A 57,671-nucleotide genomic window follows, 5' to 3' on the forward strand; every position below is an offset into this window, starting at 1 on the left:
CCTATATTCGTAAACCCTAAGTACAAACCGTTTAATCATATGAGTATTCTTTATAAGCGCTCCCATATTTTTGCGGGAACGTGATCTCATTATTGTTTACTGTAAGTTCCTTGTTAAGTTTTTTAGTCCCACTTTCATCGTTAACCATTTAAATTTTAATCTCGAATGAAAAAAACTGTTGTTTTCTTCCGCTACCTCCTTGTGCTATCGGTAGTATCATCTCTGTTATTTTCCTGTAAGAAAACTGACGTCGCGCCGCAGCAACCCGGAACAGATGCTGCAAACCCTGTTTTGAGTTACATTAAGAAATTAGGGTACCGCGACAGTGAAATTAAAGACATTGGCGACGAATATCTTGTTGACGGCGACATTTTATTTGCCAAGAACAGCAAGCCTGATGTATCGCTTTTGAATGGCCCCAAAACAGAGCAATACGGTACTGCCAATTATGTAGGTTATAGTGTGCAGCCCAACATCCTGGTCTATGTTGATCCGTCCATGAACAACTACATCAACGAAATTAACGGCGCTGTTGCTATGTGGAATAATGTGATCAACTGCAGGGTTAAATTTGCCATCACTACTGTCTCCGGCACTGCGCATATCCGCATTATCAACGCTAACCTGGGATCAGGTGTATGCGGGGCGGCTTATTTCCCGCTGAACGGTCAGCCGGGCGGATTGATAAGAATTAACATCAACCAGATAGCAGGCAATTCCTTTGACCAGCGTCAACGTACCATTGCGCACGAAATCGGGCACTGTATCGGTTTCAGACATACCAACTGGCAATCCGGCGAGCCCCAGTCCGGTACCTCAGGCGACAATGGCGCTTACTTTGATGCAATGCACATATTGGGCACTCCTACAGGTGGTGATCCTAACTCTATCATGAACGGAGGGCAATGTGGCAGCGGTGCAACCACGCTTTCCAGTTTTGACATACTGACCGTACAGTTCCTGTACCCTGCAAACCCGCCGGTAGCCGGAACGGTGCCTGTATTCCGTTATTATTCCAGGTCTACATGGCAGGACCATTTCTATACAACCAGTCTCAATGAACTGGGAAATGGTACTAACAGTGATTATATTTTTGAAGGCATTGGCTTCTTTGCATTTCCAAACCAGGTAGCTAACTCGGTGCCGGTATATCGCTGGTACCAGAGACAAAACGGAGATCACTTCTATACCACTAATCCGAATGAAACTTCGGGGACGCTGGAAGGGATCGCTTTTTATGTATATCCATCGGCTATTAATGGCGCCGTACCGGTACACAGGTATTACAGTGGCTCGTTTGGTGATCATATGTATACCAAGAACCAGAATGAACTTTCACTTATACCCGGCTATACATATGAAGGTGTTGGCTGGTATGCGTATTAAGATATTGGGGTTGTAAGGGGAGAAGCAGCAACAGATCTCCCGATCAAAGGGAAAAAGGGCTGTATCAGCATTGATGCAGCCCTTTTTATGTGGGGAGACAAGAGCACTTATGCGTTTAGGATAATGCGTATTGATGGTTATGTAAGGTTAAATTTACCTACATTTGATGCTGTACAATTATTCATTCCCATGAAAAGAACTGAATGGTTTAAAAGGACATTCCCGATCATTGAAGACAACGGACTGCTGCCTTCCATCATAGAACGCCTCAGCGGCACTCCGGCCCGTGTAGAGGAGATCATCGGTCAGCTCGATCCTGACCTGCTGACGATGAAGCCAGGCGGCAAATGGAGCATTAAAGAAGAAATAGGGCATCTGGGCGACATCGAGCCATTGTGGTCCGGGCGCATAGATGATTTTATAAATGGATTGCAGGAATTGCGGCCTGCCGACCTGACGAACCAGGCAACACATGATGCTGACCATAACGCTACGAAAATAGTTACCCTGCTGCAACGGTTCAGGGAACAGCGACAGGCGCTGGTAAATAAGCTGCTTGCATTGAAAGATGAACAGCTGGAAGGAAAAGCATTGCATCCACGGCTGAAAACGCCTATGCGGATCATTGACCTGGCTTATTTTGCGGCGGAGCATGATGATCATCACCTGTCGTGTGTACGGGCAATCACAGGGTTTTAGGCTGATATTGTATTCCGATCGTTACTATTCCCGGACAGATTAATAACATTCCATATTTATCCTTATAATGCTCGCAGTTCACTGGACACCCGTAAACAACACTAAATCAATTCTGAAGAACGGTATTCGGAAATCCAAAACAGGTCTTTATTGCTTTCCCCTTACCGGAATAAAGCAATTGGACAAGTGGTGGGTCAATTTTTTTAACCAAAGCCGCGTAAGAGCACGGAAGAAGTACAATGGAATTGTTTTCAGAATTACCCAGGAAGATCTGCCTGCTTCTTTTGGACATTGGGTCGGTGACCGGAATTTGAACATTACTGACCTGAAGATATTGGAGCATGAGTACCGGGAGACGGTTTTATGGCGTATCGGTGAGCAAATTGCGGCAGACAGGTCCTTAGAGGATTGGAGAGATGGAGATAAATTTATGCCATTTGCGAAAGCTGCATTAAAAAATAATCCGGGGCTGCTGCATGAACATATGCGTTCAGCTGGTTTTATGGCCTTTACCTTTGAAGATTATGAGATTATTTTATCCAACTCAATTGCTGCCGATAGGATCATTAAAGTGATACCCCAGGGCAATGAATTTGGGAGAGTGATCAAACAGCGAAAAAAAATCGGTCCTGTAAAACATCGTAAAGCATTTTATCAATCTGAAGACTAAGTAAATTGTAAATAAAACAAAAATGGCTGCATCAGATATCGATGCAGCCATTTCTATTTTATAGCCAATACGGTTAATTGTCTGTTTTTTGTTCTGCCAAAAAGCTTACCACATCCCTGATCTCTTTCTTGGACAGGATCAGTTTCATATCCGGCATACTGGATTGAGCGTAGTCCTTGTGTACGATCTGGTCGGCTGCAATAGTGCGTTCTGTATTACCTTCCTTGATCGTCAACCCGGTTTTGGTCTCGCCCTGCAGAATGCCGTTCACCTTTTTGCCATCTTTCAGTTCCAGCGTCACCATACCATATCCTGGCGCCAGGCGGGCGCTGGGAGTGATAAGTGCCTGCAGGATCTGTTCCCTGGTAATGCGGCCGGCAACACCGTTTAGCCGTGGCCCTGCGGTACCGCCACGGTCATCATAAGAGTGACAGCGCATACACTGGGAGTTTTCGTTATGGAAAAATATCTGCCTGCCTCTTCTTGGATCGCCACCCAGCAGGCAGCTGCGGTAGGAGGCCATCATATCGTTGGATGCCATTTTACTGTTCACCGCTTTGTAACGGGTGGCCAGCTGTGTAGAGCGGCTGCTGTCGATTGCCTCACCCAGTTCGAGGTAGATGTCCGGATCCAGCTGACCGGCAGCCATCTTATCGAGCAGGTCGTTCAGCGGCTTCTCTGTATACTGTGACGGCAGTTTGCCCAGGGTGAGCAGGGCGGCCTGTTTTTCTTCCATGGTCTTGTTGGCAATGACCCCTGTGAGCAGGTTCACCATTACATTTTCAGACAAATGCATTTTGCTCAGCAGGTCCAGACCGGTTACGCGCACTGATTTTTCTTTGTCGGCCAGTGCAGCGGTGATACCCTGTTCTACACCTGCATCCTGCAGGGCGACCAATGTTTCCAGTGAAGCAGCCCGCATCGCTGCGTCCTTGTCCGTTTTTACAGCTGCCAGCACCTGGGGACCGGCTTGTTTGATCTGTAGTTTAGCGATGGCTTTGGCTGCACTGATGCGCACCGGCAGCTCTTTATCCTTTAAGAGGGCGGTGAGTGGTGCAGTGGAAATATTCACTACCGGCGCCGGGTTCCTTTTTACTTCTCCGCGCAGTCTTCCGTCAACACGGTCCAGCACAGAGGGTTTAGCCCATACGCTTAAAGCGTCTATCGCTTCTGCGCGCATTGGCGCCGGGCTGCCCGCTTTCTGCGCATAGTCCACCAGGTTATGCATGGCGGCATCTGTGCCTACCCGCAGGTTGGCGTTGATAGCGCGGCGGATCAGCGCCTCGTTTTTAAAGGTGGTAGTACCAAGCAGGTTAGCCAGTGCAGGCAATGCCTCTTTAATGGAGAGGTCGTCATTGATAGCGCGGGCAGTCTCCGTTACTACAAATTCATCTTTATCATTCAGGAATGCAGCAATACCAGGATGGCTCATTCTTCTCAACGCTACTACTGCTGCAATACGCAGTGCGCGGGAAGGGCTGTTTGACAGCGCGATCAGCGGTGCTGCCTGACCGATGCGGGACAGTGCCAGTGCGCCGGCATGCCGTTGATAGGCATCCACGTCGTTGTTAGCCTCCAGGAAGGATATCAGCGGTTGTACAGCAGGGGCATACTGTATTCTGCCCAAAGCTTCCGCAGCGAAGAAACGTGCACGGCTGGCAGTATCTTTCAATACTGGTACCAGGGCCGCTCCGGCTTCTTTATAGCGGATATCGCCCAGCCATTTGGCTGCCTGTGCCCGTATTTCCGGGTCGCTGTCTTTCAACAGCGGCAGTAATGCTTTTGCATATTGTTTATCCTGGCGGGCCAGCTGGCTCAGTCCCCATATGGCGTGTACCCTTGCCAGCTGATTGTCTGTCTGTTTTAATGCCTGCTCAAACAAAGGAGCGCCTTTTTCTTTGCGCTTCACCAGTTCGAACTGTGCCTTCATGCGTACGCGCATGTCGGGGTTCTTCAGGAAGCCGGCCAGCTCTGTTTCCTTACGCTTGCTGAAATCTTCCGCCAGTAAGGATTTAGTGGTTTTCCTTTCTGCGGTAGCAGCCTGGCTTTTATCGTCCAGCTTCCAGATACGGCCGTAGTTATGTGTTTCCCAGCCATCGATCCAGTCAGCTACATATAATGCGCCATCTGGTCCGAAGTCGATACCGGTGGGCAGTACGCCGCCCAGCACTTTTTTATGCTCGCCCAGCTCGAAAGTGGCGCCTTTTGGGTTCAGTTTAAAGGCATGTATACCGGAATTGGAAGGGTTGCCCACAAACTCTGCTACGAAGAAGGTATTCTTATAAGCGGGCCCTAATGCAGTACCGGGATTGTATACAAAACCTGCAGGACCATTGACGAAGTTGCTGATACAAGGCGTGATATAAGCCGCCTGTCCTTCAAAACGGGGCACGTACATCTTTTCGTCCATCCAGACCTTGTAGTTGTTGTTGTCGGCGTCACGGTATTTACCGTATTGCCAGTTGCTGCGCCAGCCCTGATCGCCGCCATTCACCAGGTATACCAGGCGTTCGCTTTCACCGGGATGGTCGCCGTCATTGTCTTCGCTGATGATATTGCCATATTCATCAAAGGCAAATTCGTGCGTATTACGGATGCCATAGGAATATATTTCAAAATCGCTGCCATCGGGATTGGAGCGGGCCAGTACACCACAGTTAGGGAAGGACCATTGCTGCCCGTCAGGGCCTTTGCCGTTAAACCCGATATCACCTATCTGCCAGTAAATGCGGCCATCAGGTCCCATTTCCACGCCCGACATACCATGGCCGCTAAAGCCTACATGGATGCCATATCCGTGGGAAATAGATGTTTTTTCATCTGCAATACCGTCATGGTTCTTGTCTCTGATGCGCCAGAGATCCGGCGCTACGGCCAGGTAGAGATCATCGCCCTCAGCCAGTACGCCGCCGGCAACGTCTGTCACTTCATCGTGGAAGTCGTCTACTACCAATTGTGCCTGGTCTGCCACACCATCGCCGGAAACATCATCCAGGCGGTACACATGTTCCTTTTCAATGGTCAGGTCGCGCCAGTCGTGAGAGCTGTCGCCGTTCAGGTCTGCCAGCCATCCGTTCTTTTTGCTGTTCTCTGGCGATAGCTCCTTGTGCAGGAACGCACGTCGCTCTTCCACCGTTTGCAGGCTGATAGATGGTATTTCCCAGTCCCGGTGCCCGCGTATATCAAATTCGGAGTGTTTCTGCCGGTCTGTCGTTGTGTAATACACCCTTCCCTGGTCGTCTATGTCAATAGCGATAGGAGATATGACCAGAGAGTCAATACCCCAGAGGGTAAGGGAAAGATTGTCTGCCAGTTCAGGCTTTACAATAGCGCCGATGGAGTCTGCCAGCCGGGCCGTAAGAGTGGTATCCATTCGTTTGATCCGCTTATCCGCCGGTCCGCTGTCCTGCTTACAGGCAGGAAGGCAGGTGGCAGAAAAGAGCAGTGTCGCCAGAATAGGATCCTTAAAAGCATGTAGTTTTTTCATATGAGGACGCTGTAATTGTCATTTTTACACACATTCTTGCATGCAGAACGCGACTGATTAAGATAGGGCAAAAAAAATGCAGAAGAGAAATTTTTTTTTGAATGGTGGCCAGGGGTGGGATAATTCATCTCCGATACTGGGTTTTAGTTTGTATTTTTAAAGCAGGATAGCTGTGCGCCGACTTTGCATAAACGAAACCATTGCCCGGATACCATTAATCATCAAACTATACATCCCAATGAAAATTAAACTTATCCTTTTCGCTATACTTATAGCTGTCATCTGTTGTAAGAGTAAGATAGTAAAGGCGCAGGATACTGTCTGGAGAGCGGTCGACACAGGAAAACTTGACTCTTTATATTCAGACAAATTAAAAGAGAAGCGGCTCTTACAGGTATTTGTTCCCCAGCAATATAAACCGGGAAGCGCCGACAAATATGACGTGCTGTATGTGCTGGATGGTGGTAACTGGAACACAGGTTTGATCAATAAAGTACAGCCATTCGTAGAAGGAGAGGGTTATATGCCGCCCACCATAGTGGTGAGCGTCCTGGGCATTGATCGTAACAAAGATCTTACACCTACTCATCTGGTTGATTGGAAAACCTCCGGGGGAGCGGCTAATTTCCTTGGTTTTATCAAAGATGAACTGATACCTTACATCAATAAAAAATACCCGTCTAACGGCGATAACACGCTATGGGGACATTCATTGGGCGGCCTCTTCGTAATCAATGCCATGCTGAATGAGCCGAAGACCTTCAAGTCATACATCGCTGTTGATCCCAGCCTGTGGTGGGATGATTGTTACATAAAAAAGATCGCCCCGGAGAAGTTACCGGCATTAGCGGGTTCCAATATTACATTGTTTATCAGTGGCAGGGAGGGCATGGATGGTGAGGGTATGAAGATCGCCACGCTGGATACCGTGTTGAATAAGATGGCTCCCGCAGGATTGACCTGGAAGCATATTAATTACCCTGATGAAACACATAGTTCAGTAAGGCTGAAAAGCATCTACGACGGATTGAAGTTCTCCTATGGTTGGCGCAACGGGCGGATTGAATTTCACCCCATGAATGGTATGGTTACGAAAGACAAGCCCCTTAAAGTGTGGTATTTCGGCGATACGGCAAAAACTTATTATACGCTCGATGGAAGCCAGCCTACCAGCTTATCTGCAAAGGTACAGCCGGAGATCAGTATCACGGATGCTACAAGATTAACGGTGAAGCAATTCACCAACAGGGCACGTTATGATAAAATGAAAGCCGGTGAGTTTATTGTTGAAAAAAGATTAAGCCCCATCACAAAGCAAAAGAATATACTGCCGGGAGGTTTTCATTATGCTTACTATGAAGGGAAATGGGATAGTACTACCAATTTTAAGCTACTGAAGCCACAGCAGGAAGGGATCACCACGGCCGATTTCGATATAGATAAACTGCCTGCAAAGAACAATTATGCCCTGGTCATTGACGGGCTGCTGCAGGCAAAGGAGGAGGGCTATTATATTTTTGTGCTGGACGCCGACAAGGGTTCAAAACTTTACCTCGGCAACCAGTTGCTGATACAGTGGGAGGGTTCTTACAGCAGCCGGACCTGTTCCTACATATTACCGCTGCAAAAAGGATTTTATCCATTCCGCCTGGAATACCTGCACAGGAATGAAGACTTTAAACTTAGGCTGTCTTACCTTACGCCAGGCACGCTGGAGAGCAAAAATCCTGTACCGATCCCCAACGATCTGCAATACCGGGTACGATAGCAAACAGAAAATTTTTTCAATTTCATTTGGAGGAAATATTCAATTTATTATAAATTAGAGCGCCTTTTTTAAAGGCGCTTTATTTTATTAATGAATTTAAGTATTTGTTAGTTTTATGTTAGCGCTAGTTCGTCAATCCCGGCGAAATGAGGGCCGCGGATTCCGCCTCTACATCCCTTTATGTCTCGTTATTGTATTTTCTTTTGTCCCGCTTACATTCAAGGGTAGTCCCCCGGCACGTGCGCGGACTTCCACCTTCACAGCCCGCCTGATCAACCTGGAGGCTACGTCAAAGGAAACATTCAGGTACAACGCCTCCCTGTACAATGGCAGGAACCACGCCGCCATTTTTGAGTTCAATGCAGGTATACCAGCCGGCTGGAATGCCACATTCCGGGTAGAGGGTATGCAGGTGACTTCTTTCAGAATGGATTCAAGCAGGACCCAGGATGTGACGATCGAGATCACTCCTTCACCTTCCGTACAACCGGGCAAATACAATATCCCGGTTACAGCCACCGCCGAGGGAGATACGGTGCAACTGGCGCTGGAGGCCGTGGTCAAGGGGACATATACAGTGGAATTGACAACACCGGATGGCCGCCTGAGTGATGAAATTACAGAAGGTAGCCGTAAACCTGTTCACCTGACAATAAAAAATACCGGCTCTCTTCCCCTGGATGGCCTGGAGTTAACTGCACAGGCACCCCCTAAATGGGATGCTACTTTTGAACCCGCGAAAGTTGAGCGGCTGGAGCCGGGCAAATCTGTAGATGTGATAGCCCGCCTGCATGTACCCGACAAAACGATTGCGGGCGATTATGTGACGAATTTCTCTGTTAAAAATGCCAATGCAAGCGGCAATGCCACTTTCAGGATGACAGTCACCACTTCGTGGCTGGCAGGCTGGCTGGGCGTGCTGATCATCCTGCTGGCTGTTGGCATCATTTATTACCTGATACGAAAATACGGCAGAAGATAAGCGTGTTTACATATGGAAAACGCCATTATTGAACTGGAAGGATTGACAAAATTCTATGGTTCGCTGAAAGCCGTGGACAACCTCCATCTCAGGATCAGCGCCGGCGAGATCTTCGGACTGCTGGGGCCTAATGGTGCCGGTAAGACCACCACCATATTGATGATGCTGGGACTGACAGAACCTTCCGGTGGTACTGCCAGGGTATGTGGTTTTAATGCCACCAGCGATCCTATCAGCGTAAAGCGCAAGGTGGGTTATATGCCCGATAGCGTGGGGTTCTACGACAATATGACCGCTTTGGAGAACCTGTTGTATGTGGCCAGGCTAAACGGAATAGCCGAGCAGGAGGTACACCAGCGTGCACAGGAAATGATGGAACTGGTGGGCCTGGGCGCCGCCATGCATAAAAAGACGAGCGCCTATTCCCGGGGTATGAAACAGCGACTGGGCCTCGCGGACGTATTGATCCGGCAACCCGAGGTCATCATCCTCGACGAGCCGACACTCGGCATTGATCCCACCGGTGTAAAAGAGTTCCTGCAGCTTATCCGGCAACTGAGCCGGCAGCAGGGTATTACCGTATTGCTTTCTTCCCATCACCTGCACCAGGTACAACAGGTCTGCGATCGTGTGGGGATCTTTGTAGGCGGAAAACTGCTGGCAGACGGGAATATCCATCAGCTATCACAGTACCTGTTTTCCGAAGAATCCTACCTGGTAACGATCACGCTCCGGGAGCCCCTGCCTGCTACTGCCGACTGGGAACCGATGTTGCTGCAAATGGAGGCAGTCAAAAAAGTGACTGTGTCGGGCGCCAGCGTTGAGGTATCGTGTGCTGAAAATATTACTCCTGAGTTGGTGAGGTTCTTTGTGGCGAAAGGTGCAGACATTATGGGAGTATATCAGAAGGAATATGGGCTGGAAGAAATCTATCAACGGTATTTTGATAATAATCTAACTGAAAACGTGTCTCATGGTAAGTCCAGTGGTTTATTTCAAAGATCTTTTTTCAGGAAGGCTGCGAATTAAGAACGAAGCAGGGAGGGAGTTGCCGGATGCTGCAATTCACCGGCGGCCCTTCGCCGTAATGCTGCGCAAAGAAGTGGCCGATCACATCCGCAGCTGGCGGTTCATTGTATTGCTGATACTTATTGTGCTGACCTTTGCGGGAGCGATGTATGTTTCCCTGAGCAATTTAAAGGCTGCCGTTTCTAATGAAAACGATCCGGATCATTTATTTCTTTACCTGAAGTTACTGACGGCAACAGATGGATCACTACCGCCGTTCCATATTTTCATGAGTTTCCTGGGAGCCATACTGGGTATCAGCCTGGGGTTTGATGCGATCAACGCAGAGCGGAACAATGGTACCCTCATCAGGTTACTGGCACAGCCGGTATACAGGGATAACCTGTTGCTCGCTAAGTTCGTGAGCGCATTGGTCATCGTAGCTGCTTTGTTTTTGTCGCTTAGCCTGTTGATGATAGGAGGCGGACTGATTATTACCGGTGTGCGCATCGAGGCTGCTGAATTCTTCCGGATATTGTTTTTCGTTGTGCTCACTGTGCTGTATGTGGGCTTCTGGCTGAGCCTTGCAATACTGCTTTCTGTAAAGTTCAAACAAGCCACCACCTCTGCGCTCACTGCTATTGGCATATGGTTGTTCTTTACTATTTTTTACAGGATCATCGTGAACATGATCGTAAGATCGTTCTTTCCGGATCCTAATTTCATGGGCCAGGACGACATTCTCTTTTATAACAATTTAATACTTGACCTGCTTCGCCTGGCGCCGAGCCAGCTCTATACCGATGCCACAACAACACTGTTGATGCCTTCAGTGAGAAGTCTCGGCCCCCTGACCATGGAACAGATGGCAGGTGCGATCCCTTCCCCGCTGTCTGTAAGAGAAAGCATCCTGATCGTATGGCCGCAGGTCAGCGGTTTACTTGCCGCAACCGCAGTATGCTTTGCACTGACCTATTTCTGGTTTATGAGACGGGAGGTAAGGACCTGATCCCAAAGGCGTTGAACTGTGCTGCAGGCTTATTGAAAATGGATATCCGGTAGAGCGTAGGTATACTATTGATAACTCCTGAACAATACAGCCCTGCAACTATTGCAAGGCTGTGTTGTTCAGGAGTACCATAGATAGACGGAACTAGTTCTTAAATATCAACCCTGCAAACTGCCGCAGCGACCGCCTCCAGGTCTGCCACTCATGCGCAGTACCCGGCGATTCATAATACACATGTTTGATGCCTGCTGTTTCCAGTGCCTCATGAAAGCCTTTCACACCCTGGTACATTCTTTCCGGTTCTGTGGTACCGATACTCAGGTATACCAGCTTTACCTTCTGGTTGAATGCCGCGGGATCTGCCCAGGCGCCATCGTACATCTTGCTGATGTCTGTGCCTTGTTGCAGAAATGCAGCGCCGCTGAAGCCGCCTATATAGGAAAATTTGTCAAGGTTGGTCATAGTTGTCTGGAAGGTTTGAAATCCTCCCATGGAAAGACCGGCCATGGCCCGGTGCTCCCTGTCAGACAGTGTCCGGAATGTTGAATCGACCATGGGAATAATTTCTTTGACCAGCACTTCCGGGAAAACATTGTTGGACATTCCCCTGGGGCCGGGGCCTGATGCATTATTGACTGCAGGTCTTTGTGGGTCTATGGCATATCCCCTGTCCATCACCACTATCATCGGGGTTGCTTTTTTCTCGGCGATCAGGTTGTCCATGATCAGGTTCATTTTGCCCTGTCCCGGCCAGCCTGTTTCATCTTCACCTGCTCCATGCTGCAGATAGAGCACCGGGTATTTTACGCCTGTATCTTTATCATAACCGGGTGGTGTATAAACATGAGCCCTTCTCCAGGACCGGGTAATAGCCGAATAATAATTCACTGAGCGTACCTGTCCATGCGGCACATTCCTGGTGGTATAATAATCGCCGTCCGGGTCGGGAATATCTATGCCGCTTGCCATACGGCCCATGCCATAGAAAGCCTGGCTATTGGGATCTACGACAGGTATGCCATCGACCACCAGGGAGTAATAATGAAAGCCAACTGGTATTGTGTCGGTAGTCAGCGACCAGTAGCCGCCGGTGTCCTTACGCATGTCATATTTCCTGCCCAGGTCGATCTGTACCTTGTGTGCTTCCGGCGCCTTCAGGCGGAATATTACCTTGTTATCAGGCATTATCTGCGGGTATTTTATGCCGGGAATATTGGTGCTTGCCGGTGTTCCTTCTCCTGTATAAATATATTGGGAGAAGCTGGAAACATCAACAGGTTTGAAGATCAATTGAGAGAACATGTACAGGCCGTTCTTCCAGACTTTAAAATCATGCACCCCCGGTTCGATATAGTAGATATGAGGAACGCCTTTTTCGACGAGATAATCGTGCGTACGTTTGCTGAAAGAGATCAACCTGTCGCTTGCCCCACAGGAGATCCAGAGCAGCTTGAGTTTACTTTTTGCGGCTTGCGGATCAGGAACCAGTTCCTCCGGTTTTTTAGTATTCGGTGCAGAGGAAAATCCGCCTACCCAGGCAAATTTATCCAGGTTACCCAGGCCGAAATTCAGTGATTGTCCGCCACCCATGGACAAACCGGCTATTGCCCTGTGCTCGCTGTCACCTAAAACAGGATATTTCTTTTCAATGAAAGGTATCAGATCGTTTAACAGGTCCTGCTCAAATGTTGCGAAGGCCTGTACCTTATCCGGCGCCATAATATTGCCAATGGCCCTGTCATCTTTCATCGCCCTGCCATTCGGCATTACGACAATCATGGGCTCAAGTTTGCCTTCGGCGTAGAGGTTGTCCAGGATGAGCTGCGGCTTGCCTCCGTTCAGCCATTCTTTCTCATCGCCGCCAATGCCATGCAAGAGATATAAGACCGGGTATTTTTTCTTTTTGGAAAATCCCGGGGGCGTGTAAATTAAGGCCCTTCTTTGTGTGCCGACCGTTTTTGATGTGTAACTGATGGTATCAATACTGCCATGAGCAATGCCGGCGCGCAGAGAATCAAAACCTGCAGGCATCTGTTGCACAATGTGCTGCGAATGGACAGGGATAACAAATAGCCAAAACAGGGCTGAGATAAGACAGAAGCGTTTCATACGTGTTTTTTTTTACTGATGTTAGTGTCGTTAATTATTCAGGGACCCTGGGTCAGGGGATGAAACAAGCGTATACCGGGCTAAAAAGGGAATAAACAACGCCAGACAGGGTGAGTATTCCTCTTCCCAATTTAGCGTTGTTTATTGATATTCTATAGCATACTGCCTGACACACTTTATTGATAGTTCCTGATCAGGCCCAGGTCATATGGTATATTGCCATAGTCCCCGTAGTCGCCATTCGGCACTCCCTGGATCAGCAACTGGCAGCGGTCGATGTTGTCAATCTCCATTTTATCGTCTGTACCTGAGCGGATAGCCTCAACATGTGATACCTGGCCGGTCCATGCCTCAGAAAGGAATCGCAGATTGTCTTTCGACGCCCATTTCTCGGCCACCTGCGTCCAGGTGCCTCCCAGACTGCTGGCAGTCCACAATTCCTGGTACCGGTTGATATCTTCCACGATCATGTAGTATTTCCCATCAGCCTTATTCCTGTAAACGTGGACCGCTTCAAAGGTATTGGTGGCAACAATAGTGGGTGCCTCCCAGTTGTAAGGGAAATTGGCAACTGTTGTTCTGCGCCTTTTAATAGTACGCGATCCATCCTGCGCGGAATAAAAGCAATACACATAAGTGCCGTCTGAAATGCACCAGAAATCTATACCATCACCAAAACCCATGCTTCTCACAGGTGTCCATAAGGCAGGGTTTCCCACATCAGTGGAGGTTGAAAAGGAAGCGCCTTGTCCGCTCTGGTAGATCAGGAACCATTTTCCTTTTGCGGGAAACCAGAATACCTGCGGTGCACAAAAATAGGAGCCGGCATTGAGCGCACTCATATACGTGCGGCTGGCGGTTTTCAGGTTGCCCACGGAAGTAGCGGAAGCATATCCCATGCGCCAAAGGCCACCGGTGCCTTTATCGCGGCCTGTGTAAAAGAGATGATATTTGCCGCCGGCGTAAACGATAGAAGGATCTTTTACTGCCAGATCATCGAAGGCGCCTGCAGGGCCATCCAGGAAACACCTGGCTTCTGCATACCATGTGGGGTTGGCAATGGCTTCTACCTTTGCACTCCTTTTTTCCCCGCTTGCAGCAGGCGCCGCTTCGGCCAGCTTTTTCGAGCATTGGGAGAGCAGTGGCAGTAATATAACCAGTGCTCCCAGATATGTTAATCTTTTCATAGTGTTGCGAAATAGATGATGAAACAGCTATCAGTTAGAAACCAGGGTCGTGATACTGGAGGCAGGCAGGTTGATGCCAAAGGCGTTATTTGAAATGCTGAAATTGCTTGCCGCCAGGTTGGATGAACTGGTGGTTACGTAACGGTTGAAACTGTTCACTGTTACTCCGATGATGCTGAATGACTGATAGGTAACCGCTGTATTTGTATTAATGGCAACGATCACAATTTTTGATCCGCTCTTGTAAGCGGTCGTATACACACCTGTGGACGGATTGGCAGAGCAGGCGATCTTTGTATAACCGGGACGTACATATCTTGCAAAGTGTGCCATTACATATCCTACCTTGGTGATGTTGCTGTTCTCATCTATCGGCCCGTAAAAACGGCGAATGTACCACCATACATAAGCGGCCCATCCTGCCGTCATACAGTCGTGAATTTCTTTGGCTGCATTCATCGCATTAGGCCAGTCATTACCGCTGATGGAAGAATTGGTATAGTGCTCCGTCATCCATACCGACTTACCGATACTACCCAGGTTATACGGTGTTTTACCGTAAATATGTCCGCTTACAAAAAGTGTTTTCGACTTAGCGGTAGCATTGCTGAGATAGGTGTTGATGAAGGTCTGGTCCATGTTAAATGGCTCGGGGCACATAATGGGCGCTCCGCAGTTGTCGCCCTGGGCTGCCACGAAATTGGCGATCTCTGTAGCCGTTCCGTGCATCCATTCCGATGCCAGGTAATTAGGCTCATTCCATGGCGACAGCGCATATACACCACCCACTGCCTGTGTATAAGCGCGCAGGTGAGCTGCATAGTCGCCCCAGGCACTGGCGCGCAGATAAGATCCATCCATCATGGAGGAGGGCGCATTCCAGGCGGTGGCAATTACTTTGGCGCCATACCCCTTGGCTGCATCGATCGTGGCTTTTTCTGCCGCGAACTGGCTGCTGCTGGTGGGCACCATTACCCGCAGAATGCTCATACCGATACCACTGGTGGAAAAGGCTTTCGTCCGCTGGTCTGCCGTCAGGTCACCTATCCAGATCGGAACGCTCATGCCGCCAAATCCCTGGATGGTTTGTTGTACAGTATTGGCGTCGACGGTAGCAGTTGCCAGTATGCCAACATCTGCTGTGCCTTCTGCTTTATTTGCTTTTTGACCATTGAGGCTAATGTCTTCTGAATGTTGTTTAGTACAGGAAGAAACGACTAAACTGAGGGAAAGAAATGATATTCCCAGGCTTCTGAGAAAAAGGGTTGCTTTCATAGTGAATGTTGTTAAGTACTTTAATAGTTTTTCAAAAGGGTCGGCGATTGTACGCCAGTCACGTGGGCATGCATGGCATGCTAGATAGGAGGTTGTTCTTTCATGGTTTTTCATTTTGAGGGTTTATAGATCAATGCCGGCGCTCAGATTGAGATGATGTGAGCGCCGGTATTGCGACTAGTGGTCGTTTGATATTTTATCAGTGATGTGAAAGAAATCAAAATCGGCATATCCACCGGCCTGCTTGCCTGCATAGTTAAACAAGCCAAAGCGGTATCCCATGAAGTGTGGTATCGTGTAAGACATCTGCAGCACAGTGCCTATCTGTTTCCAGGACTTTCCGTCAGTGCTATAGTAGAAATATCCTTTGTCGGTCCGGTTGCGGAAATCGCAATCCACTTTCAGGTATACGCGTTCCTGCTGAAGCGGGATGCTTGCTATCTCTACAGGCGCTTCCGATCCGGCGCTCACCATCACAACTGATCTGCTGCCTGCCGCTGCTTTCACCCCTACCCATCCATATTTTTTCTGCAACAGTAGTAATCCTGCACAATCGCCATCCTTCATGCCTGATACTTCAATGGCAGTTACACCTGAACATACGGGCCCAAAGGTCCGTTGGGTGAGCGTATTGCGGGCAAGCAGGATACTCGTGTCTATACGGCTGGCAGTAAGCCGCAGGTATCCGGGCCTTTGCGACAGCGACCAGTCACTGTTATCCGGATTGTGGTTCCATTGCCATACAAGCGGGAGAGGGGAAGTACCGGGCTTTCGGGTAAATTCATCCGAAGCAACGATGCCAGGGTTATAGCCTTTGCCGGCGGGCAGGTGTAATGTATCGGGAACTTTACCATCTATGCCAAGCACTGGCCAGCCGTCTTCCCATTTTACCGGCACCAGGTAGGGGATCCTGCCTACAGCACCGTAATCCCGGAACAGGTATGCATACCATACTCCCGCGGGCGTACTGACCAGGCCTCCCTGCGCTACGCCTTTATCCTGCAGGGCCACACGCCCTTCATAAGGCCCGGTGATTTTATCTGCACGATGGATGGTCACCGTACGCATACCGCCCTTTGGCCAGCAGATGTTAAAGAGATAATACTTGCCATTGACCTTGAACAACTGCGAGCCTTCCGCCGGCAGACCAATATTGGCGCCTGCCGGCGAAGTCGCATTTTCTATGATCACTTTACTGTCTGTACCCGGCTTAAGTCCGGAGAGATCTTCATTCAGCTCTGCCAGCATGATCCTGCCGGAGCCGTACACCATGTATACGCGGCCATCGTCATCAAAGAAAAGAGAATGATCATGTAAGGCAGGTTTGAAAGCCACTGCTTTCCATGGACCTTTTTCAATATCCCTGGTAGAATAGATGTATGTCTTCCCTGTAGTGCCGGCAAAAGTGCTGACATAAAAGACGCCATTATGATAACGCAGGCTGCTGGCCCAGGATCCCCTGCCATAGGTGCTCTTTCCATTGTCCAGGTTTAACTCGTCCACATCATCAAGCACCTTGTATGCATAACTGACCATCTTCCAGTTAACCAGGTCGGTGGATTTCATAATGGGTACCCCTGGGCTCATATGCATGGTGGTGCTGCTCATGTAATAGGTGTTGCCAACGCGTAATATGGACATGTCGGGTACATCCGCATAAATGATGGGATTCACCGCCTGCTGGGCATGTAATTGCAGCGTGGTAAACACCAGCGTTAAGGCAAACAGGTACTGGTATACAGTTTTTTCTTTCATGATATTCGTATGGTCCATGTAATTTTAAAACAGTGCTTGTGCCATCCGTCAATTCCCATACCAGGGGTTCTGTGGAAAGGCAGGGCCTTCTGTCACCAGGTCTATCTGTTGCTGGGGAATGGGCCTCAACATATGTTCCTGCACCACATTGGCTGCTGCTTCATCATTGTATTGTTTTACCCTGGCAACAAGCGTTTTCGTGCGCGAAAGATCGTACCATCTGTTGCACTCACCATATAGCTCCCTGGTACGTTCGTCGAGAATAAAGTCCAGCGTTACCTGTGCCGCTGTGATGGTCTGTGCAGCCACTGCGGCGGCATACTGTTCCGGTGTTTGCCCGGGTTTCAATGCAGCCCTTATTCTCAGTACATTTAGCATATCGGCTGCCTGCTGTAGGGTTCCTCCCCCTTTCAGCGCCGCTTCTGCCGCAATCAGGTACACTTCAGAAAAGCGGAACAGGATGTACGGTCTGTCAGAATAATCGTTCATATCAGCTCTTGTAGAATCGTCCCATTTGCGCAGCGAAGGGAAAAGCAGGCTGGTATAAGGTATTGTTGCACCAGGCAGGTAATCAGGTTCGAAAATGATTCCCTTGAAGGCAGCTCTTTCCGCTGGCGTCACTACTCTGTCGGCCATCCAGATGGCGGTGTCAACACCATTCACAAGGGTGCCTCGTGGTGTAGCAGCACCTGCGGTGCCTTTGGCGGAAGCAGGTACGCTGTTGGATAACCAGATTGTCTGGAAGGTACCATCATAGCGGGAGTCAGTAGCCCTGTTGGCAAAAGCCACATTCAGTACATAACGCATATTGGGTCTTATCCTTTGCCATGGGCGGCCATTCTGAACATCCCTTACACAAACATAAGCGCCTCCGGCATCGGGATAATTTGCATTGACGGTAGGATAATTGGGGCGGAAGAAAAAGTTGGATTTATTTTCTTTCAGGTTACCAGCGCCTGTACCGGTCTGGGAGTTCTCGCCAAACTTCAGGTCTTTGGTATGATCAATCACCATCAGTGTCTCACGTCCGTATTCATTGCCTTCCAGGAAACCCTGGGAAAACACAGGCCAGAGATCAAGGCCATAAGTACCTTTGTTGTCGATGATACTTTTAGCGGTATTAAAGGCGTCGGTGAAGTCAGTCGGCTTTGCTGCGGCAGACCATCCCCGCCATAAATAGGTTTTTGCCAGCAGGTAAAGCGCGGTGGCCTTATAGGCGGGTTTACCCAATCCCGCAGCCGGCTGATCCGGCAATACTGCTGCCGCCTCCTGCAGGTCTTTTATGATCGCATCATATACTTCTGCCATCGGGGCCCTTGCATCGGCAGTTGTTGCTTCCGTATTAAAATTGAGATGGAGGGGAACATCACCGAAAGTGGTGACGAGATAGTAATAGCAAAATGCCCGGAGGAATTTTGCCTGCGCCAGCAGGTGCGCTTTTTTGCCTTCATCCATAGATGCGGCAGGCCCGAATTCAAGCACACCATTAGCTGTGTTGATGTCTATATACATGGAATTCCAGAAACCGGCATAGTCGTTGGTGTTACTCTTCATCAGCGATGAGTAGGTGAAGTTGTGTTGCACATCCGCAGCGCCACCCCTGATCATCTCGTCTGTGCCGCTATTGAACAGCTGCGTAAAGATCTGTGTTCCCCAGTGACCGCGGAAAGAAGAGTATATACCGGCAACGCCTCCTTCCAGGCCTTCCGGTGTTCTGAAATAGGCAGGATCGATCGTTGCCCTTGGCTGCTCTTCCAGGACTTTTTTACAGGACGTGCCCGTTAACACGAATGCAGTCAGCAGCAGACACGCTATTTTTATATTCAGTTTCATATTGAGCGAAGTTTCAGGATTAGAATTTAACGTTAACACCAAACATATACTGCCGTGTAGGAGGTACACCCATTCCTACCGTGATAGCCCTGCCTACTACAGGCGTTCCGCCTGCTGTAGAACCGACAGCATTACCATTGCCGTTCCCTTCAGGATCAATTCCCAGTCCGTCATGTACGAGTGGCGCCCAGAGTATGAACGGATTCTGTGCGGCCAGGTAAAGGCGCATGGAATTGATGCCGATCCTGCTGGTGATCTTCGATGGAAGATTATAGCCCAGGTTGATGGATCGTATCTTTATAAAAGAACCATCGCGGTAAGACAGGGTAGAGGTATACTGTAAAGCGTCCCTGCTGGCATCAGGCTGCGGGAATTCGTTCGTAGGATTGTCTGGTGTCCAGTAATTCACCTTGTATTGGTTCACACGGCTGTTCATAAAGAACGGATAACCGGCAGCGCCGCCATCGGCGGTCAGATAGGTTACCACCACTGTTTGCCCGATACGGCCGAAGGTTACAATGTTCAGATCAAAGTTCTTATAGGCAAAGCGGTTACTGAAACCAAATACAAAGTCCGGCTGGAAATTGCCGATCACCTGGCGGTCTTCCGCACCAATGGTGCCATTGCCATTAACATCCTGTATCTTGATATCGCCCGGTGCAGCGCCGTATTTGCTGGCATTCTCTTTCTCGCCAAGCTGCCATATACCGATCTTCTTTACGTCATAAATGACGGTCAGCGGTTGCCCTACATACCAGCCATTGCCCACGTCCTGGGTCAGGCCGGGTTGCAACGCAACGATCTTTTCCCTGGCCATGGAAAAATTCAGGTCTGTATTCCAGGTGAACCCGCTACGGCTTTTCACATTCAGGCTGCTGAGCGTTATCTCCACGCCATGACCGGCGGTCTTTCCCTGGTTCACCAATACAGAGTTGGCGCCTCTGCTGCGTGGCAATTCTTTACTCAACAGGATGTCGCGGGTGTTGACGTTGTAGTATTCAACAGCACCGCTCAAACGGTTATTGAAGAATCCGAAATCCAGCCCTATGTTGTAGCCCCTTGTAGATTCCCACGTGAGCCTGGGATTCGGCAATGTGTTGACCGTGTAGCCCGATACAAAGTTTACATTGGGGGAGGTGCCGGCGCCATAGTTGTAGAAATTGGAAGAGAGACTACCGATGGTGGTATAAGGCGCAATGGTCTGATTTGAACTTACGCCCCATCCCACTCTGAGCTTAAGATTATCTATCCACTTGATATTGCGCATGAAGTTCTCGTTGCTCATGTTCCATCCTGCCGACAAAGCGGGATAGGTGAACCACTGATTGCCGGGAGCCAGTACAGAAGCGCCATCGGTCCTGACAGTAGCTGTTAACATATAGCGGTCGTCGTAGGAATAAAACACACGTCCCATATAAGAGAGCAGTCCGCGGTCACTGTAGCCCGATGCATTTGCTGTCAGCGAATTGGCCAGCTGGAAATTGTAATCCTGGATATAATCGACCGGAACACCCTGCCCGTTGAACTGCTGGCTCTGATTGAAGTTCTTCACTACCTCATGCAGGGCTGTGGCCTGGATCTTATGTTTTTCTGCAAATGTCTTTTCGTAACTCAGCGAGTTGTCAACGGTATAGCTCCATGTTTCATCGTTCGACTGGCTCAGGGTAGCGCCGGCGGTCGTCGTGTTTGTATTGAACACGGTTCCCGGGCCGGTGTAGTTGTTGTTCATGGTCTGTATCCAGTCTAGCGCCAGGCTGCTTCTTAATTTAAGCCCCTTGATGATCTCCAGCTCTCCGTACACATTTGTCAGTGTTCTGAACCGGCGTGTACGGGCTTTGATCTTTTCGTTGTTACCGATGGAGGTGAGTGGGCTTATCTGTTGTGCATCGTTGGATTGTTGTATAGCAGGCTGGAAGTTGATGCTGCCGTCAGCATTGTAGGGCAGGTACAATGGACTTAACCTGGTGGCCGCGCCATAAGCGTTGGTATTGACACGGTTGGCCCAGCTCATGGTATTGGTAGTGGTCAGCCCTACTTTCAGGCGTTCCGTCATCTTATGATCGATGGCGATGTGCAGGGAGCCACGGTCAAAGCGCTGATCAGGTACAATGCCTGTTTCGCGAAAAACGCCGAAGCCAAAACTGTACAGTGTCGTTTCATTTCCGCCGGAAACGCTGATGTTATGGTCCGTACGGATACCTGTTGTCAGCAATAGTTTTTGCCAGTCTGTGTTGACACCTTTTGCCAGGTTCTCCTGTTCAATCGGAGTGAGGGCGTTAGGATGGGGATTGTTGGGATTTGGCTGCCCCTGTTTAGCGGCATCTTTGAAGGCGGCATATTCCTGTGCGTTAAAGAGGTCGTAGGTGCCCATTGCCTGGGAAACGCCCACATAACCGTCATAACTCGTGACAGACTTGCCCTGCCGGCCTCTTTTAGTGGTAATGATAATAACGCCGCCCGATCCGCGCGAGCCGTATATAGCCGTAGCTGATGCATCTTTCAGTACATCGATGGTGGCAATATCATTGGGATTGATATCATTGATGCTACCGCCCGAAAGGGGTATACCGTCCACCACCAGCAATGGTCCGTTCTGCGCATTGTTAGAGTTTGAGCTGGAGGCAAGGGAGCGGTTGCCCCTGATCCTGATCTCACCGCCGGTGCCTATGCTGGAGCCATTGTTTACAATGTCAATACCAGCGGCGCGGCCCTGTAACTGGTTATAAATATTGGGAGCGCCAACTTCTCTTAATGTTTCTCCCTTCACAGAAACCGTTGCCCCTGTTACATCTTTCTTCTTTGCGGTACCATAGCCTATTACCACCACCTGTTCCAGATCGCTGACGGACGATTTTAAAGTGATGTTCAGGGTGGTTTGCCGGTTAACGGCCATTTCGCGCGGTACGAAACCCACGGAAGAGATCAGTAGTGTGGCGTTAGCAGGCGCCGTAAGTTTGAAGAAGCCTTCACTGTTGCTTTGTACGCCGTTTTTAGCGCCTTTTACCTGTACGCTGGCGCCCGGAATGCCTGTTCCGTCGTCGCCGATAACGCGCCCGCTAATAGTGATGTTTTGAGCGTTGGCCTGTGCCGCGGCCAGAAGAGCAAATAGACAAGTGAGCATCGTTTTCCCCCATAGGCATCTGAAGAAGGTTGACGCTTTTTGCAAGCTGTGCGTAACCGAAAATTTCATAATCGTGGTTTTATTTCATTTTGTAAAATGCTGGAATGTGCAAGGCATAGTTGGCCCGTAGCCATCTGCATGAGAAGGCATGGATACTACAGTGCTATGTTGCGTTGCTGCTTCCTAGTGGATCAGGATTGTTTTTGATACTACATTACTGGTGGACTGATGATCTGTTCCTGGTTGTCTTCCCCCTATACTGATTGTTATCTTTCCTTTTGGTTGATATGCTATTCCTTTTTCATTGATCAGCGACAGCTCTTCCGGCGTCAGCCTGAAGCTAAGCGCCTTTGTCTCTCCACGTTGTAAGTGGACACGCCGGAAGCCTTTCAGTGCTTTGACGGGCGCTCCCGCGATGCCGGGATGGCTCACATAGAGCTGAACAACTTCATCGCCGTCGCGGTCTCCTGTGTTGGTAACAATGGCTTTCACTGCCAGCGGTGTACCTTGCGCCGTATTTTCAGGGATATTCAGCTGGCTGTAGTTAAAGCGGCTGTAGCTTAATCCGTATCCGAAGGGATATAAGGCCTTCCCGTTAAAATAGCGATAGGTCCTGCCTTGCATGGAGTAATCGCCGAATGCCGGCAGGTCTTTATCTGACTGGTAGAAGGTAACAGGCAGGCGGCCGGAAGGATTATAATCGCCAAACAATACATCGGCAATCGCTGTTCCTGCTTCCTGCCCTCCATACCATGCGTTAAGAATGGCCGGTATGTTTTCGTTCTCCCAGGGACAGGCAATAGCGCTGCCGGTCATCATCACAAAAACCACTGGTTTACCGCCGCGCTGAAGCGCCTGCAGGAGCTCGGTTTGTACCTGTGGCAGCATAATGCTGGTCCTGTCGCCCCCGTTAAATCCCGGTACCTGCACAGGCATCTCTTCTCCCTCCAGTTGCGGGGATATGCCCCCGGCAAAAATGATCGCATCCACGCCTTTCAGTTTTTCTGCCAGGGCGGTGAAATCTGTTTTTACGCGGTCGCCGGCTTTCAGCCTGATACCGGCATTCCCTTCATTCTGATAGAACTCTATAACGATCTTATAAGTGCTGTCTTTTTTAACGGGCAACAGGAATTGCCGGGCACCCCAGCGGTTCCGCTGCCAGGCATCAACGATCATTTTGTCGTTGATATAAAGCCGGTAACCATCATCCCCCTCAATTTCAAAATTCATTGTCTCACTCTTTGGGGCCGATAAGAGGGTGGTGTACCGCGCAGAATAGTGAATAGTGCCCAGCCCTGGTACAGGTGTTTGTCCCTCTGCCCAGTAATGGTCTATGTCTTTTTCGATCAGGCTCTTTACAGGCTCTCCGCTGAGTTTTTCATTGTTATAATACTGCGCCTGCACGCCCTGCTCACCGTTAAAAGAAAGCAGCGGGGCAATGTCTCGGTAGGCAAGGAGCGTATCGTTGGTATAATTGACCGCCTTTTCATAGATAACCTCCGCGTCCGGTCCCAGTTTCTTCTTTATGCCCTCCAGCAGCGTTACAACATGGGATGGTGTGCCATTGTAATTGCCCAGTACTGCTATTTTATTGTCAGCATTGGGGCCGATCACTGCTATCTTCCTGATAGTCCTGCTGAGCGGTAGCAACTGGTCGCGGTTTTGCAACAATACAATGGATTCCCTGGCCATTTTAAGTGCATGGGCAACATGTTCGGGCGATTCGAGCACCGATTCCGGTGTTTGTGCATATTTAACCTGCGAAGCGGGGTCGAACATACCCAGGCGGTAACGGATGGTAAACAGCCGCTTTACGGAAACGTCCAGCTGCTGTTCTGTGAGCAGGCCTTTTTTTACGGCATCTACCAATGAATAGTATACGGAAGTGCCGCATTCTACATCAGTGCCATGAATGATGGCATCCACGGCGGCCGATGTGGCGTCCTTATGTGTCTTATGGTATTTGAAGAAGTCATCGATCGCCCAGCAATCGCTGGTAACATAACCATCAAATTTCCACTGGTGGCGCAGAATATCATTCATCAACAGGTCATTGGCACAACAGGGCTGGCTGTTTAATGCGTTATAAGCACACATAACCCCTGCTACCCGGGCATTGACAATCAATTCATGGAATGCCGGCAGGTAGGTGTCCCAGAGGTCATGTGCGGAAGGAGTGAAGTTATCGGCATGCCGGCTGGGCTCAGGACCGCTGTGAACGGCAAAATGTTTGGCGCAGGCAGCCGCTTTCAGGTATTTAGGATCATCTCCTTGCAAACCGCGGACGAAAGCAGCGCCCAGTTTTGCCGTCAGGTAGGGATCTTCGCCGTAGGTTTCCTGACCACGGCCCCAGCGGGGATCACGGAATATGTTGATGTTGGGTGTCCAATAAGTAAGGCCCATGTACCGCTCATTGTTTCTGCCTGTAGATGTGGCCTTATTGTGTACAGCCCGGCCCTCGGTAGCAGAATAGTCAGCCATCTGGTAGAGCGCCGCTGTGTCCCAGGTGGCAGCCATTCCAATGGCCTGCGGATAGGAGGTAACATGGTAGGGCGTACGGGCAACGCCATGCAGGGTTTCATTCCACCAGTCATAGGCAGGAATGCCGAGGCGCACGATGGCCGGTGCTGCATTCAGCATCTGACCTACTTTTTCTTCCAGCGTGAGGCGACTTACCAGGTCATTGACACGCTGTTCTATTGGAAGGGAAGTGTTCCACATCGGATAGTGCCGATAGTCATCCTTTTTGGATGCGCCATCGGTGAGGTCAGTAGTTTTTCCGCCTGCTGTCTGCTGGGCAGCCAGGATGCCAGGGAAACAGATAAGCAGCACAAGGCCGACAAGTGGAATGCATCGTCTCGCTTTTTTCATTGCCAGATCAGTTTTTTAAATACCGTGGAAAATGTCCGTTCATATACGTGGACGCTATAGCTTATATCATCCAGGCGAATGTACCCTCACTCACTGAAGTATCATGGCTTATTTGTATAAATGAATAGCACAAATGTCTAAATGAGTATATTTTGACCGGTAGTTGCCTGAAATGGATTGATAAATAGTGAATAATGTATGGTGACTGTCTTGTATGCCAGTGTGCGGTTTGGATCAGTTTTTTGCCGCTGAAGAAGGGAAATGCATGAAATAATCCCCTGCGGGAAGGGGCGTTCCTGTTAAAAGGTGCAAGCCATTGACTAAATCCATCAACTCCGCGGAGGGGCGCACCTGCTGGTACAGCGGTGCAGATGATCATGATCGGATAGATGGATTTTAATTGACCGATCGTTTTTTCAGCAGCTGGTATTCGGAAGGTAAGAGGTTGAATTTTGCTTTGAATGCCCGTGCAAAATAATTGGGTGTGGAAAATCCGACGGCATAACCGATCTGTGCAATTTTCATATCACTATTCTCCAACAAGCTGGCGGCCTTATTTAATTTAATGGAGCGGATAAATTCTACCGGCGTTTCACCTGTCAATTGTACTACTTTATTGTACAATGAAGCACGGCTCATAAACAGGTGCTTACTTAGATCTTCTACCGTTAAGCTGTCGCTGTTAATATTGTCCTCGATATATTGCGTAACCCTTACCAGGAATTTTTCGTCTTCCGATTCCACTTCGGCAGCTGGTACCACCACCTTTAACTGGCGCGTGTAGGTGTCTTTCAGACTTTGGTTCAGCAGCAGGAGGTTGTTGATCTTTATATTCAGGATATCAAAATTGAACGGTTTGGTGAGGTAGTCACTGGCGCCTGTCTGCAGCCCCTTTAACTGGGATGCATCGCCAGTCAGGGCTGTTAACAGGATGATCGGGATATGGCTGGTCCTTTTGTCCGATTTGATTTTCTGGCTTAGCTGTATGCCATCCATATAGGGCATATTGATATCGCTCACAATAACCTGGGGATGAGCCGACAATACTTTTTGCCATCCTTCTTTCCCGTCAGCGGCTTCCACGATTTTATAGAAAGGGGTTAAATTGTCTTTCAGATAATACCGGAAATCGTCATTGTCTTCAATCAGCAGCACCGTTAGTTTTTCTGCCGCGGGAACGGAGGCCTGTTGTACAGGCGCCATTAATGCCTGCGCATCGCCCGTATCAAGGTGTCCTTCCGGGCCCACCACCAGCAGGTCGGTACTTTCAACAGGTTCCCGTACCGGTTCCAAAGGCAATTGTACAGTGAATGCGCTTCCTTTTCCGGGGATGCTTTCCACGTTGACGGTGCCATTGTGCATTTTCACAAATTCCAGCGCAATGGACAGACCAATACCGCTGCCCTGGTTCAATATGCCGGGATGCACGTCTCCCTGGAAGAAACGCGTGAATATCCGCTCCCTGATGTCGGGTGTCATGCCAATACCGGTGTCTGTCACCGTGATCGTGATACCCTGCGAGGGATCATGGTCAATGTTCAGTGATATCTGGCCGCCTTTCGGTGTGAACTTGAAGGCGTTCGACAAGAGATTAAACAGGATCCGCTCAATTTTATCGCGGTCAAAGCAGGTATGGAAGCTGCTTAGCGCACTTGTAAAAGAAAAATTGATATGCCTGCGATCAGAAATATCCTTAAACAGTTCCACCACTTCCCCAATGAAAGAAACGATGTCGCCCTGTGTCAGGTTCAGCTTCAGTTCCTGCTCCTCCAGTTTACGGAAATCCAGTAGCTGGTTGACCATGTTTAAAAGCCTCCTGGCATTCCTTTTTACGAGCTGCAGTTGTTTTAATTTCGGCTGGCAGACTTCTTCCTGTATCAGCTTTTCAATGGGGCCTACTATCAATGATACCGGTGTCCGGAATTCATGGCTTAAGTTGGTGAGGTATTTGACTTTGACCTGCTCGAATTCGCGTTGCCGTTCGGCCTCTTTTCTTTCCAGTTCCATGGCCTGTCTTATCTGGAGGCGTTCCTGTTCAAGGGCGAACTTATTCCTGATCTTATGGATGGCGCGCTGCCGCAGCGCCCATAAGGTGAAGCCTATTGCAAGCACATAGAAGATATAGGCATATACCGTAAGCCAGAAGGGGGGCCTTACATATACATGGATGACGGCCTGCCCGGTGGTCCAGGAACCATCATCGCTGCTTGCTTTGACGCGAAATACATAGTCGCCCGGCGGTAAATTGGAGAATACCGCTGTCCGGATAGAACCCACCTCATTCCAGGTTTTATCAAAACCCTCCAGGATATAGGAATACCGGCTTTCCTGCGGAGCTGTATAATTCAGCGTTGTATAATCGATGGAAAAGTTCTGTTTGTAATCCAGCCGGATCTCCTTTGCCACTGAAATATGCTCTTTGATCGGCGCTTTATTGCCAGGTATGACAGAGCTGCTGGAAATCCTCAGGTCGCTGAGTACGATCTTCGGTACATTCCTGTTGTAGTTCAACAGTTTCGGATAGAAGTAGTTAAATCCATCCAGGCCGCCGAAGAACAGTTCTCCCTTGCTGGTTTTCAGGCCTGCTCCCAGGCAGAAGGTACTGCGTTGTAAACCGTTGTAGGGGAAATAGTTTTTGAATTTGCTGGTGGCGGGGTCGAAGCTGCTGATGCCCTTGTTGGTGCTGACCCATATTTTGCCCGCATCATCTTCCAGTATTTTATAGATGACAGCATTGGATATGCCTTCCTGTTCCGCATAGCGAACAAATTTCCCTGTTTTGGCATCGAACAGGCATAATCCTTCACCCGGGCTACCTGCCCAGATCCGGTCGTTCTTGCCGGCGCAAATGGTCTGCATGTCGTTGGCTGGCAGGTTACTATTTTCCCGGTTAAATACCCGGATCTTATCACGGGATGGATCGAGCATTATTATACCGGATCCCAGCGTACCGATCCAGATATTGCCGGATTCATCTTCCTCTATAGTGCGGATAAAACCACGGCTAAGCGTACTTATACCAGCGGCATAGCGCTGCTCTTTATCAAAGCGGCGAAACTGTCCTGATACCGGATCGTAAACGTTTACACCGTTTCCGTTCGTGCCGATCCAGATATTTCCCCTGCTGTCTTTTTTAAGGCAAAAAATATCGTTACCGGAAAGATCTTTTTGCCCATCGCCTTTGGTATAGTGGCGTACCTTGCCTGTCTGCGTGTTCAGTACATACAGGCCCTGCATGAAAGTCCCGATCCAGAGCTCCTGGTCCAGGCGTTCCAGCGCGAGTACTGCCGGTGCTTTGCCTTCGCCCCAGAACAGCGGATGATCGAACAGGCCGTTGCTCCTGTGATAGAGGTTGATACCGCCACCATCTGTTCCAACATAGATATCTCCGTTTCCATCCTCGGCAAAAGAAGTGATTACGGGGGCTGTCAATCCTTTCGGGTCAAAGGGATTGCTCTCCCGGAGGTTGAAGAAGGCCAGATTCTTATCGTATTTGCTGATGCCACCCTGATAGGTTCCGATCCAGTAAATACCGTTCTTGTCTATAAAGATGCTCCTGACAGACTTGCCATGCAGGCTATACTTGTTCCTGGCGTCATGCTCCACTCGGTGGGAAGTCTTTTTCTGCAGATCGAAGATGTTCAGTCCTTCCTCGGTGCCCACCCATAAGCTATTGGGGCTCTCCGGCGTTATTGTCCAGATGCGGTTGCTGCTCAGCGTCTGTTTATCTGTTTTGCTATGTGTGTAGGTGCGGAAGCCTTTCCCATCGGGCAGTAACATACTTAAACCGCCGTCTTCGCTGCCAATCCATAAATTGCCGTTATGATCTTCTGTTATCACCTTTACGGAGTTGTCGGGAAGTGAAAGGGAGTCGCTTGTATTATGCGCAAAGTGTTTGAAATTGTCAGTGCTGCTTTGATAGAGATACAAGCCGGAATTGCCACCTATCCACACCCTGTGCCTGCTGTCTTCAAATACGCAGGTAATGACGTTTCCCGCCAGCTGACCAGGCCTGGCAGCATTGGCCTGATACTGACCTGTTTTCCCGGTTTGCGGATCGAATGTGAACAGGCCTGCATAACTTCCTATCCACAGTTTGCCGGTATGATCACGGAAAATGGTCCGCGCTGTATTGCCGGAAGTGAACCGGTAATTAATAAAACAATCCTTTTTGCGGTCGTACAGGGATAGTGTGGTATTTGTTCCAACCCAGAGATTGCCGGAGCGGTCTTCGTGCATGGCGAGTATTGAATTGGCGCCAATGCTCATGGTATCGCTTTGCTTATGCCTGTAAACGGAGAAATTAACTCCATCAAACCTGTTAAGGCCGTCGTCTGTGCCAAACCACATATATCCGTACTTATCCTTCAGTATGGTGGAAACTGTATTGGACGACAGGCCATTTTCACTGCTGAAATTAACGAAGTTAAGATCACTCTGCTGCGAAAAAGCCACCTGTGACCATAGCATCAGATAAGAGATATAAAGAATATATTTCACAACAACTTGGAATTATCAGTTCATAACCGGACAAAGCTTCCTTAAAAATAACAGAATTTTAATTGTTTTATTGACAATTTATAAACTTTTACTGCGGCTACCTATCACCGTCCTCTTCCGATGTTGTTTTGCCGAAACGGGCGGGCTTGTTTTTGTTCTGATTTTGTTTGCCGGCACAGGAAGCTATGCAGGGGAGCGAGACCGAAAGCCGTAGAGGCCCTCTCTCCGGTGCAGAACGTTTCAGAAGCCCAGAAAGATACCGTTCTTCAAAGCTGCATCATACTTCTTCTTTTCAAACTTATACAGGTAAGGAGACCGGTGTGCGCCGATGCTTCGTATTTCATCCAGTTTCTTTATGATCCCGCTCGACATTAGTTTCCTGGTGAAGTTCCTGTTGTCAAGGGTTTTACCCAAAATGGTCTCATACAGGCTGTGGATCTCGGGAAGGGTGAACTTCCGGGGCAGGAGCTCATAACCGATAGGGTAGTGGTAAATATCGCGGCGCAGGGCCTTCAGTGCTTCTTCAATGATCAGGGCGTGATCAAACATCATGGGCGGTAACTGGGCAACCGGCCACCACTCAAGGGCCTCATCAAAGGGCCCTTTCTGTACGCTTACCAATGAGAATTCCGTGAGCGTATAAAAGGCGATGGATACACTATAATCGAGGATCCAGGAATCAGGGGGCGGCTGCACACCTGCATTTTCAAAACTCTTTTTAATGGCCAGCCAGTCTTCTTTCGTCCTGGAAGGATTACCAAAAGATCTGAACTGCTCCAGGAAAAGGTCCTTCAGCCCCGTTCTCAGAAATGCAATATTATGCGCTGCCTCCTCAACGGACTCTGTTTTTCGCACGTATCCACCCGCTACGGTCCATTTCTGCTGATAATTAGGCCTTTGAAGCAGTACTTTCAGTTCCCTGTCATGGTAACCGAAAATGACATTATCGACCGCCACATGCTTTACATATAGTTGCTCATCGAAATAAGAAGCGTCTAACGCTGTAGTATCCATATCATGCCTTTGGTGCGTTAAAAAGAAGATGGCTTATCCGGTTCATTGCCAGGTGTTTAGATAGATTGTCCCTCCCCAAAGTTATGTATTCTGTCAATTTGACGAAATAAATTTTGCTGATTAACAAACTCCCCTTAGCTTTATTCCGTCATTTATACGTTATGAAAAGTGCTTGTTCAACAGATCAGTATTGAACAGCAGTGCAGCTATTGCCAACTGCTCTGATATTGATGACCGCTATGTAAACCGGTGCTTAACCCAGTCAATGACAGCAATATCCGCATTTAACCATCACCACAAAATATCAATATCATGGCCAGGAAAGATCTATCGGCTTTTGTTCTGTTATTAGCTATTTTGACCTTTGGGCCGGGTTATACCCATGCTCAGTCGCTTCGTGTGCTTGTGTTTTCCAAAACCGAGGGTTTCAGGCATGCTTCCATCATAGCCGGCAGGGAGGCTATTTCAAAAATGGCGGCGGAGAAAAACTTCGCTGTGGATTTTACGGAAGATGCTTCCCTTTTTAAGACATCGAATTTGAAACGTTACAACGCGGTTGTATTTCTTAGTACCACAGGTGATGTGTTGAACGATGCGCAGCAGCAGGAATTCGAAAGGTACATACAGGCCGGCGGTGGTTTTGTTGGTATCCATGCTGCTACAGATTGCGAATATGACTGGCCATGGTATGGAAGACTGGCAGGCGCCTGGTTCCTTGATCATCCTATGCCCAACAACATTCAGAAAGGTAAATTCTATGTGGCCGATAAGAACAGCTTTGCTACCAGGGAGATGCCTGACACCTTTGAACGCACAGATGAATTTTACAGCTTTAAGCAGATAGATCCAACCATACATGTGCTGGTCAAGCTCGATGAGAAGAGCTATACAGGTGGTAAGAATGGCGACAACCATCCTATGAGCTGGTACCACGATTTTGATGGCGGCCGTTCGTTTTATACCAATATGGGGCACACCGATGAAACGTTCAAAGAGCCGCTGTTCTTAAAGCATTTGTACGCCGGCCTGGAATATGCCATGAGCGCCAAAGCTCCTGTTACGCTGGATTATTCAAAAGCCAGGCCGGAGGAGAACAGGTTTACCAAGGTAGTGCTGGCGGAGAAACTGAATGAGCCCATGGAAATTACGGTGCTGAATGACGGACGTATATTGTTCATCGAGCGGCATGGCGCTGTAAAGCTCTATAACACTAAAACAAAACAACTGAAAACCATTGCCACGATCCCTGTAAGCACAAAGTACAAAGACAGGGAAGGCAAGGAGTCTGAAGCGGAAGATGGCTTACTGGGATTGAACAAAGACCCTGATTTCGCTTCAAATCATTGGATATATCTATACTATTCCGACCCGCTAAAATCGCAGAATGTACTCACCAGGTACACACTCAATGGCGATGTGCTTGATCTGAAATCTAAAAAGGTATTGCTTGAAGTGGCCACGCAACGTGAACAGTGCTGTCATACCGGTGGTTCAATAAGCTGGGATGGTCAGGGTAACCTGTATTTGTCTACAGGAGATAATACCAGTCCGCGGGCAACCGCCTATGCTCCCATCGATGAACGTGAATTGAGATCGCCCTGGGATGCACAGAAGTCTTCTGCCAATACGAACGATCTGAGAGGGAAGATCATTCGTATTAAACCACTGACAGATGGTTCATATGCTATACCCGAGGGGAACCTTTTCCCGAAAGGCACACCGAAGACACGCCCGGAAATTTATGTTATGGGCGACAGAAACCCATTCAGAATTGAAGTCGATAAAAGATCCGGTTTTGTATACTGGGGAGAAATAGGGCCCGATGCCAACGATGCTGATCCGGTGAAAGGCCCCGCAGGACAGGACGAAATAAACCAGGCAAGAAAGCCCGGAAATTTTGGCTGGCCTTACTTCGTGGGCGATAACATTGCCTATCCGAAAATTGACTTCACTTCCGACGCGGCCAGCGGCAAATTTGATGCAGCAAGACCTGTCAATACATCGCCCAACAATACCGGCCTGAAAGAATTGCCACCGGCACAGAAAGCATTCATATGGTACCCTTATGGCGCTTCCAAAGACTTTCCGCTGGTAGGTAGCGGTGGCAGAAGCGCAATGGCGGGCCCTGTTTTCTATAGTGAAGATTTCAGGAAAGCGCCACGTGCCTTTCCTAAATACTATGACGGAAAATTGCTGATATACGAATGGATGAGAGGATGGATCATGGCAGTAACGCTCGACAAAGAAGGTAACTATGTGTCCATGGAAAGGTTTATGCCGGGCTATAAGTTCAGTAACCCGATGGATATGGAGTTTGCCGACAATGGCGATCTGTATATGCTGGAATATGGTTCCGGTTGGTTCTCTGCCAATGATGACGCAAGGCTGATCCGTATTGAATACAATGGTGGCAACAGAAAGCCGGTGATCCGGATGTCTGCCGATAAACCAGGTGGCGCTATTCCACTACAGGTGAACCTGACTGCCAACGAAACCGCAGACCCGGATGGAGATACGCTTCAGTATACATGGAAGATCACGTCTAAGAACGGTTATGCAAAAACAATTGCGGGGCCGGAAGCAACGCTTACTTTTTCAAAACCAGGTCTATATAAGGCCAGTCTGACGGTATCTGACAACAAGGGAGGAGTATCCACACAATCAATTGAACTAACAGCAGGCAATGAAGCGCCCGATGTCCGGTTTGACATTGGCAAAAACAATAAAAGCTTTTTCATCCGCGATAAGACATACAACTATAAAGTGGAAGTGAAAGACAAGGAAGATGGGGCCCTGGGCAGTGCTAAAGTAAAACCGGCAGATGTATTTGTTAACATCGCCTATGTTGCATCCGGGCAGGATATGCCTGTTGCAGAAGCGGGGCATAAAATGCCGGCTGCTTCGGCAGGTTCGGCCAAAGGCTTGAAATTACTGAATGCCAGCGATTGCCGGTCCTGTCACAGCGATTATAAGAAATCCATTGGACCAGCTTACTATGCGGTATCTAAAAAATACCAGGGCAATAGCACTATGCTTGAAAAACTTGTGAAGAAAACGATAGCAGGCGGTAAGGGCGTATGGGGCGATGTACCCATGCCGGCACATCCGCAGCTGTCTGCAGATGATGCTGCCGAAATGATCAGGTACATTCTCAGCTTATCAACACCGAAACCCGTTAATAAATCACTGCCTGTAGCAGGCGCTTACGCCGCAAAGATACCGGCGGGCGATAAAGGCGACGGCGCTTTTGTGTTCAATGCCACCTATACCGATAAGGGCAGCAATGGTTTACCCGGTATAACATCGGTAGATTCTATCATCTTGCGCAACCCGGTTATTAATCCTACCAAATACGATATAGTAAAGGATGCCACGAAGATGAGCTACGGTGGCAACAATTTTATTATTCCATCGCAGTCGGGCAGTTATATCAGTTTAAAGCATATTGATCTGACCGGCATCACAGGCATAGAATTTATTGCTATGGCGCCGAAAGCACAGTTAAATGCTGCAGGCGGTATCATAGAGCTGCACATGGACGATCCGAATGGTAAATTGCTGGGGCAAACACCGTTCATCGGCGATGTACAGGGCGGTTCCCTGTTCAGTGGCAAGCCTGTGCTCTTACCTGTGTCAGCTACAGAAGGGTTCCACGATATCTATCTTGTATTTAAGAATAAAGATGCAGCAGCGGGAACTTCTCTGATGGTAGTACTGAATACCACTTTCAAGATGGCAGAATAAAAAAAGAGCGATCGTATACAGGCAAGGTAGCCATTCATATAGGCCGCCTTGCCTGTATCATTTTTACTTTTTAGCCTTCTCCGGAATGAGTACAGGGCTTCCTTCGGATCCTACAAAGAATACCACCAGTTTGGCTTCCTTCGTCTTGCTCAGATTCCTGGTCTGATTATGCAGTCCGCCTGGTTCTTCCCAGAAAACCTCTCCTTGTTTGTAAACGTGTTTCTCTCCTTCAAATGTCGATTCTATTTCGCCTTCCAGCACATATCCGACAGTTGCCATCGGATGCCTGTGTGCATTTGACACTTCACCCGGTGCAAATCTTACCAGTACTACCTTGGCTTCATCTTTCTTAAGATCGGCAGGGAGCTGTTTTGTGAAAAGCACCTTAGGCGGATATGTTGTTACTTCCCCGCCATGTTCCTGGTGTTGTGCTTTTGTACCGAATGCGAATGCAGTGAGTAACACTGTAAGACTGAAAACAAACTTTTTCATAATAATGAGTTTAATAAAATAATAGCCACTTCCCGGCCTGATACTGTACAGGTTTGGATACCTGGTTTTGTTATCGTTATACTATCGGTGATCATCAGCGGATAAGCAGGCTACTGGTACCTTCGGAAATATGCTTAAAGGTTGGCAATTTATATGCCTGTGCCAGCATACCTGCTTGGAACAACAGATGCAGGATTAGATTGCGCCTTTTGTGAACGGCCATGGTGGTTGATTTGGCAGGATCTGGGATAAGACCGTTTTAGACAGTACAGGGGCTATTACATACGCTGATACACAGGAAATCTTCCACTGTATATCGTGAAATCCCGAGCCTTTTCACTGATAGTCGTGAAGAGGCCAGATCCCGTTTCCGAAATGCATCCGGTAGAACGGCGGCGTTTATTCTATTCAGGAAATGAGTGACTGTTTTCGAACCGTGCTACGCACTCCGTCAGGAGTGCCCGTGTTTGTAGCCCCGGGTGATAACCCGGGGGACGGAAACACAACGGAACGCGACGGAAACATGACGAAAACGCGACGGAACGCAACGGAACGCGACGGAAACACAACGGAACACGACGGAATGCAACGCAAACACGACGGAAATGGAAATGTGAAAAAAATCAGGCCCGGAATACGGTTAATAAAAAAGGCCGGAGTATGATGACTCCGACCTTTCGGGTAATATACCCGGCAACAGCTAATGTATTGTATGTTTACATTTGTTGCTTATAGATACCAAACGTGTGAATGGCGGGACATGCCTTGCCGGCAGTGATCCGCAGTCTTACATATGAGGCGGTTACAGGTTTGAACTTAAGCAGCCATTTGTAACCAATAGACTGCTTTCCGGTTGCCTCAGGAATAGGAAGCCAGTTTTTACCATTCTTTGAATATTCTACAGACCATCCGGTGGTACGATGTCCTAACTCAATTACTTCCTGTATCATCAGCACGTCAAATGTTTTTGCAGTGCCAAGGTTGAAAGTGATGGTATCGGTCCTGGCATCATCTGTTGCTGCATAATAGGTGCTCTCAAGACGATCTGTCATATTAGAGGGCTTATAAATGCCACCGCGTGGATGAAGCGTCTTAACACTTGCACCACTGGCCAGATTGGTCTTAAAAGTACCACGGATCATCGCTCCCAGGCTATCGCTTCTTTTCGCGTCAACAGGAGAGATCAGCCCTTCCTTATTAGGCGGATAGTTCAGCAACAGTACACTGTTCCGGCCTACTGAATTAAAGTAAATGTCCCAGAGTTCGGCAACCGTCTTTACACGGGTATCTTCTTCGGGGTGATAGAACCAGCTTGGACGAATGGATACATCCACTTCCGCCGGCACGTAGGCAGTTCCGTCCAGCTCCCCATGATTCAATGCCGCGATATTGTCTGCCTCATTTTTGATAGACGATAAATTGATCGTTGACCAGCAGGGATCACCGGATATGCCCGATTCATTACCCATCCAGCGACAATCAGCAAAGGCATTCGAGTTCTTTGTGCCAAACACAACGCAATTGGGTTGTAAACGGCGAACGGAATCTGCCCATCGTGTATAGTAGGCAGTAGTAAGTTTGTCGGCGCCTGCACCGTCCCACCATATTTCCCAGATGGGGCCATAATTCCTTAACAGCTCTGACAACTGATCGGCGTAGTAATCACTGTAGTCGTCTGTGCCATACCTGGAATCATGCCTGTCGTGCGGCCCGAGATATATCCCTGCTTTGATACCGGCAGATTTACAGGCATCGGTAAACTCCCTGACTACGTCTCCCTTGCCATCTTTCCAGGGACTGTTCTTCACTGAATAATTGGTGTGTGCTGTTGGCCAGTTGCAAAAGCCATCTGCATGTTTCGCTACAAAAATAGCGCTCGTAATACCGGCACTTTTAAGTACGCTTGTCCATTGCCTACAATCTAATGCAGTCGGATTGAACAATCGCGGGCTCGCTGTACCATCGCCCTCATTGTCATTGGTAAAAGTATTCATACCAAAATGAAAGAAGGCGATCATTTCCCGGTGGTACCATTCTATCTGCCTGGCATTGGGAACAGGGCCTACCGGAGCCGGCGCCGTCTGTGCATTCACCCGGAAGGGCAGGAAAGCACTGATAGCTGACATGAGCACAAGGGGTGTGGTGAATTGTGATATGATCTTCCTGAAATTCATATGACGGTGATCTTTGAAGGAGTTCGTAATGAGGCAGCTGCATCATATGTAGATTGCGTCATTACAAAACATCCGGTGATTTTAAAATAGTATTGATTCCTTTCCTTGTTTACTTACCCTGCAGGGGCGTATACGGTTGTATGCTGAATGATAATGTTGCCGGTTTAAAAGGAATATAGTATTGTGGTAATGGAACAGGACCACAGCTGGCGTTACCCAGTCCCATCTGCGCCTTATCAAGACTTAGAATGGTTTCCGCCCTCCTGTGCAACTCGTACAGGTGCGGCGCCGCCCACAGGTCCTGGTCGGTATAATGCAGTGCCGTAAAGCTCAGCTGATCATCTGCTGTAAAGAGGATGCCTTTATCATCTGCATTGGTAAGTTTCACCCAGCGAACATCTTCGCGGTTGGCCATTCCCTGCGGACGTTCATATTGTTCCAGCATATCGTCTACCGTACGCTGATATTGTCCGATGTCGGCAGCCGTTTTCCTGTCTGCATAGTTTTCGAAAGGCCCGCGGCCATACCACTCCACATTTTCCAGTCCGGGGTTCAATGTCATACGTAATCCCAGGCGGGGAATAGGCAAGCCGCTGGTATCTGGTGTAAAGTCAGCTTTCACCTGCACCAGGCCATTGCCATAGATGGTATACTTCATTTGTATAAGTACCTTGAAGCCGGAGCGTGTAGCGGCAGTAGTTGCGGTTGTCACCCCGACCGACTTGCTATCGGTCTGTTTTACAGCAAAGCTGTTCAGGGTATATTGCAGGCTATCATAACCGGCCTGCATCCATTCTATGGCAGGGCCTCTTTCCTTTGTACGGTCATTGTCCAGTCTTGCGCGGTAGAGATTAAATACAGGCCCGTTCTGCGTGCCCTTAATGATTACCTGGTCGCCATACTGCAGGGCACTGATATTGCCGGTAGATTTATCGAATGCAATGGAATAACCTTTACCGTTTATTTCTACGCTTGTACCATTTTGCTGGAGGTCTGCATCAGGGAGCTCCGCTATATTGAGCGCCGCTACAGGTGGGGTATTGAAGGGCATCTTCATTTGTTCGTGCGCTACCTCGGTACCTTGTTTTGCCCACAATGCATCTTCACGTAAGCGGAACGCTACCCGTAGCCAATATTCAGCGCCTGGTGTTAATACGGGCTGTTGAAAGGGAATGGTAACAATGGTAGAATCGTTGGGCGACAAATGCACCGGTGCTAATGTACCTGATTGTATCACCCTGCCATTTTCAGAGAGGCTCCAGGTACAATCGAAGGCATCGAGGTTGAGGAAATCATATTTATTCCTGATGGCAACACGGCCTGTTTGTCCATCTGCCATGCTGATCTTCACATACTGGTATACTTTCCTGACATCTTCCATTTTAGGGGTGAACTTCCTGTCTGAAGTAGTGAGCCCTTTAATGCTGAAAGTACCGTCATTGGGCTTGTCGCCGAAGTCGCCGCCATAGGCAATGAATGTTTTGCCGCTTGTATCGCCGGGAATCCGTTTATTGACGCCCTGGTCCACCCATTCCCAGATGCAGCCGCCAATGAGGCGTTTATGCGATTCAATGGCCTCCCAGTACTCCAGCAGGTTACCTCCCGAATTGCCCATTACATGTTCATATTCGCACATAAAGAATGGTTTGGAGGATGTCTTTTCTCCCTCAGCTATCAGCGTATTCACGGATGGATACATGGTAGATTCTATGTCAGCTATGTCGTTATATCCTTCGTAGTGGATAGGCCGGGAACTGTCTATAGCCCGTATAGCTGCTTTACCTGCTACAAAGTTCTCACCTCCCCAGGATTCATTGCCCATAGACCAGATAATGACGGAAGGATGGTTCTTGTCCCTTTCTACCAGGCGTACCTGCCTGTCGACGTATGCTTTTTTCCATCTGGGATCTTTCGTCAGCTGATCGCCCATGCCATGTGTTTCCAGGTTTGCTTCATCTACCACATACAAACCATATTCATCGCAGAGCTGGTACCACAGCGGATCATTCGGGTAGTGGCAGGTACGTACGGTATTGATGTTGCATTGTTTCATGAGCGTAATGTCCCGTATCATGGTAGCTCTTGGCACTGCTTTACCATAAGCGGGGTGTACTTCATGGCGGTTTACGCCTTTCAGCAATACCGGTTCACCATTCACCCAGAGACGGCTGTCTTTTATCTCTACTTTCCTGAAGCCAAATTTCGATGAAAGCGTTTCCAGCACCTGACCCTGTTTATCTTTCAAAGTCAGCAGGACGGTATAAAGATGCGGTGTTTCGGCCGACCATAACGCAGGCTGCCGGATGTCGGCCCGGAGTGTATATGCCTGCGCCGATGCGCTTTTCATTGTGGCTACCGGCTGCTGGATGCTACTGTACAATTTACCGGCAGGGTCGTATATATCAACGCTGACAGTGGCTGCAGCTGCGCTGCCATCATTCTTTATATCTGTTTTGGCATAGAAGACGGCCGATTTAAAATCTGCCGCCAGGTCTGATTGCAGGAAATAATCCTGTATATGCAGCTTAGGTTTCGCGTAGAGGTATACGCTTCTGTGAATGCCGCTGAAGCGGAACATGTCCTGGTCTTCCAGGTAACTGCCATCACTCCACTTGTAGACTTCCACGGCTACCAGGTTCTTTCCGGGTTTGATGTATTTTGTAATATCGAATTCCGCCGGATTGAAACTGCTTTGGCTATAACCCACCTTTTGCCCGTTGATCCATACATACATGGCGCTGATAACACCATCAAAATGGATGAACACTTCTTTGCCATTCCAGTTGGCCGGAACTTCGAAATACCTGCGGTAAGATCCTACAGGATTGGGCTCTTTTGCCGTTGTCCAGTCGGCAGGCACAGCCCCCATCACACGGGGCGGATCCACTTTAAAAGGATATTCAATGTTGGTATAAACAGGCGTACCGTAGCCCTGCATTTCCATATTGGAAGGTACAGGGATCGTTGTCCACTGTGTGGCGTCAAAATCCGTTTTGTAAAAATCGAGCGGCCTTTCGGAGGGTTGTTTTACCCAATGAAATTGCCAGGTGCCATCCAGGGTAGCATACCAGGGTGATGCTGCCGGTACATCTTTCATTGCCTGTTCTTTACTGGCATAAGGAATGCAGATGGTACGGGCTGCTTCCTTGTTAATGCCTAAGACCTGTTCGTTCTCCCAGTCATTACTTTGCGCATGGATAGTGGCATGGCCTGCTGCCAGCAGGCATGCTGTAATACCTAATGTTTTGAGACCCATTTCCTGTTTTTATATTTACAATTAATATTGCTCAATAGTACTACCACTCCACACGAGACCGCTGCCAGCCGATGCATATTGCTACGAATGGCCCCGGCAGCAGCCCCGTGCTTGTGGCAGGACTCTAACAACAACTACTTATTTCCCGGATTCGCTTTCACCACACGCAGAACTTCCGATACCGGCTGCGATGAGCAGCGTAGATACAAGGGTTTTCTTCATGTGCGTTTAGGTTTTAAAATATTTGTACTTCTGCAATGTTGGTACTGGATGTAGCGTATACTTTTGTTACGGTTATCTTCACATACCGCGCTTCTTTTAATGTAGAAACAAAGTATCTGTACCAGGGTTGGCCGGCATCGTGGGGAATGTCCCTGATACTGGCCACATCATCCCAGGTAACATTATCAGCGCTTACGGCAACGGTAATATCCTGTGGTTGTCCATGTCCTTCCGTTTGCCAGTCGCCTTCAAAATAACGGTCCATAATGCCAATGCCATGTACTGGTTTCACTTCTCCCATATCAATGATGATATAGTGAGGAGGCCCCGGCTCACCGCCAGACCATTTAGAGTTCCAGAAGGTGCCGGGATCGCCGTCAATAGCGGCTTTAGCGAGGCCGTTACCACCGCCTTCCGCTGGTTCTTCTGTAGAGAAACCGGCAATGCTCCAGCCACTTTCATCGTAAGGTTGCATACTTGCCAGGTCAGCAGTACCATTTACGACGAAGTAAGTGGTTTGCTGGTAGCCGCTTCCTGCTGCCCCGCTGATGCTTTCTATGCTTACGGGGATCATATAGTCCTGGAAGGGATTGATCCGGTCCTTGGCTATTATTTTAAGCGCCAGGTTGCCGGTACTGGCAGCGCCTTTCGCGATGGTGGCGCTGGCCTGCAGTTCGTAGCTGCCGGCGGGCAGTAAAGGGTAACTGGTACCGTTGTCTTCATTGAACTTCGCTACCAGGGAGGTGTCTGCCATGAAATGTACTGTTATCTCATTGCCGGCGTTGATACCCGATACGGTGGCATAGTCGGTACCTGTCAGTACAGCGCTGTAAGAGACTACAAAAGGCGTATCTGCAATGGAAAATTCCTTTTTAACAATACCTTTTCCTGCTTCGGGCATGTAGACTGTTTCAGCAGCATGATCATCTTTTTTGCATGCGCTGATGCAGGCAATAGCCAAAAGGAATGTATATATGTGAAGAGCTGAATGCTTTCTTTTCATGACTGTGTTTTTATGTACGATTAATACCCTGGATTCTGTCCGTTCACCCATGCATCCTTACCGCCATTCTGTGCCCGGATCTTATAATTCCGGTCCAGCACATTCTGCGGAATGGGCATCTGGTACATTTTGGGAAGGAATAAACGGTTACTCACATTTGTGCGCGTGTACACCAGCGTACCATTATTGGAGGTGATGACCATACCCACCTCAGGGCGGTTCAACACCCCTGGTGTGCCATCGGCCATCTTATCAGCGATCTTCCAACGCAGTACATCCCACCAGCGTTTGTCTTCAAAGGCCAGTTCCACACGGCGTTCACGGCGAATGATCTCCCGCATTTTGTCTTTATTGACGCTACCGTATGTAGCCTCTACTGTGGGCAGGTTATTATTGCGCGTACGTACTTTGTTCACAGCTGTCAGCACATCGGAAGTAGGGCCGTTCACTTCATTTTCGGCTTCTGCAAAACTGAGCAGCACCTCTGCATAACGGAAGAACATGTAGTTCTGATAGGAGGTGCTGTTGGCCCTGTTATCACTTCCGACGATACTTTCATCCAGTCTTTTGCAGGCATAATAACCGGTATGCGTAACATCGCTGCTATAACCCAGGTCTATTTCATTTTCTGTACTCCGTCCAAGGCCTGCTATTGTCCGGATAGTATCACCCTGCCAGGGAGAGCCGTTAAAAAGGACGGTCTGGTAGAAGCGCTTTTCCCTGTTCGCATAAGGGTTCTGCGGATTATAACCGGAACCTGCTTCACCGATGGCCTTTCCGTTAGCCATAGAGAATTCATCTACCAGTTCCTGCGTAGGCTGGAAATTGCCCCATGCCACTTCGGTGCCGTTGACGATGGTAGGGCCTTCCTTACCTTCCAGCTGTCCGCCTTTTCCGGGCATATATTGTCTGGCGAAGATGGATTCAAGGCTATTGTTAGCTGTTTTCAGGAATAAGTTGCGGAAGTCAGGATAGAGGTCATACACGCCGAGGTCTATTACCGCCTTGTTTGTTGCTGCTGCTTTTTTCCATCTCTCCAGGTCGCCTCCGGGACTGGCGGCGCTACCAGAATTGCGCAGGGGACTGGCTTCAAAAAGCTCGCACCATCCTTTCAGGGTGAGTGCCGCTCCTTTGGTAGGCCTGCCGGGTTCCGACTGACTGGCCGGTAAGATGGTAGCTATTTCCGCCAGTTCATTCGTAATAAACTGGAAGGTGGCTTCTTCCGTACTTCTTGGTACATAGATACTGTCGCCCTGTGTAATGTTATCCAGCGTTCTTGTAATAACAGGTACACCGCCATAGGCCATCCACAGCCAGTGATAGAACATAGCGCGGAGGAAACGTGCCTCAGCGATCCTTTTGATTTTATAGTCGTCGGGCAGCCCCGATGCCGTTACTTTTTCTATGAACAGGTTACATTTCCTGATCTTCTCGTAGTTGCCGGTCCTGCCGTCGTTGTTGTCTGTCTTTCCCCAGTACCACATGTCCCAGGGGCCGCGGGGCAGATTGGAAGGCGTGACATTGGCAACCCGTATATTGGCATATCCCTGCATCCAGGTAACCCCTACGTCAGAGTTGTCGGTATATTGGTCCAGGTGTTCCGTTTCATTGTTCATGTCGGGAAGCTGGTTGTACACATCATTCAGGAACAGGTCTGCATTGGCGGGCGATGCCCATACAATATCATCGCCTACGCGATCTCTTGGTGATATTTCCAGGGAGTTTTTATTACAGGCTGTTAGCGCTACACCCAGAAGGGCAATAAGGCAGCTTTGTTTTATGGTGATCATTTTTCTTTCAGTTTTGTTTAGAAGGTGACATTCAGACCTACTGAGGTGGTTTGTTGCTGGAAGTAATATTGTCCGTTGGAAGAGCGCGCTTCCGGATCAATCTTCTCTTTCATATGCGGTGTCCACGTCCACAGGTTTTGTCCGGCAGCATATACACGCAGCTGTTGTATGCCTACCCTTTTAGTAAGTCTTGAAGGCAGGGAATAGCCCAGTTCAGCACTTCTCAGTTTGATATAGGAAGCATCTCTTACCCACCAGGAAGAAAACCTGGTGTTATAATCTTTTGGCTGTGTGCTGACACGCGGATACAGGGCATTGGTATTGGCAGGGGTCCAGTGATCATTGTAATACAGTTCACTGGCAGAGCCCTGCTGATCGAAGGGGAATACCAGGTTACCGCCTACAGGAAGACTGATCTGGGTAGCCGCCTGCAGCAGCAGGTTGAGGTCAAATCCTTTCCATGACAAAGCAGGAGAGAGGCCAAAGATCATCTGTGGAGTACCGTTTGGCCTGCCGATCACTGTCTGGTCATTGTCGTCGATAATACCATCTGGTTTACCGGAAGGGCCACTCAGGTCTGCATATTTCAGATCGCCGGGATGTACCGGCGCATCGGGAATGGAAGCAACACCTGTTTTCAGGGAACCATCTGAGTTAAAGTCTGCCGGCGTAAAATAGCCAAGTGCTTTCAATCCGAATTGTGTGCCATTGGAACGTCCTGTCTGGCGGCGGTTAGGATTGTTGTAGGTGGCATCTGTTTCAAATACCTGCAGCAGTTTATTCTGTGCATAAGTGAAGTTGCCGTTCAGGTCCAGTCGCAGGCCATTGGTAAAGGTATGCGTGGTACCCACAGCTATTTCAAATCCGTGGTTACTCATTACAGCTGCATTCTGTTCTGTGAGGCCCACGCCATATTCCGCCGGTACGGTAACCGTAGGAGGCACCAGCATGTTGGAGCGTTTTTCGTAGAAGTAGTCGGCTGTTACTGTAAGTTTACCTTTCCACAGCGATGCATCTATTCCCACATCAGATTTTTTAGCTCTTTCCCAGGTAATGGAAGTATTGGCCTGCAATACCTCGCTGATACCTGCTGTTAGCTTTCCGTCGAGTACAGCAGCATTGTTGTAGATGGAATAGCCTGTGAGATATTGGAAAGGGCCGCCGGCCAGGTTGCCGGATTCGCCATAAGATGCTCGCAGCTTCAGTGCGTCTACCCAGGTCACATTATCTTTCATGAAATTTTCGCGGGCCATATTCCAGCCCAGTGAATAGGCGGGGAAGAAGCCGTATTTGTGACCGGGCGCAAAGTAATAGTGGCCATCATATCTGCCGGATACTTCTGCCAGGTATTTACCATCGTAGTTATAACTCAGGCGGTATACATAACCTATCTGTCTTTGCTGTGATGATGAGCCACCATTGGACAGCTCTCCCTGTGCAGTACCACCACGATCCAGTTCATCGATATCTATAGGATAATTGATCCTGCCACCGGAGAGATCCCAGTATTTCTGCGTGCGCGATTCCAGTACGCCCAGGAAAGTAACATCGTTTTTACCAAAGGTGTTATGGTAGTTAAGATAGCCCTGGTAGGTGAACGATTTATTCTGACTGGTGCCCAGGTTCAGTGTTGGTTTCGAAGGACCGATATAAGTCGGGTTGAAGGTGTAGGGCGTTGTTGTAAAATCTGCGCTGTAAGTCAGAATAGGTGTCTTCCATGTTTTAGAATAGGTATTGTAGGGATCATAACTGGCCACACCTTTGATGCTGAGGCCTTTTATGAAGGGCAATTGCTGTTCAATGCTGAAGGTGGTCATGATCTGTGTATTCTCGTTACGGGAATACCCGCTGTGTGCAATAGTACCTACCAGTGAATTGGTGATATAGCTGCCCCACAGGCCGTTGGAATAATAGATGGCGGAGGTGGGCGGTGTTCTGAAGGCCTGGTACATGATGCCTCCGCCAGCAGAAGCGTAACGGTTATTGGGATCGCCGCTGCCGGGATCTGAATATCCGGAGTAGGTCTGATCTTCTACCCAGCCGCTGAGCGAAAGCGATACCCGGGTATATTTAGTTGCTTCAATGTCCAGGTTGGCCAGTGCATTGTATTTTTTAAGGTTGGTAGTAGAGAACTGTCCTTCCTGGCTGGTATAGCCTAAAGCAGCGAAATATTTCACCTTTTCAGTGCCTCCGGATAATTGCAGGTTGTGATTGGTCAGTATGGCATTACGCTGGATCACATCCCGCAATCCGCGGCTGTTGGGATACCTGTCGCGGTCTGCATCTGCTGCGCCATCTACGGTTTTTTTGTATCCTGCTATTTGTGCATCTGTGAAAGAGAGTGCGAAATTATCATTCCTGTTGGCTTCATTGGCCAGTAATGCATACTGGTAGGAGTTAACCATGCGGGGCATCCTGGTAGGATTCTGAAAACCTGCATAACCGTTGTAGGAGAGAACAGGAGCGCCCGTCTTTCCTTTTTTGGTGGTGACCAGGATAACGCCATTGGCGCCGGCAAGGCCATAGGGCGCCACGGCAGCAGCATCCTTTAATATTGTAATGCTTTCAATAGTGGCGGGGTCCAGTCTTGAAAAGTCTCTGTATATGCCGTCTACGACCAGCAGCGGGTTGGCATTACCAAGGGTGGAAGTACCCCTGATCCGAATCCTTGAACCATCCAGTCCAGGTTCACCGCTTCCCTGGTCGGCAATAAGACCAGGCATACGACCCACGAGGTTGTTGGTCATATTCACCACGGGTTTCTGTGCGAAGTCTTTTCCTTTCACTGCAGATACTGCCGCTATGCTGGTAGCTTTCAGCTGCGTGCCATAACCCACTACGATTATTTCACCAAGCGCGGTCGTATTTTCTTCCAGTTGTACATTGATGGTGGCACGTCCGGCTACAGGTACTTCTTTGGTGTTATAACCGATAAAAGAGAAAACCAGGGTACTTTGTTCGTCAGCCACGCGGATGGAGAATTTCCCTTCCTGGTCTGTATTGGTGCCGTTGGCGGCTCCTTTTAAGCGGATGCTGACACCCGGTAGTTTTTCACCCTTTGCAGAAGTGACGGTGCCCGTCACGACCAGCTCCTGTAGCAGCTGTGGTGTTTTCTCCGGTACAGGTACCGGTATAACGGGAATGATGAAGATGTAATGATCTTTCTGTTGATAGGTAAGACCAGTGCCTGACAGCAGGAGGTCCAGCGTAGACGCTACCGTACGGGTAGATGCGGGAAGCTGGAGATGTGTGAACCTGCTTACTTCGGCTTTCCTGTAGCCGAAGCGGAAACTGGTCTTTTGTTCGATCTCCTTTAATGCGGTCTCCAGGCTTTTCCCTGAAAGGCCCATTGAAATGGTAGTTTCGCGGATGTCCTGACCGCTTGTTTTTGCTGCTACAAGCATGTTACAGCAGATGAATAGTATTGCCAATACTAACGTGGAGCATCTCATAATCCAAATGACGGTTTTGAGCGGGACAGAACGTTCATAAGGAGGGAACGTGGAGCCCTGACTTACAAAAAAATGCATAGATTTGTTTGGTTTTAATCGGTTTGAACGCTGGTTTAAAATCTACCTGATTGCAGGTACTTGCCTGTACCTGTAATTATCCTTTATTGCCGCTGTGGTTGCCTCCGCAGCGGTTTTTTCTTTCCGGTATCTGCCTGTACCTGTATTTATCTTTTATTATCGTTGTGGTTGCCGCTGCGACTGTTTTTATGGCCGATGTTGATGGTATCTCCTTCAATGTGGTAACTGAAGCCATTCAGGCGGCTGATCATGTCCATCACTTCCTCTATGTTTTCGCCATGCAGGAAGGAGAAGGAAAAACGGGATCTTTTCAGTTCGGGATCGGCGAATACGATAGCTACATTATACCATTTGCCTATGGTAACTGCGGCTTCTTCCATCGTTACGTTGTCCAGTATTAACTCGCCCTTTGTCCATGCCACCATATTGCCAGCTATGGTGTCTCTCAGGGCTACCCGTTTATTCTGGTGATCATATTCCAGGAGCTGGTTGGCTACTACTACTCCCAGCGCGGTATTGCCTTCCGCTACGCTTACTTTACCGTTTACTACTGCCACTGTCAGTTGCTGCGCATAGGCCTGAATATTAAAAGCGGTTCCCAGCACTTTGGTGGTCACATTGCCGGTATGCACCAGGAAGGGCTGATTGTCGCGGTGGGTTACATCAAAATACCCCTCGCCGCTGAGGAACAATTCCCGTGTGCTGCCTGTAAAACTGGCCGGATAGCGAAGCTTACTGCCGCCTTTCAGCCAGACGATGGAACCGTCGGCTAACCTGACCTGCAGCCGCCGGCCTGCAGGGACTGACAATTCTTTATAAGCAAGGGGGGCGGTGCCGGAAGGCGTAAACCAAAGGTAGGCGCCAGCCCCGGTGGCCAGCAGCAGTACGATCGCTGCTGCGTAGCTTAACCAGCGGCGTTTCTTATGTATAGGTTGTTGGACAAAACGCGCATTTTCTGTGATCTGCTGATATAATGCATCCGATTCATCGGGCCTTAATTGCTGTGCAGGGCTAAGCTCTGCCCACATCCGATCTATGGCCGACTGGAGTGCAGGATTTTCTGTTGCCTCCTCCAGGCAGCGCATCAGTTCATCATAATCGTCCGCATTGATATTATTGTTGACCAGGTAGCCGAGCAGTTGATATATACGTTCCTCATTCACGTGGATTACATTTTATATGTCCTAAAAAAGGTGATATAGTGCAATACACGCGAGCCTGCCCGATCGGGTAGTCAGTTTTAAAAAAAATTAATAAAAAAGGGTCAGGAAGAAAACCGGCAGGAGGATCTCGGTCTTGTCAAAGCAGGCACGCAGGGTCTTTAAGGCGCCTGTCAGGTGGTATTTTACGGTATGTACGGATATTTGCATCCGGGCGGCAATTTCTTCATAGGTAAGCCCCTCGAATCTGCTTAGCCGGAAAACCATTTGCTGCTGGAGGGGCAGGGTATTTAACACCTGGGAGGTGATGCGTTCCAGGTCGGCGCTGAGAATGGCTTCTTCAGTGTCATTATGCTCGGGGTGCATGGTCAGCCATAGCTTCTTACGGGCAGCCTGTGAGGTGGCTGTTTGCCGTAACATGTTCAAAGTCACCCTTCTCGCGATGGTAAATAACCAGGGGGCCAGCGGATATTCACTGTTTAATTGTAAGCGGTGCTCCCAAAGCCGTAACAGGGTTTCCTGCACTACTTCCTTGCTCTGCTCCCTGTTTTTAAGGAACTGGTACGCTACACCATAAATCTTCTGGCTGTATTGGTCAAATACCACCCGGAATGCAGATTCATCTCCATCCCGCAGACGGATGATCAGATCCCAATCCAAAGATTTTACTACACTTGTCACTAACCAGGTAATTAATTTAGAAAAACGTGGTATTACTCCCCCAGAATAAAGCTGATGAGTGTAAGGTATGGAAATTAATGCTATGAATATAGCCCTTAAGCGGTTATTTTTAGTAATATATAGGCTCACCGGGCATCCTGGCTACTGGCAGCAGTGGACCAGTACCTGCTTGAGCAGCATCTGACCTTGCCGGCTGAAGTGCGTTCTGTGTCATCGCTGTGGAAGGGGAGCGGGCTCCTTAGATTGGGATATGGATGAACATTCATCTGTTTCAAAAAAATTTCAGACCTTTGCACTTCCATTATAAAACTCTAACAATGAAACACAGGTTTCTGATGACCTTCATTTATTAGGCGGTAGTATTTTTCGCCGGCTTTTGCTGTCGTAGCCCGCTCTGACCATATTATTTCCGGCAATCTCCCGGGAAGAACCCTATTATTAACCTTTTCATTAGCCATACAATGCCTAATCCATATATCGCTTTATTGCGGACAGCATATCATTATGCGCGCCAGGAAAGAAAGAAATACATACTCGTATACGCATTATTCATTCTTGCGAATATGGTCTATTCCATGAACCCCATTCTTTTTGGATGGTTTATCGGGAAGATCCAGCAGGATACGCAGCGGGTTTTGCACTACACATTCCTTTACGCTATTAGTTACTTCTTAATGAAGCTTGTGGAATGGTTCTTCCACGGGCCTGCACGTGTCATGGAGCGGCAACTGGCTTTCAACCTCAGCCGTAACTTCCTGATGGAGCGCTACCACCAGGCCCTGCACCTGCCTATAAAATGGCACCAGGACCATCACAGTGGTTCCACCATCAACCGTATCCGCAAGGCCTATGAGGCCCTGAAGGAATTTTTCGATAAAGGATTTATGTACATCCATGCACTGGGGAAGTTTATGTTTTCTGTCGTTGCCATGTTGTATTTCTCTCCGCTGTTCGGCAGTATAGGTATCCTGCTGGGCTTTGTCACCATCTGGGTGATCATGAAATTCGACAAGCCTTTCATCAAAACGCTCGATGAGGTAAATGAGAAGGAGCATGTAGTGTCTTCAACACTGTTCGACAGCCTGTCAAATATCATGACAGTGATCACACTTCGCCTGGAAAAAAGCATGGAGAGCGGATTGCTGAGTAAAGTACAGCTGATTGCGCGGCCGTTCCGGAAGAATGCTGCGATCAACGAATGGAAGTGGTTTGCGGCCGAGATGTTAGTGACCCTCATTTATGTGGTTGTTGCGGCGGGATATGTGTACCAGCACTGGGAATCGGGTACGGTATTTCCTGTAGCCGGACTGATTACCCTGCTGGGTTTTGTTACACAGTTCACTACGGTGTTCCATGACGTAGCCTGGCAATACACGGAGATCGTGCAGTTCAATACCCATGTAGAAACGGCCCGTAATATTGAGAAGGCTTACAAGGAACAGCATCGTCCCGATCAACTCACTGATTTGCCCGATAACTGGCAGACCATTGAGATCAGGAACCTTCATTTCTCGCACCGTGATCAATACGACAGTGAGCATGCCCCGCAAAGCCTGCATAACCTGCACCTTACTATCGGCAAGGGAAAGAAGATTGCCCTGATCGGTGAAAGCGGCAGCGGAAAAAGTACCCTGCTGTCTTTGTTGAGAGGTTTGTATACGCCCCAGCCAGGCATAGAATTGCAGGTAGATGGTAAGTCCTTCGGACTGGCCACTATCAACGAAACCGTCACCTTATTCCCGCAGGAGCCGGAGATATTTGAAAACACCATTGCCTACAATATCACACTTGGTCTTCCTTTTACAGATGATGAAATAATGGCCGTTAGTGAAAGTGCCCATTTCACAGATGTGATCCATCATCTCCCGAAAGGGCTGGAATCGGACATACGGGAAAAAGGCGTAAACCTCTCTGGTGGCCAGAAGCAAAGATTGGCGCTGGCCAGGGGTATTCTCGCCGCCCGTGAAAGCGAAATTGTCCTGCTGGATGAACCTACCAGCAGTGTAGACCCGAAAACAGAAGCAATGATCTACCAGAAGATGTTCACTGCTTTCAAAGACAAGGCGCTTATTTCCTCTATGCACCGCCTGCACCTCCTGTATCAGTTCGATTACATTTATGTGCTCAGGCAGGGTAGTATTGTGGCAGAAGGGACCTTTGAACACCTGCGTGAGCACAGTGCTATTTTCCAGGAACTATGGAAACACCAGAAAGATGCAGGTAAATAATTAAATGACCTTGCCCGGCCCCGTAAGGATGAATTTCACCTTTCTTACGGGGCCTGAGCGCCGTCATGTACAATTATCTATTTATACTATGATTAAAAATGCGATCGAAAATTCCTGCGATTTTTCTCAGGAAGTAGTTGACAGGTTTCACCAGATCTATGACAACCAGCAGGAAAATTTAAAGCATGTTCCACCCGCACTAAAGCAAATGGGCCTGGGGTATATGGAAATATTACTGCTGACAAAAAGGGAACTAAAGCTGGGATTGGGAGAATCTATCATGCTGTTGGAAATACCAGATGTTATGGTATAGGCTTGTTTATGCAGGCTTCGTTATCAGCGCCTGAGTTTGTCTGCCCCAAAATTTTGTCTCAGCCTGTAACCTTTCTTTTGTTGCCACGTTTAACAGTTAATTCCCGAGACCTGTACTGACTGTGACCGTAGCAGGGACAATAATCAAATATTTCCTCATCTCTCAAAAAGCAGAAGAAATGAAGCTTCCAAAATCACTTCTCAGCGCCATCCTTATTGGCATTGCAATTCAAACAACTGTAGTTTCCTGTGGCAAAGACGATCAACCCAAGCCCAAGGAGAAACCCAAACAGAATCAACCTTTGGACAATTGTCCGGCCTGTGGTATGGGTTGATAATTCACATCTGACATTTACGCTGTAATTTCAAAAAGGTGCCTGAAGTATTATCCGCTATTGCCTGTAATCTGGATGCAAACATCCTGGCTGCATGTTTGCCTTTGATGGAAGAGTCCAGGGTAGAAGCCATAGAATGGTCTTTTGACGCATTATACAAGGTAAAGGAAGTGCCCTCCTGGTTCCGGGAGCTGCTGACGGCCTTTGGCAATGAACAAAGACTGATCGGTCATGGTGTCTTTTTCTCCCTTTTTTCGGGGAAGTGGTTGCCCGAACAGGAGCGCTGGTTAAGGCACCTGGAGCAGACCGCTACTGAGTTCCGCTTTGATCATATCACGGAACACTTCGGGTTCATGACAGGAAAAGATTTCCATCATGGCGCACCACTGAATATCCCTTATACTGCCGCGACCCTCAACATTGGGAGGGACAGGCTGAAAAGGATCTATCATGCCTGCAGGCGACCGGTAGGTCTGGAGAACCTGGCCTTTTCCTATTCACTGGATGAAGTAAAGCGACATGGCGCCTTTTTGGAACAGCTGCTCGAGCCGGTCAATGGTTTTATTATTCTCGATCTCCACAACCTGTATTGCCAGCTCCGTAATTTTGATATCTCCTTTGATGAGATGATTGCCCTGTATCCGTTGGAGCGTGTCCGGGAAATTCATATTTCCGGTGGCAGCTGGGACGATTCTGCCGTTGATCCCAGCCGTCGCGTAAGAAGAGATACGCATGATGATGCTGTGCCCGATGAGGTTTTTCATCTACTGGAAATGACGATGCCCAGGTGCCCGCATCTCAAATATGTTGTGCTGGAACAATTGGGTAATGGCCTGTCAACAGCAATCAGCAGGCAGTGTTTTTACAATGATTTCCTGCAGATGGAGGAGATTGTTCGTAAACACAATCATGATCGTGATACAGGTTCATCAGATCCCTTCCTGCCAATATCCCCTTTGTCAATTGACGCCGTTGTTGAAGATATGACACTATATCAGCAACAGCTGGAACTTTCTGCTATTCTTGAATCATCCGGTTCTTATGCTGAGGCGATGTATGCGCTCCGGCAATCTTCCCTGGCTGGCTCAGACTGGCGCATAGAACAATGGGAGCCATATATGATTGAGACGGCTGTTAAGATTGCGCAGAAGTGGAAGAAGTAGGCTACTTACACCTCCGCTACCTCTATATAAAAATGCTCTTCATCCACCTCAAAATCATCTTCCCTCATGTGCTTCAGGGTCATGACCTGCCAGTCAGTTGTTGGATGTATAAAGCCAAAGCGGCCAGGCGCCAGTGTTACCTTTACAGGCATCCGGAATCCTGCCACATCTGCCAGCCAGCGGTATCGCAGGCGTAGATCGTGGCCGCTTTCTTTCAGGGATATTTCCAGTTTCGGCAAACTTGTACATTTCAGATACTGCTCAAAGAACCAGCTGTAATCCTTTCCCGTACGCTGAGAAATATATGTCACCAGGTCCTCAGCCGATAGTGTCTGGTAACGGAAATGCGCTTGTATATCCTTTAGCAGGTTAAACCACAGGGTGTCTTTATCCAGCACAAAGCGGAAAGTATTCAACATGAGGCTTCCTTTGGTATACATGTCCCCGATATCGTAGTGGATATGATTTACATTGTACACGCCACTTATCGGCTCCCGGTTATTTACCTGGTCTTTCTGGTGATTCAGGTACGCGATGCCCGGTGTTTTACCTACGCGGCACTCCATCACAATACTTTCCGCATACGTGGCAAATGCCTCATGCATCCACATATCGGCAATGTCTTTACAGCTGATGGCATTGCCCCACCATTCATGCGCTGATTCATGCCAGATCATTGGTGTATAGTCCAGGCGCATTCCTTCTTTGATCTTTCCTATGCATACACTGCTCTGATGCTCCATCGGATAAGGGCTTTCCAGCAACGTAAAACCGTCACGTGGAAAAGGGTATTTCCCGAAATGTTGTTCAAAACATGCCAGCATAGGCTTTACCTGTGCAAACATAGTCCTGGCACGTTCCAGGTTATAGGGCATAACGTAATAGTCCAGCGTCAGTGTATCATGGCCGCTGATATAGGCGTCCTTAAAACGTGTGTATTTGCCGATGCAAAAGGTAGCATTATAATTATTGATAGGGTAGGTCACCCGCCATTCATACCGGGTTTTATCTGCACCTGCCGGTGTTTTCCCTTGCAACCTCCCATTGGAGATCTCCGTGAAGCCATTTGGTATAGTGATGGAGATGCGCATGCTGTCCGGTTCGTCCGACAGGTGATCTTTGTTGGGCCACCATAAACTGGCGCCGGAGCCCTGGCATACTACCTGTACCCAGGGATTACCCTCTTCGTCCTTGTCCCACAATACACCTCCATGCATCGGGATCTTAAAGTCAGGCGTCTGTGGTGCGCCATCGTAATACACCGTGATCGTTGCTTCACTGCCGGCAGACAGTATGTTGGGGAATCGCACAAATACGGCATCCTCCTCCCGGGTAAATGACAAGGGCTGCCTGCCATACAGGATCTTTTCAATGCGCATATTGGCATACAGGTCCAGCTGCATCGCGTTGAAGGGGGCCACTACCTTAAAGCGGATACTGTTACTGCCCCTGATGGAACGCTGCTCCATGTCGACGTCCACATCCAGGTCATAAAAACTGACATCGTAACAGGAACGCAGGGGCGATAACATGCCACGCAGGGTATCTGCCCGGGTAAAGCCGTTCTGCCGGTTGGAAACATGGGTTACTTTGGGTGAGGGCAGGGCGGCTTCCTTTTTTTGTTTAACTGAATCCTGCAGCACCGGCAGGAGGATGTTATAATTTTCCCAGAAAGCGGGATCGTTGTCATTCCTGACCTCCTGGTTCATGGATGCCTTATCGTTACTGATACCTGTAGCAAAGCGTTGCAAACTATCCTTGTTCACATCGGTGACCAGCAGGTAAAAATCACCCGTCCAGGGAACGTCTTTCATGCCCCTTTTTCTGCTGTTGAGTAATAGATCCCAGTGGCGCTGCACAGTACTCAGGTAAGTTTTATCGCCATACCGCTTGTAGGTGATCACCAGCGCGATCTTTGTGAAGTCGAAGCTCGCCTTTACAATCTTGGACATGAGCGTGTAGCTGAGACCACCCTTCTGGTGATGGTTCAAGTAGTCATTCCCCGCCGGAGTGGTCTCTAATTCACACCTTACCAGCGCCGTGGTGGCTTCATCAACATATATCTTCGCCTGTACCAGCGCTTTGCGGCTATCTTCTTTGGGCTGCAGGTACAATACCAGCAAATTGCGGTCGCCTTCGCGGATGGTCTCCCGGTAGTCGCAGGTATAATAGCGGAAGTTGCGCTCATTCAGTATATTATGCTTTACATCAAGGTATTTCTGTAAGTCTTCATTCAGGGAGGAGTAAGCTGTATTCGTAATATTGCCGATCCACTGATACAGTTGGGGATCTTTGCTCCAGTCCACCTGCTTTTTACGTCCTTTTATAATACGGATCTGGTCTTTATAGTCCCGGCCGGTACGGTATGTTTTGTAAATATCCAGTACGGATTCATTGAAATTGATCGTATCGGCTGCCAGGCGGATATTTTCCCTGTAAAAAGCGGTCAGCCTCACGTCTGCTGTATCATAATTCTCCGGTATACGACTGATCATCTTTCTCAGGATACCGAAACCATCGCGCACATTGACCGATACTGCCGGAAGCTGGTAAACGGAAGGTTCCAGCCGGACCTCCATATCCTGTAAGCTGGCCTGCGGCAGGGGCATGGTGACCGTCTTATAACCGATACAGGAAATCAGGAGGGTATCCTGCCAGAATTTTTCCGCTATTTTAAAAACGAATTCACCTGCTGTATTAGCGACGGTACCGATGCTACCATTTTCCAACTGGACATTGGCATAAATAACAGGTTGATGGGTCACTGCATCAGTCACCCTACCCGAAAGCGTGATGAATTTCTCCTGGGCAAGAACCTGGTTTGTGGCAAACACCAGCCATAACAAACAAAGACGCATGTAATGTTTCATTTTCCTTTTTTGCCCTAAAGCACGCTATTTCAGGCTGGTATATCTACTCAAATCCGGAATTGAATAACATTTTCCTATTCATTTTCCGGTTTTGGCTGCTTTTCCAGGTGCCGGGTCATGTACTCTCTGGGCGACATACCGGTATGCGTCCGGAAGGCCCGCTGGAAAGTTGCCTGCGAATTGAAGCCGGCGTCGAAAGCCATGGCCAGGATAGTCATATTGTCCTGGCGGAGTTGCCGGGCATGCTCTTTAAAGGCTTCCACCCTGTACCCGTTCACAAATTCATTGAAGCTTTTCTGCAGGTGCTGGTTCAATACCAGGGAAATGGTTTTCTGGGGCAGGCCGGTATGCCTCGCTAAGAGGGCCAGGTTCAACTCGGGATCCAGGTACAGGCGGTCCTGCTCCATGGCTTTCTTCAGTAATGGCTCCGCTTCCGCTATCAACTTCAGGGGCGGAGGCGCCACTATTTTCCTGGCAACCGGTGCCTCCTCCGGCGCCATCAGGTAACCTTTTATTCCCAGGCAGTAGATCAGCACCACCAGGGGAATATATACCGGGTACCAGTCTACCGTATTCAACACCTTATCCGTCAGGGAGGGTATCACGTAGGGGACCAGGTAAATAAACCATATGATCTGAAAAACGAGGAAGAGACGGACAAACTGGCGCATCCACCGGTAATGAGGGCTCTTCTCCGTACTTACCCCGGCAAGATACCTGGCAGATAGCCAGAGGTACACGGTCACGGAACCCCATCGGGGAATATCAGCATATACGTTATAGTCGTCTATAAAACGCCCCCAGGATGCGGGCGCCGGTACGGAAAAGCCTAATAAAGCACCTGTAAAATATATCACAACGCTGAGCTGAGCACCACAATCTATGATGACCGGCATGAAATGTACCGCCTGCTTCCGGCTAAGCCTGAATGTGGGATCCATGGTGCTTTTGACATAGAAATACAACAATGGGCCAAGGGGCATAATGATCACCAGCGGAATGAGATTGCCCAGCAGGTTCAGTACAGGGTTGCCGGTGAACCAGGACGATTCAAAGAGATACAGGTTAAGGCATGCCAGTGCAATAAGCAATATGAGCGTACCGAGTAAACGGTTGGGGTGGGATCTTTTTTTGGAGAAGAACAGCAGTATGCTCATGATAAGCCCCTGTAGAAAACCCAGGAGGATCAGGATGTGGAAAAATTCAGCAAAGGTCATGGCCCGGATGTTTGGCTTTTAAAGATAGGGATTATTTGGGCTTGGTATTATCTAAAGTCGGGTGCTGCCCAATCGGGCACCAATAGAGCATCCGGAAGAGGCTATCGGTGCGCAGGATCAGACCTGCTCTTTTAACTAAAAAAACCAGGCTGTATCATACTTGATACAGCCTGGTTTTTTTCAGGTACCTGATTGAGTAAGGTAGTCCTTGAAGCGATTCTCAGCGCTTATTTTTATTTTTGAGTTTTCCTCGTTTTATTCGGGTACCTGACGGAGCCGGTAGTCATTTAAACGATGCTTATTGCTGGTAAGCACCCATACTGCTCACATTGTTCTTCACCAGCGGCAGACCGTCTTTATCCAGTTGTGTGGCGTCTTTGATCGCAGTAACATCGGCTATGTTACGGGAAGGGCTGCCACTTTGCAGATGGAAATCGCTTGTACTTACAAACAGCGGATCTTTATTGATAGAATGCGCATCCTGTTTAGCGCCTGTCTGATAAGTAGCAAAGCTTGAATAGCTTTTGCCTGCCCATTGTACAGACACCGTACCTGTTGGTGTAAACCATGTGTTATAGTCAAAACGGTTGTTCTGCTGAGGAGTGATAGATTCTACATAGAAAAGCAGCTTCGCATTGGTATAGAAGATGTTATTCGACACAACACAATTAGATGCCTTGGTCATCGCGATCTCTCCGGTGGATGCGTTCACACTGTTCCTGTAAAAAGTATTATTGATAATAGTTGCATTCAGTACCTGGCCGCTGGTCTCTGAATTGTAACCACCGAGCGCCAGGCCGGCTTCCCTGTTTTCCTGCAG

General features: G+C 48.7%; 32 protein-coding genes (1 of these 32 running past the window's edge). 11 read left to right on the plus strand and 21 right to left on the minus strand.

Annotated elements, in window-relative coordinates; translation table 11 throughout:
• Positions 1 to 165: 165 nt before the first annotated feature.
• The 3 genes from MYF79_RS13145 (at position 166) to MYF79_RS13155 (ending at position 2,755) form a co-directional block, all read left to right on the plus strand.
• Positions 166 to 1,386 carry a M57 family metalloprotease gene (locus MYF79_RS13145; RefSeq protein ID WP_247814317.1) on the plus strand — a complete coding sequence of 407 codons (1,221 nt, stop codon included), beginning with the start codon at positions 166 to 168 and terminating at the stop codon, positions 1,384 to 1,386.
• 189 nt (positions 1,387 to 1,575) lie between these two features.
• Positions 1,576 to 2,085 carry a DinB family protein gene (locus MYF79_RS13150; RefSeq protein WP_247814319.1) on the plus strand — a complete coding sequence of 170 codons (510 nt, stop codon included), beginning with the start codon at positions 1,576 to 1,578 and terminating at the stop codon, positions 2,083 to 2,085.
• 67 nt (positions 2,086 to 2,152) lie between these two features.
• A complete protein-coding gene (locus MYF79_RS13155) occupies positions 2,153 to 2,755 on the plus strand; it encodes a hypothetical protein (protein ID WP_247814321.1) in 603 nt (200 codons plus the stop codon).
• Positions 2,756 to 2,828: 73 nt separating this feature from the next.
• Here MYF79_RS13155 and MYF79_RS13160 read toward each other — a convergent pair whose 3' ends face one another.
• Positions 2,829 to 6,242 carry a HEAT repeat domain-containing protein gene (locus tag MYF79_RS13160; protein WP_247814323.1) on the minus strand — a complete coding sequence of 1,138 codons (3,414 nt, stop codon included), beginning with the start codon at positions 6,240 to 6,242 and terminating at the stop codon, positions 2,829 to 2,831.
• Between the two features lie 238 nt (positions 6,243 to 6,480).
• Between MYF79_RS13160 and MYF79_RS13165 the strand changes: the two genes are divergently transcribed.
• The 4 genes from MYF79_RS13165 (at position 6,481) to MYF79_RS13180 (ending at position 11,009) form a co-directional block, all read left to right on the plus strand.
• Positions 6,481 to 8,010: an alpha/beta hydrolase-fold protein gene (locus MYF79_RS13165; RefSeq protein ID WP_247814325.1), complete on the plus strand. Its 1,530-nt coding sequence runs from the start codon at positions 6,481 to 6,483 to the stop codon at positions 8,008 to 8,010.
• A gap of 115 nt (positions 8,011 to 8,125) precedes the next feature.
• Positions 8,126 to 8,992: an NEW3 domain-containing protein gene (locus tag MYF79_RS13170; RefSeq protein WP_247814326.1), complete on the plus strand. Its 867-nt coding sequence runs from the start codon at positions 8,126 to 8,128 to the stop codon at positions 8,990 to 8,992.
• A gap of 12 nt (positions 8,993 to 9,004) precedes the next feature.
• Positions 9,005 to 10,021, plus strand: a complete 1,017-nt coding sequence (locus MYF79_RS13175; RefSeq protein WP_247814328.1) for an ABC transporter ATP-binding protein — start codon at positions 9,005 to 9,007, stop codon at positions 10,019 to 10,021.
• Positions 9,966 to 11,009 (plus strand): ABC transporter permease, encoded by a 1,044-nt coding sequence (locus MYF79_RS13180; protein ID WP_247814330.1) that lies wholly within the window; start codon positions 9,966 to 9,968, stop codon positions 11,007 to 11,009. The genes MYF79_RS13175 and MYF79_RS13180 overlap by 56 nt, the downstream gene beginning before the upstream one ends.
• Positions 11,010 to 11,153: 144 nt before the next feature.
• Here the strand turns inward: MYF79_RS13180 and MYF79_RS13185 are convergent, their stop codons facing one another.
• The 9 genes from MYF79_RS13185 to MYF79_RS13225 form a co-directional block, all read right to left on the minus strand.
• Positions 11,154 to 13,118 carry an alpha/beta hydrolase-fold protein gene (locus MYF79_RS13185; RefSeq protein ID WP_247814332.1) on the minus strand — a complete coding sequence of 655 codons (1,965 nt, stop codon included), beginning with the start codon at positions 13,116 to 13,118 and terminating at the stop codon, positions 11,154 to 11,156.
• Between the two features lie 176 nt (positions 13,119 to 13,294).
• Positions 13,295 to 14,305, minus strand: a complete 1,011-nt coding sequence (locus MYF79_RS13190) for a non-reducing end alpha-L-arabinofuranosidase family hydrolase (RefSeq protein ID WP_247814334.1) — start codon at positions 14,303 to 14,305, stop codon at positions 13,295 to 13,297.
• 30 nt (positions 14,306 to 14,335) lie between these two features.
• Complete coding sequence (locus MYF79_RS13195; RefSeq protein ID WP_247814336.1) at positions 14,336 to 15,580, minus strand: hypothetical protein; 1,245 nt, start codon at positions 15,578 to 15,580, stop codon at positions 14,336 to 14,338.
• A 177-nt stretch (positions 15,581 to 15,757) separates the two neighbouring features.
• Positions 15,758 to 17,335: a glycoside hydrolase 43 family protein gene (locus MYF79_RS13200; protein ID WP_247814337.1), complete on the minus strand. Its 1,578-nt coding sequence runs from the start codon at positions 17,333 to 17,335 to the stop codon at positions 15,758 to 15,760.
• A gap of 48 nt (positions 17,336 to 17,383) precedes the next feature.
• Positions 17,384 to 19,168, minus strand: coding sequence for a RagB/SusD family nutrient uptake outer membrane protein (locus MYF79_RS13205; RefSeq protein ID WP_247814339.1), 1,785 nt, complete (start codon positions 19,166 to 19,168; stop codon positions 17,384 to 17,386).
• A 19-nt stretch (positions 19,169 to 19,187) separates the two neighbouring features.
• Positions 19,188 to 22,358, minus strand: coding sequence for a SusC/RagA family TonB-linked outer membrane protein (locus MYF79_RS13210; RefSeq protein ID WP_247814341.1), 3,171 nt, complete (start codon positions 22,356 to 22,358; stop codon positions 19,188 to 19,190).
• A 114-nt stretch (positions 22,359 to 22,472) separates the two neighbouring features.
• On the minus strand, positions 22,473 to 25,160 hold the full coding sequence (locus MYF79_RS13215; RefSeq protein ID WP_247814342.1) for a glycoside hydrolase family 3 C-terminal domain-containing protein: 2,688 nt from the start codon (positions 25,158 to 25,160) through the stop codon (positions 22,473 to 22,475).
• A 396-nt stretch (positions 25,161 to 25,556) separates the two neighbouring features.
• Positions 25,557 to 29,660, minus strand: coding sequence for a two-component regulator propeller domain-containing protein (locus tag MYF79_RS13220; protein ID WP_247814343.1), 4,104 nt, complete (start codon positions 29,658 to 29,660; stop codon positions 25,557 to 25,559).
• A 240-nt stretch (positions 29,661 to 29,900) separates the two neighbouring features.
• Positions 29,901 to 30,674, minus strand: a complete 774-nt coding sequence (locus MYF79_RS13225; RefSeq protein WP_247814344.1) for an NUDIX hydrolase — start codon at positions 30,672 to 30,674, stop codon at positions 29,901 to 29,903.
• Positions 30,675 to 30,986: 312 nt separating this feature from the next.
• Here MYF79_RS13225 and MYF79_RS13230 point away from each other — a divergent pair, with 312 nt between their 5' ends.
• Positions 30,987 to 34,418, plus strand: a complete 3,432-nt coding sequence (locus MYF79_RS13230) for a ThuA domain-containing protein (RefSeq protein WP_247814345.1) — start codon at positions 30,987 to 30,989, stop codon at positions 34,416 to 34,418.
• Positions 34,419 to 34,481: 63 nt separating this feature from the next.
• On the opposite strand, the gene MYF79_RS13235 is transcribed toward MYF79_RS13230, so the two are convergent.
• From MYF79_RS13235 to MYF79_RS13270, 8 genes are all read right to left on the minus strand, one after another.
• Entirely contained in the window at positions 34,482 to 34,910 is a 429-nt protein-coding gene (locus tag MYF79_RS13235) for a cupin domain-containing protein (protein WP_247814346.1), read from the minus strand.
• 716 nt (positions 34,911 to 35,626) lie between these two features.
• Positions 35,627 to 37,084, minus strand: coding sequence for an alpha-L-fucosidase (locus MYF79_RS13240; RefSeq protein WP_247814348.1), 1,458 nt, complete (start codon positions 37,082 to 37,084; stop codon positions 35,627 to 35,629).
• A gap of 109 nt (positions 37,085 to 37,193) precedes the next feature.
• A complete protein-coding gene (locus tag MYF79_RS13245; RefSeq protein WP_247814350.1) occupies positions 37,194 to 40,340 on the minus strand; it encodes a glycoside hydrolase family 2 TIM barrel-domain containing protein in 3,147 nt (1,048 codons plus the stop codon).
• 235 nt (positions 40,341 to 40,575) lie between these two features.
• Positions 40,576 to 41,565, minus strand: coding sequence for a BT_3987 domain-containing protein (locus MYF79_RS13250; RefSeq protein ID WP_247814352.1), 990 nt, complete (start codon positions 41,563 to 41,565; stop codon positions 40,576 to 40,578).
• A 20-nt stretch (positions 41,566 to 41,585) separates the two neighbouring features.
• Entirely contained in the window at positions 41,586 to 43,355 is a 1,770-nt protein-coding gene (locus MYF79_RS13255; RefSeq protein ID WP_247814353.1) for a RagB/SusD family nutrient uptake outer membrane protein, read from the minus strand.
• Positions 43,356 to 43,372: 17 nt separating this feature from the next.
• Positions 43,373 to 46,759: a SusC/RagA family TonB-linked outer membrane protein gene (locus tag MYF79_RS13260; protein WP_247814355.1), complete on the minus strand. Its 3,387-nt coding sequence runs from the start codon at positions 46,757 to 46,759 to the stop codon at positions 43,373 to 43,375.
• A 272-nt stretch (positions 46,760 to 47,031) separates the two neighbouring features.
• Positions 47,032 to 48,048 carry a FecR family protein gene (locus MYF79_RS13265; protein WP_247814357.1) on the minus strand — a complete coding sequence of 339 codons (1,017 nt, stop codon included), beginning with the start codon at positions 48,046 to 48,048 and terminating at the stop codon, positions 47,032 to 47,034.
• Positions 48,049 to 48,135: 87 nt separating this feature from the next.
• Positions 48,136 to 48,726 carry an RNA polymerase sigma factor gene (locus MYF79_RS13270; RefSeq protein WP_247814359.1) on the minus strand — a complete coding sequence of 197 codons (591 nt, stop codon included), beginning with the start codon at positions 48,724 to 48,726 and terminating at the stop codon, positions 48,136 to 48,138.
• Between the two features lie 461 nt (positions 48,727 to 49,187).
• Between MYF79_RS13270 and MYF79_RS13275 the strand changes: the two genes are divergently transcribed.
• The 3 genes from MYF79_RS13275 to MYF79_RS13285 all read left to right on the plus strand — a co-directional run bounded on the left by MYF79_RS13275 (position 49,188) and on the right by MYF79_RS13285 (position 52,764).
• Positions 49,188 to 50,954 (plus strand): ABC transporter ATP-binding protein, encoded by a 1,767-nt coding sequence (locus tag MYF79_RS13275; RefSeq protein ID WP_247814361.1) that lies wholly within the window; start codon positions 49,188 to 49,190, stop codon positions 50,952 to 50,954.
• Positions 50,955 to 51,042: 88 nt separating this feature from the next.
• Positions 51,043 to 51,267, plus strand: coding sequence for a hypothetical protein (locus tag MYF79_RS13280; protein WP_247814362.1), 225 nt, complete (start codon positions 51,043 to 51,045; stop codon positions 51,265 to 51,267).
• Positions 51,268 to 51,639: 372 nt separating this feature from the next.
• Entirely contained in the window at positions 51,640 to 52,764 is a 1,125-nt protein-coding gene (locus MYF79_RS13285) for a DUF692 family multinuclear iron-containing protein (protein ID WP_247814364.1), read from the plus strand.
• 5 nt (positions 52,765 to 52,769) lie between these two features.
• On the opposite strand, the gene MYF79_RS13290 is transcribed toward MYF79_RS13285, so the two are convergent.
• The 3 genes from MYF79_RS13290 to MYF79_RS13300 form a co-directional block, all read right to left on the minus strand.
• Complete coding sequence (locus MYF79_RS13290; RefSeq protein WP_247814366.1) at positions 52,770 to 55,634, minus strand: M1 family aminopeptidase; 2,865 nt, start codon at positions 55,632 to 55,634, stop codon at positions 52,770 to 52,772.
• A gap of 74 nt (positions 55,635 to 55,708) precedes the next feature.
• On the minus strand, positions 55,709 to 56,851 hold the full coding sequence (locus MYF79_RS13295; protein ID WP_247814368.1) for a helix-turn-helix domain-containing protein: 1,143 nt from the start codon (positions 56,849 to 56,851) through the stop codon (positions 55,709 to 55,711).
• 298 nt (positions 56,852 to 57,149) lie between these two features.
• On the minus strand, positions 57,150 to 57,671 hold the end of the coding sequence (locus MYF79_RS13300) for a right-handed parallel beta-helix repeat-containing protein (RefSeq protein WP_247814369.1). It continues 984 nt past the right edge of the window; 522 of the gene's 1,506 nt are visible here — the last part of the coding sequence; its start codon lies beyond the right edge, outside the window — the gene reads right to left on this strand; it ends in the stop codon at positions 57,150 to 57,152.

It is taken from the genome of Chitinophaga filiformis, assembly GCF_023100805.1.
Lineage (GTDB): Bacteria > Bacteroidota > Bacteroidia > Chitinophagales > Chitinophagaceae > Chitinophaga > Chitinophaga filiformis_B.

Excerpts from the sequence above, each read along its gene's own strand:
- MYF79_RS13255 (WP_247814353.1), bottom strand. The coding sequence starts at position 43,355 with ATGATCACCATAAAACAAAGCTGCCTTATTGCCCTTCTGGGTGTAGCG.
- MYF79_RS13240 (WP_247814348.1), bottom strand. The coding sequence starts at position 37,084 with ATGAATTTCAGGAAGATCATATCACAATTCACCACACCCCTTGTGCTC.
- MYF79_RS13250 (WP_247814352.1), bottom strand. The coding sequence starts at position 41,565 with ATGAAAAGAAAGCATTCAGCTCTTCACATATATACATTCCTTTTGGCT.
- MYF79_RS13145 (WP_247814317.1), top strand. The coding sequence starts at position 166 with ATGAAAAAAACTGTTGTTTTCTTCCGCTACCTCCTTGTGCTATCGGTA.
- MYF79_RS13225 (WP_247814344.1), bottom strand. The coding sequence starts at position 30,674 with ATGGATACTACAGCGTTAGACGCTTCTTATTTCGATGAGCAACTATAT.
- MYF79_RS13200 (WP_247814337.1), bottom strand. The coding sequence starts at position 17,335 with ATGAAAGAAAAAACTGTATACCAGTACCTGTTTGCCTTAACGCTGGTG.
- MYF79_RS13260 (WP_247814355.1), bottom strand. The coding sequence starts at position 46,759 with ATGCTTGTAGCAGCAAAAACAAGCGGTCAGGACATCCGCGAAACTACC.
- MYF79_RS13235 (WP_247814346.1), bottom strand. The coding sequence starts at position 34,910 with ATGAAAAAGTTTGTTTTCAGTCTTACAGTGTTACTCACTGCATTCGCA.
- MYF79_RS13180 (WP_247814330.1), top strand. The coding sequence starts at position 9,966 with ATGGTAAGTCCAGTGGTTTATTTCAAAGATCTTTTTTCAGGAAGGCTG.
- MYF79_RS13175 (WP_247814328.1), top strand. The coding sequence starts at position 9,005 with ATGGAAAACGCCATTATTGAACTGGAAGGATTGACAAAATTCTATGGT.
- MYF79_RS13155 (WP_247814321.1), top strand. The coding sequence starts at position 2,153 with ATGCTCGCAGTTCACTGGACACCCGTAAACAACACTAAATCAATTCTG.
- MYF79_RS13150 (WP_247814319.1), top strand. The coding sequence starts at position 1,576 with ATGAAAAGAACTGAATGGTTTAAAAGGACATTCCCGATCATTGAAGAC.
- MYF79_RS13280 (WP_247814362.1), top strand. The coding sequence starts at position 51,043 with ATGATTAAAAATGCGATCGAAAATTCCTGCGATTTTTCTCAGGAAGTA.
- MYF79_RS13170 (WP_247814326.1), top strand. The coding sequence starts at position 8,126 with ATGTTAGCGCTAGTTCGTCAATCCCGGCGAAATGAGGGCCGCGGATTC.
- MYF79_RS13295 (WP_247814368.1), bottom strand. The coding sequence starts at position 56,851 with ATGACCTTTGCTGAATTTTTCCACATCCTGATCCTCCTGGGTTTTCTA.
- MYF79_RS13205 (WP_247814339.1), bottom strand. The coding sequence starts at position 19,168 with ATGAAACTGAATATAAAAATAGCGTGTCTGCTGCTGACTGCATTCGTG.
- MYF79_RS13210 (WP_247814341.1), bottom strand. The coding sequence starts at position 22,358 with ATGAAATTTTCGGTTACGCACAGCTTGCAAAAAGCGTCAACCTTCTTC.
- MYF79_RS13195 (WP_247814336.1), bottom strand. The coding sequence starts at position 15,580 with ATGAAAGCAACCCTTTTTCTCAGAAGCCTGGGAATATCATTTCTTTCC.
- MYF79_RS13185 (WP_247814332.1), bottom strand. The coding sequence starts at position 13,118 with ATGAAACGCTTCTGTCTTATCTCAGCCCTGTTTTGGCTATTTGTTATC.
- MYF79_RS13275 (WP_247814361.1), top strand. The coding sequence starts at position 49,188 with ATGCCTAATCCATATATCGCTTTATTGCGGACAGCATATCATTATGCG.
- MYF79_RS13190 (WP_247814334.1), bottom strand. The coding sequence starts at position 14,305 with ATGAAAAGATTAACATATCTGGGAGCACTGGTTATATTACTGCCACTG.
- MYF79_RS13230 (WP_247814345.1), top strand. The coding sequence starts at position 30,987 with ATGGCCAGGAAAGATCTATCGGCTTTTGTTCTGTTATTAGCTATTTTG.
- MYF79_RS13290 (WP_247814366.1), bottom strand. The coding sequence starts at position 55,634 with ATGAAACATTACATGCGTCTTTGTTTGTTATGGCTGGTGTTTGCCACA.
- MYF79_RS13160 (WP_247814323.1), bottom strand. The coding sequence starts at position 6,242 with ATGAAAAAACTACATGCTTTTAAGGATCCTATTCTGGCGACACTGCTC.
- MYF79_RS13165 (WP_247814325.1), top strand. The coding sequence starts at position 6,481 with ATGAAAATTAAACTTATCCTTTTCGCTATACTTATAGCTGTCATCTGT.
- MYF79_RS13245 (WP_247814350.1), bottom strand. The coding sequence starts at position 40,340 with ATGGGTCTCAAAACATTAGGTATTACAGCATGCCTGCTGGCAGCAGGC.
- MYF79_RS13215 (WP_247814342.1), bottom strand. The coding sequence starts at position 25,160 with ATGAAAAAAGCGAGACGATGCATTCCACTTGTCGGCCTTGTGCTGCTT.